This is a genomic window from Halobacillus salinarum (genome assembly GCF_022919095.1).
GTDB lineage: Bacteria > Bacillota > Bacilli > Bacillales > Halobacillaceae > Halobacillus_B > Halobacillus_B salinarum.
Genome location: NZ_CP095073.1, coordinates 1,035,325 through 1,092,995, shown reverse-complemented (window position 1 = coordinate 1,092,995; position 57,671 = coordinate 1,035,325). Strand labels below are relative to the sequence as shown.

At 40.2% G+C, this 57,671-nt stretch carries 53 protein-coding genes and 1 pseudogene (2 of these 54 only partly in view); 5 read left to right on the top strand and 49 right to left on the bottom strand.

The genetic code is table 11. The annotated features are described in order from the left end of the window. The 31 genes from MUN89_RS05680 to MUN89_RS05530 all read right to left on the bottom strand — a co-directional run. Positions 1-664, bottom strand: partial view of an ABC transporter ATP-binding protein gene (locus tag MUN89_RS05680; protein ID WP_244712163.1) — the 5' end (the start) only. The gene continues 1,196 nt to the left of window position 1, outside the view; only the first 664 of its 1,860 coding nucleotides appear in the window; the start codon lies at positions 662-664; its stop codon lies off the left edge, out of view. Beyond that, positions 661-2,385: an ABC transporter ATP-binding protein gene (locus MUN89_RS05675; protein ID WP_244712161.1), complete on the bottom strand. Its 1,725-nt coding sequence runs from the start codon at positions 2,383-2,385 to the stop codon at positions 661-663. The genes MUN89_RS05680 and MUN89_RS05675 overlap by 4 nt, the downstream gene beginning before the upstream one ends. A 16-nt stretch (positions 2,386-2,401) precedes the next feature. Continuing rightward, positions 2,402-2,863, bottom strand: coding sequence for a MarR family winged helix-turn-helix transcriptional regulator (locus MUN89_RS05670; protein ID WP_244712159.1), 462 nt, complete (start codon positions 2,861-2,863; stop codon positions 2,402-2,404). Between the two features lie 403 nt (positions 2,864-3,266). Next, a complete protein-coding gene (locus MUN89_RS05665) occupies positions 3,267-4,310 on the bottom strand; it encodes a lactonase family protein (RefSeq protein WP_244712157.1) in 1,044 nt (347 codons plus the stop codon). A gap of 99 nt (positions 4,311-4,409) precedes the next feature. Then, a complete protein-coding gene (locus MUN89_RS05660; protein WP_244712156.1) occupies positions 4,410-4,634 on the bottom strand; it encodes a hypothetical protein in 225 nt (74 codons plus the stop codon). A 6-nt stretch (positions 4,635-4,640) separates the two neighbouring features. Continuing rightward, entirely contained in the window at positions 4,641-4,835 is a 195-nt protein-coding gene (locus tag MUN89_RS05655) for a hypothetical protein (protein WP_244712154.1), read from the bottom strand. A 164-nt stretch (positions 4,836-4,999) separates the two neighbouring features. Beyond that, positions 5,000-7,582, bottom strand: a complete 2,583-nt coding sequence (gene mngB, locus MUN89_RS05650) for a mannosylglycerate hydrolase (protein ID WP_244712152.1) — start codon at positions 7,580-7,582, stop codon at positions 5,000-5,002. 24 nt (positions 7,583-7,606) lie between these two features. Beyond that, a complete protein-coding gene (gene mngA / locus MUN89_RS05645) occupies positions 7,607-9,568 on the bottom strand; it encodes a PTS 2-O-a-mannosyl-D-glycerate transporter subunit IIABC (protein WP_244712151.1) in 1,962 nt (653 codons plus the stop codon). Positions 9,569-9,696: 128 nt separating this feature from the next. Beyond that, positions 9,697-10,425: a MurR/RpiR family transcriptional regulator gene (locus MUN89_RS05640; RefSeq protein ID WP_244712149.1), complete on the bottom strand. Its 729-nt coding sequence runs from the start codon at positions 10,423-10,425 to the stop codon at positions 9,697-9,699. A gap of 92 nt (positions 10,426-10,517) precedes the next feature. Beyond that, the gene (locus MUN89_RS05635) at positions 10,518-10,850 is read right to left on the bottom strand and encodes a YciI family protein (protein ID WP_244712147.1); all 333 of its coding nucleotides are present in this window, start codon (positions 10,848-10,850) and stop codon (positions 10,518-10,520) included. A gap of 140 nt (positions 10,851-10,990) precedes the next feature. Beyond that, a complete protein-coding gene (locus tag MUN89_RS05630; RefSeq protein WP_244712145.1) occupies positions 10,991-11,800 on the bottom strand; it encodes an SDR family oxidoreductase in 810 nt (269 codons plus the stop codon). A 15-nt stretch (positions 11,801-11,815) separates the two neighbouring features. Further along, a complete protein-coding gene (locus MUN89_RS05625; protein ID WP_244712144.1) occupies positions 11,816-13,717 on the bottom strand; it encodes a glycoside hydrolase family 127 protein in 1,902 nt (633 codons plus the stop codon). A 24-nt stretch (positions 13,718-13,741) separates the two neighbouring features. Then, positions 13,742-14,563, bottom strand: a complete 822-nt coding sequence (locus tag MUN89_RS05620; RefSeq protein ID WP_244712142.1) for a carbohydrate ABC transporter permease — start codon at positions 14,561-14,563, stop codon at positions 13,742-13,744. A 16-nt stretch (positions 14,564-14,579) separates the two neighbouring features. After that, positions 14,580-15,509 carry a carbohydrate ABC transporter permease gene (locus MUN89_RS05615; RefSeq protein ID WP_244712140.1) on the bottom strand — a complete coding sequence of 310 codons (930 nt, stop codon included), beginning with the start codon at positions 15,507-15,509 and terminating at the stop codon, positions 14,580-14,582. A 66-nt stretch (positions 15,510-15,575) separates the two neighbouring features. Continuing rightward, positions 15,576-16,811, bottom strand: a complete 1,236-nt coding sequence (locus MUN89_RS05610; RefSeq protein ID WP_244712138.1) for an ABC transporter substrate-binding protein — start codon at positions 16,809-16,811, stop codon at positions 15,576-15,578. 177 nt (positions 16,812-16,988) lie between these two features. Then, the gene (locus tag MUN89_RS05605) at positions 16,989-18,032 is read right to left on the bottom strand and encodes a LacI family DNA-binding transcriptional regulator (RefSeq protein WP_244712137.1); all 1,044 of its coding nucleotides are present in this window, start codon (positions 18,030-18,032) and stop codon (positions 16,989-16,991) included. 232 nt (positions 18,033-18,264) lie between these two features. Next, positions 18,265-19,311, bottom strand: a complete 1,047-nt coding sequence (locus MUN89_RS05600) for an acyltransferase family protein (protein WP_244712135.1) — start codon at positions 19,309-19,311, stop codon at positions 18,265-18,267. 22 nt (positions 19,312-19,333) lie between these two features. Next, the gene (locus MUN89_RS05595; RefSeq protein ID WP_244712133.1) at positions 19,334-20,107 is read right to left on the bottom strand and encodes a glycosyltransferase family 2 protein; all 774 of its coding nucleotides are present in this window, start codon (positions 20,105-20,107) and stop codon (positions 19,334-19,336) included. 28 nt (positions 20,108-20,135) lie between these two features. Beyond that, the gene (locus MUN89_RS05590; protein ID WP_244712132.1) at positions 20,136-21,515 is read right to left on the bottom strand and encodes a sugar transferase; all 1,380 of its coding nucleotides are present in this window, start codon (positions 21,513-21,515) and stop codon (positions 20,136-20,138) included. Positions 21,516-21,604: 89 nt separating this feature from the next. Next, positions 21,605-23,221 (bottom strand): glucosamine inositolphosphorylceramide transferase family protein, encoded by a 1,617-nt coding sequence (locus MUN89_RS05585; protein WP_244712130.1) that lies wholly within the window; start codon positions 23,219-23,221, stop codon positions 21,605-21,607. A gap of 23 nt (positions 23,222-23,244) precedes the next feature. Beyond that, entirely contained in the window at positions 23,245-24,318 is a 1,074-nt protein-coding gene (locus tag MUN89_RS05580) for a glycosyltransferase family 4 protein (protein WP_244712128.1), read from the bottom strand. 15 nt (positions 24,319-24,333) lie between these two features. Continuing rightward, positions 24,334-25,584 (bottom strand): O-antigen ligase family protein, encoded by a 1,251-nt coding sequence (locus tag MUN89_RS05575; RefSeq protein WP_244712126.1) that lies wholly within the window; start codon positions 25,582-25,584, stop codon positions 24,334-24,336. After that, the gene (locus MUN89_RS05570; RefSeq protein WP_244712124.1) at positions 25,574-27,037 is read right to left on the bottom strand and encodes an oligosaccharide flippase family protein; all 1,464 of its coding nucleotides are present in this window, start codon (positions 27,035-27,037) and stop codon (positions 25,574-25,576) included. The genes MUN89_RS05575 and MUN89_RS05570 overlap by 11 nt, the downstream gene beginning before the upstream one ends. A gap of 31 nt (positions 27,038-27,068) precedes the next feature. After that, positions 27,069-27,707 carry a CpsD/CapB family tyrosine-protein kinase gene (locus MUN89_RS05565; protein ID WP_244712122.1) on the bottom strand — a complete coding sequence of 213 codons (639 nt, stop codon included), beginning with the start codon at positions 27,705-27,707 and terminating at the stop codon, positions 27,069-27,071. Positions 27,708-27,818: 111 nt separating this feature from the next. Beyond that, entirely contained in the window at positions 27,819-28,445 is a 627-nt protein-coding gene (locus MUN89_RS05560; protein WP_244712120.1) for a YveK family protein, read from the bottom strand. Positions 28,446-28,465: 20 nt separating this feature from the next. Continuing rightward, a complete protein-coding gene (locus MUN89_RS05555) occupies positions 28,466-29,398 on the bottom strand; it encodes an NAD-dependent epimerase/dehydratase family protein (RefSeq protein WP_244712118.1) in 933 nt (310 codons plus the stop codon). A 273-nt stretch (positions 29,399-29,671) separates the two neighbouring features. Continuing rightward, positions 29,672-30,694 carry a glycosyl hydrolase family 28-related protein gene (locus tag MUN89_RS05550; protein ID WP_244712116.1) on the bottom strand — a complete coding sequence of 341 codons (1,023 nt, stop codon included), beginning with the start codon at positions 30,692-30,694 and terminating at the stop codon, positions 29,672-29,674. Between the two features lie 451 nt (positions 30,695-31,145). Next, positions 31,146-32,405: a replicative DNA helicase gene (gene dnaB / locus MUN89_RS05545; RefSeq protein WP_244712115.1), complete on the bottom strand. Its 1,260-nt coding sequence runs from the start codon at positions 32,403-32,405 to the stop codon at positions 31,146-31,148. Then, positions 32,398-32,727 carry a replicative helicase loader/inhibitor gene (locus MUN89_RS05540; RefSeq protein WP_244712113.1) on the bottom strand — a complete coding sequence of 110 codons (330 nt, stop codon included), beginning with the start codon at positions 32,725-32,727 and terminating at the stop codon, positions 32,398-32,400. Before MUN89_RS05540 ends, dnaB begins: the two co-directional genes overlap by 8 nt. After that, positions 32,724-33,503 carry a DnaD domain-containing protein gene (locus MUN89_RS05535; RefSeq protein WP_244712112.1) on the bottom strand — a complete coding sequence of 260 codons (780 nt, stop codon included), beginning with the start codon at positions 33,501-33,503 and terminating at the stop codon, positions 32,724-32,726. Before MUN89_RS05535 ends, MUN89_RS05540 begins: the two co-directional genes overlap by 4 nt. 71 nt (positions 33,504-33,574) lie before the next feature. Further along, entirely contained in the window at positions 33,575-33,805 is a 231-nt protein-coding gene (locus tag MUN89_RS05530) for a hypothetical protein (protein ID WP_244712110.1), read from the bottom strand. 283 nt (positions 33,806-34,088) lie between these two features. Between MUN89_RS05530 and MUN89_RS05525 the strand changes: the two genes are divergently transcribed. From MUN89_RS05525 to MUN89_RS05515, 3 genes and pseudogenes are all read left to right on the top strand, one after another. Continuing rightward, positions 34,089-35,186, top strand: coding sequence for a DDE-type integrase/transposase/recombinase (locus MUN89_RS05525; RefSeq protein WP_244712108.1), 1,098 nt, complete (start codon positions 34,089-34,091; stop codon positions 35,184-35,186). Positions 35,187-35,451: 265 nt separating this feature from the next. Then, a pseudogene (locus MUN89_RS05520) lies at positions 35,452-35,955 on the top strand (ATP-binding protein); the annotation flags it as partial. 184 nt (positions 35,956-36,139) lie between these two features. After that, positions 36,140-36,349 (top strand): hypothetical protein, encoded by a 210-nt coding sequence (locus tag MUN89_RS05515; protein ID WP_244712106.1) that lies wholly within the window; start codon positions 36,140-36,142, stop codon positions 36,347-36,349. Positions 36,350-36,448: 99 nt separating this feature from the next. Here MUN89_RS05515 and MUN89_RS05510 read toward each other — a convergent pair whose 3' ends face one another. The 18 genes from MUN89_RS05510 to MUN89_RS05425 form a co-directional block, all read right to left on the bottom strand. Then, the gene (locus tag MUN89_RS05510) at positions 36,449-37,492 is read right to left on the bottom strand and encodes an SDR family NAD(P)-dependent oxidoreductase (protein ID WP_244712104.1); all 1,044 of its coding nucleotides are present in this window, start codon (positions 37,490-37,492) and stop codon (positions 36,449-36,451) included. Next, positions 37,467-38,840 (bottom strand): UDP-glucose dehydrogenase family protein, encoded by a 1,374-nt coding sequence (locus tag MUN89_RS05505; protein ID WP_244712102.1) that lies wholly within the window; start codon positions 38,838-38,840, stop codon positions 37,467-37,469. The genes MUN89_RS05510 and MUN89_RS05505 overlap by 26 nt, the downstream gene beginning before the upstream one ends. 75 nt (positions 38,841-38,915) lie before the next feature. Then, positions 38,916-39,704, bottom strand: coding sequence for a 3'(2'),5'-bisphosphate nucleotidase CysQ (gene cysQ / locus MUN89_RS05500; protein WP_244712100.1), 789 nt, complete (start codon positions 39,702-39,704; stop codon positions 38,916-38,918). 64 nt (positions 39,705-39,768) lie between these two features. After that, on the bottom strand, positions 39,769-40,365 hold the full coding sequence (gene cysC / locus MUN89_RS05495) for an adenylyl-sulfate kinase (RefSeq protein ID WP_244712098.1): 597 nt from the start codon (positions 40,363-40,365) through the stop codon (positions 39,769-39,771). 11 nt (positions 40,366-40,376) lie between these two features. Beyond that, complete coding sequence (locus MUN89_RS05490; protein WP_244712096.1) at positions 40,377-42,152, bottom strand: SLC13 family permease; 1,776 nt, start codon at positions 42,150-42,152, stop codon at positions 40,377-40,379. A 12-nt stretch (positions 42,153-42,164) separates the two neighbouring features. Beyond that, a complete protein-coding gene (sat, locus tag MUN89_RS05485; protein ID WP_244712095.1) occupies positions 42,165-43,316 on the bottom strand; it encodes a sulfate adenylyltransferase in 1,152 nt (383 codons plus the stop codon). Positions 43,317-43,370: 54 nt separating this feature from the next. Beyond that, positions 43,371-44,240 carry an NAD-dependent epimerase/dehydratase family protein gene (locus MUN89_RS05480; protein WP_244712093.1) on the bottom strand — a complete coding sequence of 290 codons (870 nt, stop codon included), beginning with the start codon at positions 44,238-44,240 and terminating at the stop codon, positions 43,371-43,373. A 6-nt stretch (positions 44,241-44,246) separates the two neighbouring features. Further along, a complete protein-coding gene (locus tag MUN89_RS05475; RefSeq protein WP_244712091.1) occupies positions 44,247-44,804 on the bottom strand; it encodes a sugar transferase in 558 nt (185 codons plus the stop codon). Between the two features lie 5 nt (positions 44,805-44,809). Next, entirely contained in the window at positions 44,810-45,970 is a 1,161-nt protein-coding gene (locus MUN89_RS05470; RefSeq protein ID WP_244712089.1) for a glycosyltransferase family 4 protein, read from the bottom strand. An 18-nt stretch (positions 45,971-45,988) separates the two neighbouring features. After that, on the bottom strand, positions 45,989-47,218 hold the full coding sequence (locus MUN89_RS05465; RefSeq protein ID WP_244713585.1) for a glycosyltransferase: 1,230 nt from the start codon (positions 47,216-47,218) through the stop codon (positions 45,989-45,991). Further along, positions 47,211-47,792 carry an acyltransferase gene (locus MUN89_RS05460; RefSeq protein ID WP_244712087.1) on the bottom strand — a complete coding sequence of 194 codons (582 nt, stop codon included), beginning with the start codon at positions 47,790-47,792 and terminating at the stop codon, positions 47,211-47,213. The genes MUN89_RS05465 and MUN89_RS05460 overlap by 8 nt, the downstream gene beginning before the upstream one ends. Before the next feature lie 28 nt (positions 47,793-47,820). Further along, positions 47,821-48,648 (bottom strand): sulfotransferase domain-containing protein, encoded by an 828-nt coding sequence (locus MUN89_RS05455; RefSeq protein WP_244712085.1) that lies wholly within the window; start codon positions 48,646-48,648, stop codon positions 47,821-47,823. 15 nt (positions 48,649-48,663) lie between these two features. Then, the gene (locus MUN89_RS05450) at positions 48,664-49,599 is read right to left on the bottom strand and encodes a sulfotransferase family protein (protein WP_244712083.1); all 936 of its coding nucleotides are present in this window, start codon (positions 49,597-49,599) and stop codon (positions 48,664-48,666) included. A gap of 20 nt (positions 49,600-49,619) precedes the next feature. Beyond that, entirely contained in the window at positions 49,620-51,140 is a 1,521-nt protein-coding gene (locus tag MUN89_RS05445) for a lipopolysaccharide biosynthesis protein (RefSeq protein WP_244712081.1), read from the bottom strand. A gap of 5 nt (positions 51,141-51,145) precedes the next feature. Next, a complete protein-coding gene (locus MUN89_RS05440) occupies positions 51,146-52,477 on the bottom strand; it encodes an O-antigen polymerase (RefSeq protein ID WP_244712080.1) in 1,332 nt (443 codons plus the stop codon). A gap of 80 nt (positions 52,478-52,557) precedes the next feature. Next, a complete protein-coding gene (locus MUN89_RS05435; RefSeq protein ID WP_244712078.1) occupies positions 52,558-54,414 on the bottom strand; it encodes a polysaccharide biosynthesis protein in 1,857 nt (618 codons plus the stop codon). 150 nt (positions 54,415-54,564) lie between these two features. After that, positions 54,565-55,335, bottom strand: coding sequence for a tyrosine-protein phosphatase (locus MUN89_RS05430; RefSeq protein WP_244712076.1), 771 nt, complete (start codon positions 55,333-55,335; stop codon positions 54,565-54,567). 408 nt (positions 55,336-55,743) lie between these two features. After that, positions 55,744-56,073, bottom strand: a complete 330-nt coding sequence (locus MUN89_RS05425; RefSeq protein ID WP_244712074.1) for a helix-turn-helix domain-containing protein — start codon at positions 56,071-56,073, stop codon at positions 55,744-55,746. A gap of 501 nt (positions 56,074-56,574) precedes the next feature. On the opposite strand from MUN89_RS05425, the gene MUN89_RS05420 reads away from it, so the two are divergent. Both MUN89_RS05420 and MUN89_RS05415 read left to right on the top strand, forming a co-directional pair. Further along, positions 56,575-57,294 carry a CBS domain-containing protein gene (locus MUN89_RS05420; protein ID WP_244712073.1) on the top strand — a complete coding sequence of 240 codons (720 nt, stop codon included), beginning with the start codon at positions 56,575-56,577 and terminating at the stop codon, positions 57,292-57,294. Positions 57,295-57,477: 183 nt separating this feature from the next. Then, positions 57,478-57,671, top strand: partial view of a PilZ domain-containing protein gene (locus MUN89_RS05415; RefSeq protein ID WP_244712071.1) — the 5' portion only. Its footprint extends 172 nt past the window's final position; 194 of the gene's 366 nt are visible here — the first part of the coding sequence; its start codon is at positions 57,478-57,480; the stop codon falls past the right edge of the window.

Below are 57,671 nucleotides of genomic sequence, written 5' to 3'. Positions count from 1 at the left end.
TCAAAATCGGACGAATCACAAAAATAGACAGCGGTAAGCTCACGATCGAAATTATCGTCAGCAATGGGCTGATCGATAACATCATGATGACAATTCCAATGATCGTGACAATCGAAGTAATGAATTGGGTCATGCTTTGCTGGAGCGTACTGCTGATCGTATCGATATCATTGGTCATCCGGCTCAGGATTTCGCCGTTCGGGCGGCTGTCAAAATAGCGGAGAGGCAGCTTTTCCAGCTTTTGATTCACATCTTCTCTAAGATCGTAAGCTGTCTTTTGGGCAACACTGGACATGATATATTGTTGAATAAAATTGAAAATGCTGCTGACTACATAAAGTCCTGCTAATAGGAACAGGATTTGGGCAATCCGCTGAAAGTCGATTCCTCCGCCCTGTACGCCCTCCAGTTTTTCATAAGCGCCTTCAAATAATTCGGTAATGGCCGTACCCATGATTTTTGGACCAATAATCGAAAAGACCGTACTCAATATGGCCGCAATGAAAACCGCAATGAATTGTTTGCGGCGAGACTTCAAGTAACCGAGCAGCCTTTTTAATGTCGCCTTGAAGTTTTTTGGCTTCTGCCCCATCATCATCATATTGCCGCCACCCGGACCAAATCCCATCGGTCCTCCTCGTTGAGGTTTTCTTTCTTTGGTCATGCGGATTCCTCCTCTGTGAGCTGGGATTTGACAATTTCCTGGTAAACCGGGCTTGATTCAAGCAGGTCCTCATGGGTGCCCGTTCCTGACACCCGGCCTTCTTCTAAAACGATAATTTGATCCGCATCCATCACGGTGCTGACGCGCTGGGCTACGATGACAACGGTCGATTCTTTTGTCTCTTCCTTCAGCGCGTAACGGAGGCTGGCGTCGGTTTTATAATCCAGAGCAGAGAAGCTGTCATCAAAAATGTAAAGGTCAGGTTTCCTTACGAGCGCTCTTGCAATCGATAACCGCTGTTTCTGTCCCCCGGATAGATTCGATCCGCCTTGTTCTATTTCGGACTCATAGCCCTGAGGCAATTTATTAATAAATTCTTCTGCCTGCGCGATACGAGCCGCATGGACGATTTCTTCCTGGGAAGCATGTTCTTTACCAAATCGGATATTATCGGCAATGGTTCCTGTAAACAGTGTGGCTTTTTGCGGGACAAGGCCGATTTTCGACCGGATCTCCTTTTGAGCAGCCTCCTGGATATCTACTCCATTCACGCGGATGGATCCATTCGAAATTTCATAAAACCGGGGAATTAATTGCACGAGGGTGGACTTTCCGGACCCCGTCCCCCCGATAATGGCAGTCACTTCTCCGGGTTTTGCTGTGAAGCTGATATCGGATAATGCCGGTTCTTCAGCTCCAGGGTAATGAAAGGTCACACGGTCAAACTCGAGGGTCCCTTTTGTAAGATCCGCTGATTTAGAACCGTGATCCTTAAAAGCAGGCTCCATTTCCAACACCTTGTTTATTCTTTTCGCTGAGACGTCTGCACGCGGCACCATGACAAACATCATCGAAGCCATCACTAACGCGAACATGATCTGCATCACGTATTGAATAAAAGCCATCAGGTCACCAATCTGCATCCCGCCGTGATCAATCCGCAGACCGCCAAACCAAATCACTAAGACTACAGTTACATTCATCACTAACATCATGACCGGCATCATAAGAGCCATAATTTTATTTACTTTTATGGAAACGTCTGTTAACTCTTTATTGGTATGTCGGAGCCGTTCTTTCTCCTCTTTCTCCCGGCTGAACGCACGAATCACTCGTATGCCTGTAAGGTTTTCCCTGAAGATCAGGTTTAAGCGGTCCAATTTTTTCTGCACCGTTCGAAATAAGGGAATTCCTTTATAAAGAATCAGCAGAATGGAGCCTATGAGTACCGGCATAATTAGAACAATCACTAAAGCGAGCTTGGCATCTTTTAAGACCGCCATAATGATTCCACCGACCAACATCATTGGTGCCCCGATAATCATCCTCAGCATCATAATTGTCACTTGCTGAACTTGCGTAATGTCATTGGTGGAGCGTGTGATCAAAGAGGAGGTGCCTACTTCATCAAATTCCTGCAAAGAGAAATTTTCAATATGGTAAAAAAGCTTCTTTCGAACATCACGTCCTAAGCCGACCGCTGCTTTGGAGGAGTAGTAGCTGGCAATAACTGAAGCAATAGCTCCAAGTAAAGATACCGCAAGCATAACCCCTCCAATTTTCCATATATAAGGAATGTTTCCTACGACAACTCCCTTATCCACGATGTCTGACATCAGCGTCGGAAGATAGAGGTTGGCTATCGATTGGAGGAAAATGAGGACAAATACGGACACAATCATCCATTTGTAAAGCGTTAAATGTTTTAATAATTTAATCATCCAGGACCTTACCTCCTTATTCCGTGGGTTGGTCTTCGAAAAAGACAGCCATCTGCTGAAGCGTTGCCATGAAGTCTTCAAACTGCTGCTCTGAAAGTGATTGGACCGCAGATTCCGCGACTTGATGAATGCTTCCTTCCTGCCTGTGGATATTCGAAAGCAGTTCTTCTCCATGATTACTTAAAGAAAGAAGCATTTCCCTGCGATTTTCTTCCACTTGCTTCCGGTAGAGAAGCCCTGCTTGAACAAGGCCGTCCACAGCCTGGCTCAACGTACTTTTCGGTAAAAAAGTTTTTTCACCGACTACTTTTTGAGTCATTTCTTTTTGTGGAGCAATCGTTATTAAAATGATGTACTGAGGGACTGACAAATCGTTCATACTTGCTGTTTTCTGCGCAAACCGCGTCAGGTTATTATTCAATCTTGCGAATCCCCTCAGCAGCTGAATGCCCCGGGGAAGATGATCTTTATTCTGCATGTTCAAGCCTCGCTTTTTATCATTTAATTTCTATTACGAACAGTTCGTAATGGAACTATTCAATTCTAGACCTATTTTACAAAAGAGTCAAAGGGAATAGTACCCATTAATGATTCATAATGAAAGTCCGGATAATCACCATTGGAAAAGGGCTTATTCACCCTCTCTACAAGGAGGACAGGTTCATGTGTAAAAATTTGAAGCAAGCTTTAGAGAGTAGTCAGGAAAGGGAGGAGTAAACCACAGTTGAAGAAGCATCTTTTTTGACGAGGCAGAGGGAAGATCGTTTTAGGAGCAAATTGAAAGGGTGCATAGAAACAAATCGGCACCTCCACGGATACGCTCCGTAAAGGTGCCTCTATTTTCAATGATTGAAACGATAATGGTCCAGAGTACCTGACCATTATCCCAAAAACTTCACACAAACCGGTTCCGGAACAGAAACGTCCGATTGAATTAAAGACAGCTTCCCTGTCGCTTGATCTCTCTCAAACAACGTCATCGTATTGGACTTCTGGTTCGTCGCGATGAGGAAATCTTCAGAAGGATCCAAGACAAAATCACGCGGCCAGTTTCCTTCTGTGGACGTCCATTCGATAAACGTTAATTGACCAGAGTCTTGATCGACCTTGTACACGGCAAGGCTGTTATGGCCGCGATTTCCGGCGTACACAAACCGGCCGTCAGACGAAATATGAATAGCACTTCCATCATTGGTTTCCTTAAAGTCTTCTGGAAGAGTTGGAATGGATTGCTGCTGAGTAAAGCTTCCGTCATTCTCGTCGTAACGCAGCACTAGAACCTCTGAGCTCAGCTCCGTCATCACATACGCGAACTTTTTATTCGGATGAAACGTCAGATGTCTGGGACCTGACCCCGGCTTCGCCGTAAAGACTTGGACTTCCGTTAATTTTCCATTGTCAACAGCGTAAGAAGTAACACGATCTGTTCCCAGGTCAACGGCAACGACGTACTTTTCATCAGGCGTAAAGCCGGCAAAATGCATGTGCGGTTTTTCCTGTCTCTCATGCGGGCCGGAGCCTTCGTTTTCAATCACAGAAACGGCAGGATGAAGCGATCCATCTTCATTGGTTAAATAGGATACAACTTCCGTGGAATGATAATTGGCTGTCACTACCGTACTTTTCTGATGATCGACACTCACGTGGCACGGAGGAGATCCTGCTCTCGTCTGCCGGTTTAATTCCGTCAACCCGCCGGTCTCACCATGGATCGAAAAAGCAGTTAGACCGCCATTGTCTCCATCTTTCGTTACCGCATAAAGATTCTTTCCATCGTCACTCACCGTCACATATGTAGGATTCCCTAATTCAGCAGCTACCTTCACGTCACTGAGGGCTTTCTTTTCGGTATCAAGCGTGAACTGATAGACGCCTTTACTTTGCTGTTTCGTGTAGGTTCCGATATAACCTGTATACTTTGTCATGATAAAACTCCTTTGTATCGTAGTTTGAAAATCTTTCATCTGATCCAACAAATCATTTAGTTTCTATTATCTTATCAAAAAAGAAAAAAACCAAACACTTTAAGTGCTTGGATCTTCTTTGGATGCACCGCTCTCGCTCGCCCCGAAATAAAAAGAAATTTTCCTCGTATTCGGCATCGCAGCCGTGACCTTTACCACCTGATCTTCCAAACCATCCGGTAGGAGATAAGGATGGTCGTCAGTCGGACAGCCTTTGTTCCCTCCGCTTTTCCAGCAGGAGTTTGTTTTCTTCCCTACGATTCTTCTGTAAAATTGGAAGTTCACCCAGCGTTATTTCTTCCGCACCGCCCGCTCTTTCCCGATTTTAATAATCTTTTTTATACGACGGCTGATCCGCCAAAAAGGGAGGAGCCGTTTTTCTGTTCTCATTTGTGCCTTCAGCCGTTCCAATTCTTCAAATTCTACCTGCGTGAGCAAAATTTCCTCTTCCGTATCCTTTCGTGGAAATGGGATCAAGTCTCCCATAATGCCTGCTCCTTCCTAACGAACCCGTATCATCACCATCAGGTCACTCGTAAACATGCTGATTCAGCATTGTATGATGCTCCCGCCATTTTGATGAGCCTATTGTTCCGCACGGAATCGATCAAGAGAACAAAAAGAGCCTAGCTTCTGCTAGACTCCTCCTTTTATCTCACAATTGAAACCGTCTGCGACTGGTTCACTTTCAGTGGTATGCTGACTGCACCAGCCGTAAAATCAAGCGCCTCCTGCCTTACTTCATTCATATTTGTCCGGTACACTGCTTTCCCGTCTACTTCAAAACGGGCTTCTGTTTCCCGGTCCCGCCCGTTAAAGAATCGTAGAATGAGAGAATCATCCTTCTCTGATTTCTTTAATGTACTTAAGACTGCGTCTTTATCCGCCTGCTCAAGCAGCTGATACGTGAGTGGAGTTGATACATCCGGATGGTTCAGCTTCATCGCGTTGTGCGGGATTTTGTTGTACGTATGGACAGGCGTCAAGTAATCCTTGGCAATCCGCGCAAGATTCATATCGTCATCGTGGGAAACGAGAGCGAAATCGAGCGCAAGCTTCCCTTTCATCTGTGAATCCGGGGTCGGGAGCTTAATCCCGGACGGGCGGCCGGGGCGGCGCACCATGTCGGATTTGCCTAAATAACCGACGCTGCGGAACAGCGTAATGGCGATCGTGTCATCACCGACAATCTCGTATTCTCTCGTACTGTTCGTTAAGACAGCCATGCCGGAATAGCTCACGTAGCTGAGCATTGGGTAGATCGCATCCGGACGCTCACTCCAGTTCTCCTCCTGCCACACGTCCATCGCCGGATCCCTGACCTCGCGCTGAATGTGGCCAAACTGGTTATCGGCAACAGAAACGGCAGACTGTAAACCGGTCGGAATATACGCGCGCAGCCGGTGGTCTTCTGCTTTGTTGTCCAGTTCACACGATATGTGCATCACCGGCTTATCATTCGGAATTTCAATGCTGAATCGCACGTCCAACTGGCTGTTACGCTCTCCATTTTTCCGGGCATCGATATCTTTTGGCACAGCGAGAGACAGCTGAATATCAATGGCCCCGCCGAACTGGTTTTCCTTAATCGACGTTTTTGCTTCTAAGTTACTAGAAAAAATCTTCGTTTCTCCAGCAAGCGGTGAATAGTCGTATTCATCGCCGTCGTCCCCGCCGTTTTCCAAGAGCAGCACGTCATTAAACAAACGCTCCCGCTGCTTATCCCAAATTCGGAGCGTGCCGTTTTGGTTTACTCGAACCGTATAATAATCGGTTTCCACCTGCTGCTTTTCTTCACTTGACTGATTCCCTGTTTCCTCGGCTTCTTTTACAAAAAGGGTGCGATAGCCCATCGCAGGCAGCTGTTCCTTCAGCTGGATCGTGTACTTAATAAACGGATCGTAATTGCCGTAATGGACGATCTGCCTGTCGATTAAGCCGGGGTCGATTTCTTCCGCGGAAACAAGCTCATATTCAACCGGCTCGCCCGCCTCTGTTTCTAAAGTAAACGCCTTAAACTTACTGATGACTTCGGTCGTGACCACTTCTTCGCGCTCATACGGCAGGAAGTTAAACAGCGTTAAGCGGTCGTTCTCGTCCTTCGTATCGATCGCATCAACGATTTTTCGTTTGTAAAATTCGATCAGCTGATCACACTTTTCCTCGGCAATAAATAAGCGCCCGGCAATTTCCTTGTGCACTTTATCCGAACAGCAGCAGCCGATGCTGTCATGGGCGTGGTTTTTCATGATTTCCTTCCAGATCAGCTCGATTAAGCCGTGGTGGTAGTCAAAGCCGAGATCATACGCGATGGCCGCGAGCGGCTCGAGTTCATTGGTCAGCTTATTCTCCACTCTAGTATTGGCTGCTTTAATGTCCATCCGGGTGGAATAAATGCTGCGGTGAACGCGCATATATTTGCCGTCTAAAAACTCGCCGGAAATCGTATCAAGCTCCGCTTCTTTTTCAAGGGCTGCAAAAACATTTTCGTATTTGCTCAAGAAAAATTCACGGTCAGGATAGAGCACTTCAAGCTTCTGCATCACTTCAAAAATATCCTTCTGAATCGGCATTTGGTCGTGGCCGTTCGGCAGCAGCTGATGCGCGGTCGTCGCTCCTTTATCCAGCACCGGAAAATACTTGTCCATGCGCTTCGTAAGAGCATCCTCTTCGTGCGGCAAATATTTGCCGATCGCATAACCGAGCGGCAGCAGCTGGACGAGGACGCTTGAGTCGTCTTTCGTTTCCCAGTAAAATTCGGTTTTATCCGTGCCATGGCGTTCAGACGTGCCCCGCCAGAAAATCGTGTAGTAAATGTCAAAGCCATTTAATAAATGCGGCAGCTGGGCCGACTGGCCGAAGGAATCCGGCAGGTAGCCGATCATCATCGGGCTGCCGAATTCCTCGCTGTCTTTGATCCCGTACAATAGATTGCGGACGATTGACTCGCTGCCGACGACCATTTCATCGGTCTGGGTGTACCATGGCCCGATGATCAGCTTACCCGCCTGGACAAGCTTCCGGACGCGTTCTTTTTCCTCCGGTTTTACCGCGAAGTAATCCTCTAAGATTGACGTCTGGCCGTCCAGCACATAGTAAGGATAATCCGGATCGTTCTCAAGACGATCCATAATTTCTTCCATATTATTAACGAGTAGAATCCTTGACTCCTCTGTGGAAAAATACCACTCGCGATCCCAGTGCATATGCGGTACTACGTGCATCTGCTTCATCGTTATCCCTTCCCTTGTCTCTGTTTAGTTCACAGCTGTTTTCATTTGTGGTGCTTCGTCCCGCTCTTCAGTGGTCTGCGGTTTTTTTTTCAATCGATTCTTTCTCGTAATGATCAGCAGTACCATGGATATGAATGCCCCAAGCAGAGCGGCACCTAGCCAGATGCTCGCTGCTGTAAATAGGGCTGGACCTTTTAACAACGCCAGGGAGAAAATTCCCGCACCCGGCACATCTAAGCCGACATCAAAGTAAGCGACGATGCCACCGGTCACGGCAGAACCCGCGATTAACGACGGGATAACGCGCAGTGGATCGTTGATCATAAACGGAATTGCCCCTTCTGTAATCCCGGCAAGCCCCAGCAGCCACGTCTGCTTGCCGACTTCCTGTTCAGGCTTGGTGAAATACTGCTTCCCGACAATGGTGGCGCCGGTCACGGCAAAGGCTGAGACCATTTTCACCGAAGCAAAAGCCGCGTACGGCATAATGTTACCGCTCGCCATCGCCCCGATACAGAACGTGTAAGCTGCTTTATTGACCGGTCCGCCGAGGTCAAAGGAGACCATCGCGCCTAAAATCACGCCGAGAAGGATCGCATTCCCGCCGGATAAGCCTTCCAGCCAGTGGATCAAGCCGTTGTTTAACGCCGCCAGCGGCTCGCCGACGACAAACATCATAATCGCACCGACCGAGAGCGTCCCGGCCACTGGATAGAGCCAGAAGCTGACGAAGCCGGAGAATGTGCCTGAAGTCTGGACATTTTTCTTTAAAAACTTGATGATGTACCCTGCAAGAAAACCACCGAGCATCCCGCCTAAGAAGCCGCTGCCGATTAAGTTCGCAGCAATCCCGGCAGCAAAACCAGGTCCAAGCGCCGGTTTATCAGCAATCGAGTACGCCATGTAGGCAGACAGGACGGGAACCATAATCGTTCCGAGCATCGTGCCGCCAAGCTGGCGGTACAGCCACAGCCACGAGCCTTCTTCTGCATACACATCCTGCAGGCCAAAGGCTTGGGAGATGAGGACGGCAAATGCAAGCGTCATCCCGCCGGCGACGATAATCGGGATGATGTAGGAAATCCCGGTCATAATCGAATCTTTGATTTCTGCTTTAAACGGTTTTTCGTCCGGTTCATCATCGAAGTCGTCTTCCACATGTACGTCTTCCGTATGAGGAGCGGTCTGTTTCGATTTCTCCAATGCTTCCTCGATGATTTTTCCGGCATTTTTTAACGGGGCCGCAACAGAAGTCGTCACGCGCGGCAGCCGGACGTAGCGGTCCGGATTTTTCACGGCCACGTCTGCGGCGAAAATGACCGCATCGGCATTCGCAATGTCTGCTTTCTTATGGCGGTCTTCAATGCCGTTTGCGCCTTGCTTTTCAACGAGCACTTTGGCATTGTATTCCCGGCCGGCACGGACGAGCGCTTCTGCTGCCATATATGTGTGTGCGATCCCTGCCGGACAAGCGGTGACCGCTAAAATGAGTTTGCTCGGTTCCTCTGTTTCTTCCTTTTCAGGCTCTTCTTCTGCATCAAGCGCAGCAAAGAACGCTTCACTCGTTTTCGCTTCCAGTAGACGGGCTTTGTAATCAGGATCGGCCAGCCGCGTCATCATTTCCGCCAGCAGATTCAAGTGCGTGGATCCCGCTTCATTTTCAGGAATCGCAAGCAGCATCACGAGCTCAACGCGATTATTTTCGTCCACACTTTCCCAATCGTCGATCGGTGTTTTAAGGGAAGCCACCGCAAAAGCGGCTTCCTTGACGGCGGTTGATTTGCCGTGCGGGATCGCCAGCCCGCCTTCAAGTCCTGTTGGCGACAGGTCTTCTCGTTCCATAACGGCTTGGTAAAACTCTTCCTTCGAATGAAGCTTGTTCTTTTCATCAAGCTGATCGACTAAATAACGAATCGCTTCCTGCTTCGAAGGAAACGTATGATTCGTACTGATCAGCTCAGGTGAGGTCAAACTTTGTAAGTGCATCGCTCTGTCCTCCTCTATGTCATCCTAACTTGCACTTAGCTTACCATAGGGGACGAAAGCGTTTGCCTAAATTCATATATGTACACGAAGACAATAAAAGAAACCGTTTACATGTGTATAAATACACATCAAACGGTTTCCCATAACCGGTTCGATAAGACTTGCAGCGCAAGCATCACCGGCGTCTTATCTGAAATGTTGTAATTCTCAAGCATCCGCTTCGGGGAGTAAAAGAAGAATTTGTAATCCGCGGTCTGCTGCAGCGAATTTTCAGAGAAATGGGTTAACGAAATAATCGTAATCCCCCGCTCACGCGCAAGCTCCACCATCTCCAAAATCTGCTTCGTCTCCCCTGACATGCTGATTAAAAACAGCACGTCCTGCTTACTTGCGTGATTGAGCGCATACACCGCATCATGCCGGTGCAGGAAATACTCCGCCTGCTTTCCGCCAATTTTCAAGTGCGTGGAAAACAGCTCGCAAAACGGCACCGTATCCCCGACTCCAAATACATACACGTGCTGCGCCTGATGAATCCGCTTCGCAATCTTCGCAAGCATCTCCTCATCCAACAGCTCAAGTGTCCGCTTCAAATTGTAGGAGCTGCTATCCTCCCGGTCGAGATTCACCGACTCGAGCTCTTCCTTTAAGCTGTTCTTCAATTGAGAAAACCCGTCATAGCCAAGCTTCTTCGATAAACGCGTAATCGTGTTGGGAACGGTGTAGAGAGATTTGGCTAACGACTGAATCGAGTTTTCGATGACCAGGGATTTATGACTCACGATGTAGTCGATAATCTGGTCATCATTGTCGTTCAGTTTATATTCGTATTTGCGTGCGCGTTCTTCCAGGTTCATGGCGTCACCTCATGGTTTAGGTTGTTCTGTGTTGTTTATTGTACCACGGGTGCTTAGGGAGGGTGTTTGAATAAACGAAAAGCTATGAATAGCTAATTCTCCAAATTCCAAAACGGCCGGATCTCAATGACGCCATTGGCCCGGGCACACGGCGTGTTCGCGACAAGGTCGATCACTTCCTCCACATTCTCTGCCTCAATGATAGAAAACCCTGCAAGCGGAAGACCGTGGTGCTCATCCGTCCCTTCGGTCACCTTCAGGTTTTTATCCCAATTCCTTACAGCTGTTACTTGCGGCTTTACGGCGGTTACCAGGTTCCCACGGTCGCGGATCACGCGATCGTTAGCCAGCAATTCCTGCTTTTCATTATCGTTCAACGCATTCCAACCCGCTTCATCTCCATACGCCAGGCAAAGATATTTCATCCTTCAATCTCTCCTTTTTAAATGGATAGGAACTTTTTCGCCTTAACTACAAAGAATCCTGCAAGCACGCACGTATATTCCGGCAAAAAAAAGCCCGGAAAATTTTCGAATTCAGAAAACCTTCCAGGCCGGCGCTCCGTTTATTTTTTCATGTACCGCAGCTTAAAATCACTTTCTTCTAAGCTGGACTCCTTCTCATACTCTTTTAATTCCTCATTCACCGTCACAATTCTTCCTTCAAATTCATCAAGCCTTCCTTCGCCGAAAGCATGGACAAACATGGGCGCCCGCTCCGGCGGCACATCGACGCCTTCTTCGAACAGTTCTTCGATTTTCGGCAGGTATTTCTGGCCGATGTCTGTATCGCGCTGGTAGCGGGTCATATCGGTGTCGTTCAAGCCCGGATCTAAGGCAAAGGCTTTGACGTCGGTGTCCGCAAGTTCAGCAGCTAAGTTCTCCGTCAAGCGGGCGATAGCGGTCTTGGACGTCCCGTAGCCGTTGCCGTATGGAAACGCGCTGAAGGTGCCGCCGCCCACGATGTTGACGATTCGTCCGCTGCCCTGCTTTAACAGCTGCGGAACGATCGCCTGCACGCAGTAAAAGGTGCCGATGAGATTAGTGGTGACGTCGGTTACCCAGTTTTCTGCGTCCACTTCCCACGTCGGGCCGATCGCTTTAAAAGAGCCCGCGTTGTTCACCCAGACATCGATTCTGCCGAATGCATCGGCAACTTCCTGCACGACCTGTTGACTGCTTTCCGGCTTCGTAACGTCGAGTTTCCATGCTTTATTCTCAATGGAAAATTCACTGAGCTCGGTTTGCAGCTCATCAAGCTTCGCTTCATCTCTTCCGGTGCCAATGACGGTATAGTCCTTTTTCGCAAAATAAAGGGCTGTATTTCTGCCGATCCCTCTCGTTGCTCCTGTCACGACGACGACTTTTCTTGCCATTGCTGCATTCCTCCTTTAGTATTCCTTCATCCAGACGACCATCGCTCCATCCTCGCGGTTATCCCAGGCGAAGTATGGAATCGCTTTGATGGCCGTTTCTTTGAACGACTTGTCGGTCTGGTATAACTCTTCACTCGCACTCGTTCGTGCGTAAGCTTTTGCCTCAATAGCTGCAATTCCGTTTAATACATCTTCTTCAAACACGACTTGAAAATCGCTTGATTCAGGGAGCTCCACCGCAAACACCGATGCCTCATGATCGGCCTGCTCAAGGCAGTAAATCAACGGACCGCGCTGTAGAGCCACTTTTCCGACGGCATCTTTCACGGCTGGATGAGCGTAGTTGCGGAAGACCGGCATGTCCATCGTTAACGAAACCGTATCGCCATCTTGCCAGTCTCTTTCGATGCGTACATACCCATGTTCAAGCGTCACCCCTTCGTCTGTTTCCTCCCCGTTTACCTCCAGCCGGTAACGGGACGTCCAGTTCGGGATGCGGAGCTTTAATCCAAACCGGGCTTTTTCCTGCAATTGGATGGCGAAGTCCACCTGCGGCTCCCACGGATAGTTGGACGTTTGCTCAATGGTTACCTTTTTCCCTGCGAGCTCGGTTTGTAATCGGGATTGCACGTACAAATGGACAATAAGATCGTGGTCAGACTCGGAGTAAATGTACTCTTCCAACGACGCAAGCAGCCGTGATAGATTCGGCGGGCAGCAAGCGACATCAAACCATTCACTGCGGTGCTTATCGCCTTTACTTTCCAGCGGATTCGCGTAAAAGAATTTTTCCCCGTCGAGTGAAACGCCGGCAAGTACCGCATTGTATAACGCTCTTTCCAGTAAATCCGTATATTTCGAATCACACTCGTACTGCACCATCCGGTGGTTCCAGAACACGAGTCCAATCGCAGCACACGTTTCTGCGTACGACGTTTCGTTCGGCAGGTCGTAATCAGAGGTGAACCCTTCGTTTTTTTCCGACGAGCCGATGCCGCCGGTAATGTACATCCGTTTATGTACGAGGTGGCTCCACAGCCGCTTACACGTGTTAAAAAGGTTTTCATCACCGATTTCATAGGCTAAATCGGCCATTGCGCTGTAGAGATACATCGCGCGGACCGAGTGGCCTTCCGCATGCTCCTGCTCTCTGACCGGGAGGTGCGACTGGTGGTATTTATTAACGTCCTCCCCTTCTAAATGACCCACCACCGGCTTTAAGTGGCCTTCGTGATTTCTCGCTTGCCTCTCCATATCAAAGTAATGCGGCGACGTTCCGCGCTCGTCAACAAAATACCGGCTCAGCTCCAGGTACTTTTCATTTTGCGTAACCCGGTACAGCTTGATCAATGCGAGTTCAATTTCTTCATGGCCGGGATAGCCCTTCATCTTTCCTTCCTCCGTCCCGAACACAGACGCGATGTAATCGGCATAGCGGCAGACGGCATCGAGAAGCTTTCTTTTACCGGTGACTTCATAGTAAGCAACCGCGCCTTCGATCATATGGCCGGCGCAGTATAATTCATGGCCGCCTTCAAGGTCGGTCCACCTTTTTTCCGGTTCGACAGCCGTGTAGTAAATGTTCAAGTAGCCGTCGTCCTGCTGGGCACTGACGATTAGATCAATGACGTCATCGACTAACACCTCAAGCTCGGAATCGGGATGATGCGTTAAGCTGTAGCTGGCCGCTTCGATCCATTTCGCCGCATCGGAATCCCAGAAGATGTGCGGCTTCTTCTTACCAGGCGTCCAGTCTAAATGAAACGCATCAATCCTTCCCGTCCGTTTGCACTGCCGGTATTGATACGGAATCGTTTTCGTGCGGTTGATTTCCTGTCGCGGTGCCCAAAACGCATCATGAATGGTCACCTTTTCGCGGGAAAGCGGGTAGATACGGTTCAAATGTTTCGTTGTCATGTAAAAATTCCCCCTATTGAATAGTTATCCTTTAACGGATCCACTTGTCAGTCCAGCGGACACATAGCGCTGGGAAATGACGAGTAATATTGCGGCCGGGATCGAAGCAAGCACAGATGTCGCCATCATTTCGCCCCACGACTGCGAATACTGCGTAATGTAGCCGTAAATGCTGACGGTAATTGGCGTGATGCTGCCTTTCGTGGACAGCGTGACGGCGAATAAAAAGTCGCCCCAGCCAAACAGAAAGGCAAATAAACTGGCTGTAATTAACGCCGATTTACTAATCGGCAGAATGATGCTGATAAACGTCCGCCAGTCCCCGGCCCCGTCGACTAAAGCCGCTTCCGGCAGCTCTTTAGGTATCGAGTTCATAAACGCCCGCAGAATTAAGATGTCAAACGGAATCGAGAACGTGCAGTCCGCGAGAATCAGTCCTAAGTAGCTGTCGAGTAAGCCTGTCTTTTGATAGATCATAAACAACCCGTTTGCAAGCGACACGCCGGGTATCATTTGTGAAATCAGCAGGGCAATGATAAAAATCGTCGTGCCTTTAAACTTAAAATGCGTCGTCGCATAAGCCGCCGGTACAGCGATAATCATCGATAAAAAAGTGACACCAAGTGCGATCACTAAGCTCGTCAGTAAATGAGGCAGCTGCGTTGAAAAAGCACTCACGTACGACTCAAGCGTCGGAGTCGGCGGAATTAAATAAGGCGGATTCCTGAAAATCTGATCCGGCGTTTCCAAGGAGACAATCACGATCCAATAAAGCGGAAACAGCATGACCGCAAGGATGATGAGCCCGATCGTGAAATGCATTCCTTTTTTTACGGTTGCATTCATTGTTACACCTCCATCGTTACTCTTTAGTCGCTTTCACATAGAAAAAACAGAAGACGAGAGAAATCAGGATCATGATGTTCGAGACCGCTGCCCCTTCGCCGAACGACAGCTGCTGGAAGGATAGATCGTACGACCACGTCGATAAAATCTGCGACGAATTCGCCGGTCCGCCTCCGGTTAAGATCATGACGATATCAAACACCTTCAATGTGTAAATCAGCGCCAGCGTCAACACAATCGCAAGCACCGGCTTTAAGGACGGCAAGGTGATATACCAAAATTTCTGCCATGCACTGCAGCCATCGATCGCCCCTGCTTCGTACAATTCATTCGGAATATCCTTTAAGCCGCTGTAAAGGATCACCATGCTGAACGGAATCCCGACCCAGATGTTCGTAATGATCGTCGATAACAGCGACGTATCCGGTGACACGAGCCAGCCAATCGGCTCGCTGATGAAGTGAAGCTTCATTAATACCCAGTTCAAAACGCCGTGCGACTGATCAAGAATCCACCGGAACGCGGTCCCTGAGACAATCAGCGGCAAAAGCCACGGCACTAACAATAAGCCGCGGATCAGACTGTTTAACGGAAATTTTTTCGTAAAAAAGACCGCAAGCGCCATGCCGATCGTCACTTGAAAAACAATCGAGCCGAGCACGAAATAGAGCGTATTCATAAACACCTGCCACATGAGCGGCTGGGTAAACAGGTGGATATAATTTTCAAGCCCGATAAACGGCGAGCTTCCCGAGCCAATGGAGGAGATCGAATAATCCTGAAACCCCATCATGATCGTGCGGTAGATGGGGTAGAGGAAAATTGCGATCAAATAAATCATCGCCGGCAGCACGAAAAGCACGCGGCTGCTGAACCAAAAGGACTTCCGTTTCTTCCTCTGCTTTTTTTCCACGATGCTGCTCCTTCTTGATAAAGGCTGATCCATGTCGTTCACTCCTGCCTTTAGAAAATGGTTGGAAAAGGTCCGGATGAAGCCCCGAACCTTGGCTTTTTACTTGTCCATCGTTTCTTCGATCTTCTGTTGATTTTCCTTGGCTGCTTTTTCTGCATCTGCAGAACCGGACAACACTTGCTGAATCGTTTGCGAAATGTGGTCACTCACTTCAGGGAATTTTGCCCCGGCATCTTCTGTAAGCGCTTTCGCTGATTTCAGCTCTTCAGCAAACACGTCGAATTCGGGATACTTTTCGACAAACACGTCATACGCCGGTTTGTAAGCCGGAATGTAACCAAAGGTCTTCGTCACTTCAGGCAGCCGGTCTTCATCCTGAATCCATTCAATAAACGTCCACGCTGCTTCCTTCTCTGCTTTTGTAGCGGAGGACGTAATCGTTAAATCCTCTCCGCCAATCGGGCTGATCGGCTTCTCGCCTGCTTTTTCTGTCGGCAGCGGGACAATGCCGTAATCAATGTCGGTGCCTTCAAGCGATGGAATCATCCACGGCCCCATCACCATCATCGCCGCCCGTTTAGCCGCGAATTCGTTGTACACCTGCGTCTGGCTGAAGTTGACGACAGATTTTGACGCGCCGCCTTCCTCGACCAGCGTCTGCCACACTTTTAACGCGTCCACTGACTCATCAGAAGCAATATCAAGTAAGCTTCCGCCTTTTCCCCACAGGAACGGAGCGAACTGCCACGTCGCCTGCTGGTTACTCGGCGCTGAAAAAGCAATGCCATATGTACTTCCCTGGTGCAGCTTTTTCGATGCCGTAATCAGCTCATCAAACGTCTTCGGCGGCTCGACGCCTGCTTTTTTCAACAGATCCTTGTTATAAAAAATCGCTAAATCATTGCTTCCGAACGGGAGCCCGTACAATTTATCGTTGTAGGTAACGGTGCTGATCGGGCCTTCTAAATACTTGGAGGTGTCGATATCGGCGATATCACTGAGCGGGGTCAATGCGCCAGCCTCGACCATAGCCGGAATGTTTAAGTTATCGACTAATAAAACGGTCGGGAGTGAATCGGTTTTTGCCTGACGGAGGGTCGTTGGTAAAAATTGATCATAAGGAACAGTTGTGCGGTCAACTTTAATGTCCGGATGGCTCTCTTCAAATTGGCTGATCAAGTCGGTTAACGCCTTGTTCGGCTGTTCATTCGTAAAGTAGTCGGACATCGTAATATGGACAGGTCCTGACTTTCCTTCTGAAGATGAGTTTTCCGAACAAGCGGTGGCGATAAGCATCAATGCAGTGATAAGGAACAAACTTGCGATTTTTTTCACGTCATTACCTCCTCATAATAGTCGTGCTCTTTTTGGACTTAAGGGACATGCATCGTTCTTTTCCTGGAGCAGCTGTTACCTATTTTTGGTTAATCGTTTTATCATTCTACAAAAAATAAAAGAGAACAACCAAGAGAGCTAAAATTTGATTAAACGATTAACCAATCTTCAAAAATTTTACCTCGCTTTTACACTTTCTCTTTTTACGAGTGTACAAGAAAGCTGAACGTTGCCATTCGGCTGCTCGGAAGAACCGGTTTTATGGATGAATTGAAACAGCACGTCCATCGCCTTTTCCCCCATTTCATGGAGAGGAATCGCCATCGTCGTAATGGACGGGCTGTAGAAGGCCGTGAATTCCCGGTTATCAAACCCAATAACAGAGACATCCTCCGGAACACTCATCCCCATTTCCTGGATCGCCTTAATCGCACCAGCTGCCATTAAGTCGTTCAGTGCGACAATAGCTGTTGGCGGATCCGGGTGGGTAAATAACTCCTTCGTCATTTCGTAGCCGGAATCAATCTTCCAATCTCCGGTTCTAATATAGCCGGGATCAAACAGAACTTCATTTTCTGCAAGAGCGGTCTGGTAGCCATAAAACCGGTCATGGGAAGGGATGGAATTAATCAGTCCGCTGATGAGGCCGATCTTTTCATGACCCAGATCAATTAAGTATTTCGTCGCTTCATAGGCGGCAGACTTATCGTCATAATTGACAGAGCAGTCATCCTCGCGTGTGGTATAGCAGTAAGTATACACGATCGGAACGGACACAGGCGGAATATCCTCGGTCACATCTCTCGGGTGGTTCCCGATATAAATAATCCCTTCCACCTGGTTCTCCATCAGCTGGTCAATGACCTTCGGAATCATCTCCTTTAAAACATCCGTTTTCGTAAAATCAGTGCCGATTCGTTTAAACAGCCGGAGATTGACTAAGGAAATTGAATAGCCCTTCTCTTCCGCGAATTCATTAATCCCGTCACAGATTTCCGGCGTGTTAAACACCGTCAGATCCTCCACGATCACACCGATGACGTAGGATCTCTGCGTCTTCAAGCTTTTCGCGATCTTGTTCGTCTTATAATTCAGTTCTGCAGCGACTTTGAGTACTTTCTCGCGGGTTTCGACGCCTACTCTACCGGTGTTATTTAACACGTGGGAGACGGTGGCGGTGGAAACTCCTGATTGGGTTGCTATGTCTTTGATTCTAGCCATGTCATCTACATCCTTACTTGAACGATTAATCGATTAACCACATTTAAAAAGTAACATAGAAGTTAAACATAAGTCAACGAAATATTCAGAAATCTTTCTAGTTCGATTTGATAGTATTGGGCTAGATACTGTCCCTCTAGTAGAAAAACTGGAACGAGCACTAAAAAAAACTGTTCCATTGCTATTCGGAACAGTTTTTTTCTATTTCAATATATACCTGTACTCAAGCCTGCTATTTCGCCACCGCATGACGAGTCTCTGAAACTACTTTCTTTCTTGAGAACACGAGCTGTCTTAAATATTTAGACATTGGCTTTTCGACTACAAGATAAACCAGGCAGGAAGAGAGCGTGGACATGACAATCACTACTGCCATAGATACAAAGAACCCAGCAGCATCAATAAAGTTTACCTTATCCAAAAGGATGATATAGAAATGAAGAAATGGTCCATGAGCAATATAAATAGAATAGGAGGCATCCCCAAGGAAAGAAAGAGATTTAGGAACGTGACGTTCCTTTTTATCCTTTTCGGCAATACCAAGCATCATGATCATTGCGGATAGACAATAAAAACTTGGATTGTGAATATGAACCAGTCCATAGACCATATTTATCCAAATGAACAAGTACCCAAGTAAACCAACAGCAATGAATGAGGATGAAAATTTAAACGCATAATTCATAGATACATAGGCAACTAGAGAACCGAGTAGGATTTCTAAGGTGCTAAAGCTAAATAAAAAGGTCTGAAAGGGGATAATGTTCAATTCTAAGAGAACCGTTAAGACCACCCAGCCTAAAATCATGGGTTTCAATACTTTGGGCTTGAAGATATAGAAAGCAAACATGCAGTAGAAGAACATCACATGGCTCAATGACCACGTCGAACTTAACACGGGCTGGGTAGGTAAAATAAAGATAGATTTCATAATGACTTCCAGCGAGTAACGATCATCTAATGCTGGAAAGACTAAAGAAATAAGGATGGCTGAGCCAGTGAATATCCAGTAAAGAGGATAGATCCGAATTAATCTTTTTAACATGAACTTGGAAGCTTCCCCTTTGGTCCCGGCCCGCTTATGATACAGATAATAGATCATGAATCCACTGACGATAAAGAAGAAATCCACCCCGCCTGTCCTTTCCCAACTACCCATATGAAACCAGTCATAACCAAATCCTGAGTAAAATAAAATATTTACATGACCAAGGAGTACAAACAGAATTGCTATCGCTCTTGAAATTTGGATAATGGACAATCTTCTTCTTTGTGCCATTATTAAACCCCATTCCTGTCTTTTAGGACGTTTTGGTATGCTTATAAAATGCGTGATAAGTATAATTGACAAAATACCAAAGGGCTGATGGAATATTTACTTTCCCTACCTTTCTATAAGTGTTCCAGGTTTTCTTTGCAGAATTAAATTTATTACTCGAAAGAGAATGGCCGCATTTTCTATAATAGGCAAGCTCTTCATTTAATCCATAGGCATGAATGTCTTTTGATAGAATGGACATCCAAAGTCCATAATCCTCAGAGCAGTCTCTAAAAAGCGGCATTTGTACTTCTCCGACTACTTCTTTATCCAGGACAACAGTTAGAGTTCCAATAATGGTATTTTTCAATAATTCCTTATACTCCATTTTTTCCGGGACTCGAATTACACGATCCGATTTCTCCCCTGCTTCATTCATCATTCGATAATCGGTGTAGGAGAAACCAATCTTATTCTTCCTCATAAAGGTAATTTGGTTGGATAATTTTTTCGGATGCCACAAATCATCACTATCTAAAAATGCGAGATACTTTCCTTTTGAAGCTTTTATCGCAGTATTTCTGGCATGAGCAGGTCCATGGTTGGCTGCTGAAGGAATGACTTTAATCCTTGCGTCCAACATCATTTCTTTGGTTACAAGCTCTTTCGTTTGATCGGTTGAGCAATCATCAACGATAATCATTTCCCAATTCGTGTACGTCTGGAATTTTACAGACTGAATCGTTTCACAAATAAACCTTGAAGCATTATAGGTTGGAGTAATTATGGAGACAAGATCCTCTTTTGCATCCATCATTAGGTGAACCTCCTTCGTTTAGAAACTCTTAATTGATTTTTTCTAAAGGTTTCAATGACTTCCGGGTTTGAGATTGACTCTTAATTCCCTGGGACTGTTCTCTTTGCAGGACTACACGTATCGTTTGCATAAAGATCTGTAAATCCATTAGGAACGTATAGTTTTTCACGTAGATCAAATCATACCTCAGCTTGTCTTCAGCAGAAGTAGAGTAATTAGCCAGCACTTGAGCCAGACCTGTAAGACCAGGCTTCACATTTAACCTGTGTAAATAGTCAGGTAATTCTTCTGCATATTGATTAATGAAATGTTCTCTTTCAGGTCTTGGGCCGATCAAACTCATATCACCTTTAATTACATTGATGAATTGGGGTAATTCGTCTAGACGCAGTGTCCGCATAATAGAACCCAGCTTGGTAATTCTCGGATCTTTCTCTTTAGCAAGCACAGGACCTGTACTATTTTCAGCACCGTCAACCATACTTCGAAATTTATAGACTAAATAGGGGTGCCCATTTAACCCCAGCCGCTCCTGTTTATAAAGGGCTGGCCCTTTTGACGTTAGAGGAACTAAAGCAAATAAAAGAAAAAATACAGGACTTATAACTAACAAGAGTGTTGTGGAAATCACTACATCAAACAACCGCTTGCCAATTTCCTCACTCCTCGTTAATCCAGGAGGCTTTACCGAATATACAAGAAGATCATCTACTTGTTGAACTTTTACATTACCTGCAAACAAATCAACCGATTGAGGAACCAAAAGGACTTCTTTCCTGTGATGGATACACGATCTTATAATTTGATCGATAAATTTGCGTTCCAGATGTGGACTTACTACAAATACATCAATCTCGTTGTATTTCTCGATAGATTCCATTTCCTCGATAGGAAGAAAACCATTAAATTCAAACCATCCTTTAGAATGCTTCCTGAATTTCCGGGCAATCGATTCTTCAACAGCAGAACCATTCCCGATAAGTATGACCCGCTTCCTGCCATATAATTTCATGTAAAGCGTCCATTGACTTAATCGCACAGCTAGAATAAGCAAAGTTTGTACCAGGAAAGAACTAAGTAAAAAGGCTTTAGTGAAATGAGTGTTAGAAAGGAAGATGGAAAGGATGAAAGTCATAAACAAGAAGCAGATCATGGCTAAGGGAACGTTATAAAGCACTTGTTTGGCACTGGTTCTCTTAACATCTCCATACAGGTTAAACAAGTAAAAACTCAGCAAACAACTTAACGATGATATGGATAACCAGCCAGGATGGAATGGATGTACATGATTGAAAGGAAACAGGATCTTAACGATTTGCAAGACTATGAAGTATCCAGATTGAACTACCCCAACGTCGACTAGAGCCATCATTATCTTTTCAACGTGCCCTTGAGAATTCTCGTACATACTCACTTCACTCCTTTTAATCAAATCTCAACCCTTCTATACTTCAAAAAGAAACAAATATACTATATAACGAATACACAATTAAAAAATTATATCCCTTTTACCTCTTTGGAATGTGCAGGTACCTTCTTTTTATTCATCAATGGTTTATATTTATAGATTTTTTTAAACAGGTTAGTAAAATGGTAATCCAAGCGTTTTCCGTCAAGAATTGTCTTGCCATAGGCCATCGAAACCGTGTGCAGCCCATCTGGGTATAAGCTGTCCGGTTTTGGCTCAAGACAACTTACGGGCGTTTCCTTAAATTCTGTCAGCGATAGAGTCTCTATCTTATTCATAACAATCCTTCCTCCGTATGTTTCCGAACAATCCTGAGCCGGCCTGTAGAGTTCATTGTCATGAAAAAACGGGGTTCCTGCCGGTCTTGAGGAACGTACGTCTATTTTCACCGGATTTAATGAATGAGGGGTCCATTCTCCCAGCAAATCCTCCGCATAATAAATATGCAATTCATTATTATGGCTGTCTGAATCAGAAGAACCTTTGGTGCAAAACAACCACCAACAGCCTCTCCATTTAAATAAAGTAGAATCAACGCCAGGGAAATTACTTATTAAAGATGTGATTTTTTCCCACTGCCTGTTCACTTGATTTAATTGGTAAAGACTGACTTCATTGGCTTCGGAGGTTTCAGGAACACAATAGGTATGCTCTCCCTCCTCTATAATAAAAGGATAGGACATGTGGGTCGGCAGCTTGATCGTTTCCCTTACTCCAGCAGAATCAACGGCGTTTCCTAACTCTGCTTCACTGATAAACCCTTTAACTTTTCTATAGTCCAGCTCTTCCATAATGATTTTGATCCCTTGATCCGTCTTATAAGCAAAAGGATCTGCAAAATAAAGGTTCTTCTTAGGAATGATCCATTGGATTTCCGGCTCCGTGGACGTTAGTAATTCATCAATCGGAACATCCACTGTACCTATATTCCAATATTCATAACAGAATAACTTTGAGTAAAGAGACTGACATTGGTTCAAGAAAAGTTTACCGGAAAAGATAAGGGCTTCTCGATAGGTTGGATGTCGCTCAGGGTCTAACGCCTTATTCACTTTTGGGACTGCTGGTGGATCACTCGTATCATTTTCACTCAGCATTTCTTTACACACATAGGCCGGCCATCTGGAAATCGCTCGTTTGATCTTACACTTTTGTGTACGATAGGAAGGGAAATGAGTAGCAAAATAACCCGTCTTTAATGCTGTGCATTTTCCTCCTCTCTCCAGTTTAAGGAGTGCCGCTTCAGTCACTGCATTTCCATCATAGATTTCCCGCCAGTATGGCTTTTTCTTTAGGCAATGATCGAATGTCCACACGTCATGAGTCGGCAGAACGATCATTTCATCCGGGATATTTTTGGAGCTGATGCTTAGAATAAAATCCAATTGATAGCTCTTTATCTCTTCGACATCCATTTTCGACAACTGAACCCTCTTGTGTTCATTTTCCTTTAATTCCAGCACCGGTACTTGAAGGGACAGGCTCGGAATAGATGCTCTGCGCTTATTCCTTCTTAAATGCTCCTCAGTGGTCACTTGCATGAGTAGGGAGCATTCCACTTGTTCCAGAGATGTTAAATAATCAATCGTTTGCTTTTGCCATTCCTTAAGTTCTAATTGATCACACAGTATTCCAAACTTCAGCACACTCTCTCACCTCCTCAATAAATTTATCCTGTTTGAATGAATGACTTGTCACAAGAGAGATACTCTTGCAGCGTGGAATGGATCATTCGCTCTAATGAGAATTCTTTTAAAGCTCTTTTCCTGGCATTCTCTGCTAATTCCATTCCCTTTTCGCGATTGGCTTCTAACAAAAGGACCTTCTCTGCAAAACCCTTCACTGAATGTTCCGGAAGGAGAAAACCGGTACTCCCTGCTTTAACAGCTTCATGAATTCCCCCGCGATCAATAGAAAGAACAGGAGTTCCAACAGCCATGGCTTCAATGATAACCATAGGAAACACTTCTCTATGTGAAGTGAGGAGCAAGAGATCCATGTCTGCGGTAAATTTTTCTGGATGATGGATCTTTCCCAATAAGACTACTTTATCGGCCAGACCGTGGTCGTGAATCTTCTCTCTTATCTTCTCTTCCTCTGGCCCCTCCCCTCCGATGAAAAAAGTAAGGTTAGGCATTTGTTTAAGTTCATTGGCTACTTCGATGAAAAATTTGTGATTCTTCTCCTCCGATAACCTTGCTAACATGCCAACCTTAAATTCCTTATCGATTTCTTTTGGCTGATATGTGAATTGGTCCATATCCACACCATTGTAGATGGTCTTAATTTTGTTTGGGTTTACTCCGGCAGTTACTAAGCTGGTCCTTTCAAATTCACTTACTGTAATCACACGATGAACAAATTTGTTTAATAAAGCTGTAAATAATTTTCGGTTTTTCAACTCGAGAATCGTAATATTATGCTTCGTGTAAATAATCTTGAAATCAGTCTTGTTCATTATCTTTAATAAAATGCAGTAAAGCACCATTCTCAGACTGTTTGCATGGATGATATCGATTCCTTTTTCACGAACGAGATTGCCTATTACTTTTAAATTTGAGTAATGGCTGGTTCTGCTCAGTTCAAAGAAGTTTTCTTTACGCTTAATATTCCTGGAGAGATCTCCGCTCCCTGCAGCATAGTAGAAGGAAATCTGCTGGTGACGTAAAAAGTTCTCCAGCTTACAGAAATACATTTCAGCTCCTCCAAATATGAGTTTATCGGTTAATACAAGAACATTCATAGGATGTAGCCTCCTTTATTTTAGAGAGGAAGACAGTGATAAAGGCATACGTGCACTTCTGTTATCTTTTAAACTTAGAGGTGCTTGTTTATTTATATAAGCGGATAGGATTGCGATATATAGAAAAAACATGTCATTGATCACAACGGACAAAAATCCCATTTGTAAAATCAACCCGATAAAGGTTAGAAACAAATAAGGATGATGCTTATGCATTCGGTTTTGAAGCAGCTGATAGAGTACACAACCGATAAATAATAAAAAGAAAAAGATGCCGACCAGTCCCGAGTCAGATAAAATATCGAGAAACGTGTTATGAACCGTCAACGTATCTCCATAATCGTGTAAGTTATAATCAGAGAAGTTAAATGCCCCCACTCCCACATACATATGATTTTCAAAATAATGCCAAGCTCTCCCCCACAGGGCTAGTCTTCCACTTCCTCCATCATCTGTTGTATCTGCTATTCTCTCCATCATGATTCCAATAAAGTTGAAATTAAATTTCACGATCGCTATATAGGCAACGAGGAAAACGGAAAGAAATAGACCTGAGATTAATCTTATTTTTTTCAAAGGATTATTTAATAAAATGTAGAGAAACAGCAGAAGCAGCATAACTAACATTCCGCCTCTGGAAAAGGTTAATAGATTCGTTAAAATGCAGAGAATTAGACCAACTTTATTTTTGATAGACTTTGAGTTACATAGGAAATAAGCAAAAAATACAGTGTTATAAAAAACATAAAAATTAGGATCCTGCATCAATCCAATCAGTCGCGGGTAGTTGCGATCAAGCATCATCCCAAATTTACTAATTCGATCGCCTTCGAATATAAAATGCACACGATGCAAACCTAAAAAATATAAAAGCAGGCTAGCGGAATTAAAGAGAATCCCAACACTTGATAGTGCTTTTTCTATCAAGGACTCCTTTGTCTCGCCAATGATCGCCTTCATAATAAAGTAACAGCCAAGATAAAGAAAAATCCCTAACATAATTCTTATACTTGATACCGGGTAAAGTGCGAACGCTCCTGTAAAGCAATAAACTAAGTAAAAAAGCAGCATGATGATTTCGAACAGCTGCAGCCTGTGGAAATAAAATGCATTCAGATTAATGACCAAATAAAGAATGGTAAATATCATAAATGGCTTTAATGCAAATCCCATGTAGATGTTATATTTGGCTAAGATAACTAATAAAAAGAGACAGAAAATGGCTAAATAGCGATTGTTTGTAGCTTCAGTTGTTTTATAGTCCATTTTCAGCCTCCTTAGCCCTTTGGCTTAACTTACGAGATACTTTGAATTTTTTAAGGATGGTTTTTCCTTTTTTATTTAACTCTGGATCAAGGATAAGTACCAATACCAGAATAATTAAATGGCATACCGCAGCAAGCATGGGGACCGAATGCAATAAATAATTGATACTAAGAAAGCTTAAAGTAAGAAAAAGGGTATAAGGGACGATCACTTTCTTAGCTAACACCCAGCGATCCGGGTTACATGCCCAAAATCCAATTAATGAAACCGCTTCTATAGTTACCCCTGCAACGGCTGCGCCAGTTACTCCAAACGATTTACTTAAATAAACATAAAGGAAAATACCAATAATGATGGAGACGGCTTGGACGCTTGTTCTGAAAATTTGTAAGGATTTGGTCGTTAAACCATCTGCTAAAGCGATGTTAATGGCCTGAAGCGTTAACATTAAAGATAGGATTTTAAGCGGGAGGGCAGCAGCTAACCATTCTGCTCCAAATAGTAGTTTGATGATAAACTCGGATAGATAGAAAAACGGAATGGTCATCGTCATCCCTACTAATGCCATTAGTTTAATTAAAGTCAGATTATACTTTAAATGGTCACGCAATCGATTGCTATTAAACGCTTTAAAAAGAACTGGATAATAAGCTCCTGCTACGATGAATGGAACTTGCTGTAATGCTTGAGGAATTCTATAGGCTACCGCGAACAGTCCCACACCCGTAAAATTTATTGTCTTCTCCAAAATAAGGGGCCCCAAATGAGGCAGCATAACAAATAATAAGCCACCTATTGTAAAAGAACCTAGATTTTGCAGCAGCCCTTTATGAAACGGGGTTTTCCACCTTATTGGAACGTTCTTCGCCACAAGATAAATCGCAAGTGCTCCTGCAGCAAAATAAGAAGCTCCATATAAGAAGCAAACGAGCACCGGTTGGAAATTCAGAAGCATGCCGAGTACGATCGTGATGACGAGACAGCCTGCAGACACGATTCGGATAAGCCCAACGAACTGCATTTTTTCTTTTAACTGAAAGAATGTGATTCCTACACTTTGCATTGCGATCCCAGTGACCATAGGAATGATCAGACAATAGGCAATCTGGACAAGTTGAATATGATCTGCATAAAGAAGTTGAATGACTATAAACCCAATAAGAAAAGTAGCTGCTAATAATCCTGTTCTCATTTTTATGTAAGACGAAATAAGAATGGACGTATCTACTTTCTTTGAACCTTCCCTCAGCACAATTTCACTTAATCCTGCATCAGTAAAATAACCCATGATCATTGCAAAAGCTAACGAAACACTGAACATCCCGTAATGAAAAGACTGCAAATAATAGGCGAGTGTTATTAAAGCCGTCGCATTTAAAGCACTCGATACGGCGGTACTATAAAACAAATGAAAAATGTTTCTCGCAATCGAATTTTTCTCTTTCTTTCCCATAGCAGAGGCTGCCTCCTTTATTCATAAAAGGTTAGGCTGTTTGATGAATAACTCCTAAAACTTTTTTATTGGTTTTTTCTAACGCTTCTTTTGTCCTTAAGACATCTGTTTTTTTAGTTTTATTTGATCTTAGCACCAGAATCACTCCATCACAGTGGTTAGCCAGAACTTGTGAATCTGAAACAGATAAATAATCACAAGCTTCAAAAAGAATGACATCGTAGTTTCTCTTGCATGTCAGAACAAAATCTTGAATTTTATCAGCATTCCATATACCAGAAAGGCTGTGCGGTATTGGACCTGTTGGTAAAATAAAAAGCCCCGGCAAGTAAGATGGACTATGATGTTGATTGACATTTCCATGATGCAAAATCACATCTGTGAGCCCGCTGCGGTTCTCAATCTGAAACCAATGATGCAAGGAAGGATTCCTTAAATCAGCATCCACCAGCATCACCTTTTTTCCCTGCTCTGCAAAGGTCATCGCTAGTTTTGCTGTTATGAGAGATTTTTGTGGCTGATAGGTTGGTGAACTTACCATAATACTTACTGGCTTATCCCTAGAGACGTGTTCTAAATTCGTCCGAATCATCCGAATTTGTTCCGTGCTTATTAATTCTTCTCTTAATTTCATAGGACTCACGTTTTTCTTACCCTGTGGTTTTCTCAACACTCAACCCCTCCCTCTTTCTCTTACTCTTTTCCAGCTTGTTCTGCTTGGGTAATCTTTTTCTAAATGAGCGCGGCTGCTTATGCTTCAAGTCTATTTCCCCTAAAACAGTTAGCCCCAATACCCCTCAATATCGCTATCTGAATGAATAGAATCATCAAGGTGTTCTCTTACCATCGCTCCACCTATGCCTAGCAGGAACCCAACCGTAATCCCTATGGCCAAATTCAGTTCGATACTTCCAACTTTCTCAAGCGTCGGACCATCATTATTTCCTCCCAAGACGTCGATATCGGTAACACCGAAAAGCTCGTTCATCTTATCGACGGTTGTCATGGCAATGGTATGCGCGATAAGCTTTGCTTTATCAGGATCATGATCTCTAATTAAAACATTTACGATCTGTGAATTTTTAGAATTTTGAACCGTCAGCTTTTCATTTAACTTCTGATCTCCGATATTGATTTGGGCTTTCACAGAATTCAAAACGGTGGGACTTTTAATAAAATCAATGGTCGAGGATAGGAGCATATTCAGCTCCTGAGACTCTCCATAAGAATTATTGTCCTTCTTCAACTTGCCCACCACTATATTTTCAGAAGCTTCATAGGCAGGCTTCATCACATATAAACTAATCACCCCTGTAATTAGAAAACAGCCCAGAGTGACGAGAACAATCGTCATCCATCTCTTCTTTATGATTCGAAAGAACTTTTTAAGATCGATTCTCTCTTCCATAGTGACCTCCAAAAATGTATTTAAGATATATTTGTAATTTCCGCTTTGTTTTGATAGAAATGAACCGTCTCTTTTAATCCTTCTGCGAAACTATAGCGAGGGGTCCAATTAAATTTCTCTTTTGCTAATTCGTTCGATAGATAGCTATGGCGGATATCTCCCTTTCTCTCAGGTTCAAAATTGGGGGAGACATTGATTTTTAGGATTTCACTTAATTGCGTAATAATATCTAAGATGGATATTTGCGTTTCCGTGCTGATATTTAAAATTTCACTTTCCAGAGAGTTCAGGGCCGCAACATTTGCCCTGGCTACATCCTTAACAAACACGAAATCTCTCGTCTGTGTACCATCGCCAAATATGGTTGGGGTAAGATGATTCATTAGTTGATCAATAAATATAGCGACCACACCTGCTTCACCTTTTGCATTTTGTCTCATGCCATAAACATTTGCATATCTTAAAATGGTAAAAGCCAGCCCGTATAGCTTTGAAAACATTTGAATATAGGCTTCCGCATTTAATTTTGATAACCCATAGAAGGAGACTGGAGAAAGTGGATGTTTTTCATCGATCGATAGATATGACGGTGCCCCATAGAGTGCAGCAGACGAGGCAAAGATAAACTTCTTCACCTTATACGTGACGCAAGCTTGCAAAAGGTTGATAGTTCCTAAAATATTTTCGTCTCCGTCATAGAGAGGCTCCTCCATAGAACTAGATACGGAGACTTGGGCCGCTTGGTGAATAACATAATCAGGCTGTTCTTTCAGGAAAATAAGATCTAACTCTTCACGAATATCCACTTTATAAAGCTTGGCCCCTTGAGGAACATTGGTTAGATTCCCTGTTATTAAATTGTCGACAATGACAACATCGTAATCTGCTTCCAAAAGCTGCTCTGCGATGTGTGAACCAATAAAACCAGCTCCACCCGTGAGAAGAACTTTCATATTACCTTCACCTGACCTTTCTTATTAAGAACAAATGATCATTACATGAAAGATTCAATGACTATTAATCCGCATTTTAGTTCTTTAAATAGAACGTTATCTCATTATAGTTCATTTACCATAATTTGAAAATCACTGAAATCACTATTATTTTCTTATTAAGAACAAATTCCGCATAATTACTCTTAAAATCTTTAGTTTTCTCTTATTTTGTTTTTTATTAAGAACAATAAACAAAAAACCACTCTCTAGAAGTGGTTTTTTAGATGTTCACTATTTTTTTGATTCTTCTACCGGTGAGCTGTGGTAATTATTTTTCCCCTGATCGCTTATTGAACTGGATAATACATTTGAATAAAGTTGGTTTCCATAAGAATTTTTGGTAAAAAGCACTAAATCAGGATTGTGCTGATCAGGCAGATCCCAAATCATTCCTTCAAACATGTTATCAGAGCCCGTAATGGTCAATATTTTCTGAGTGGCTGAAGAGGGCTGTATTTGAAGTCCAAGGAATTGGTTGCCAGTAGCTTCATGAGGTACAGTAACTGAGCTTTTCATTTCTATGAATTTCAAACAATCATCAAGAGTAATGTTGATAAACCGATTCCCATTAATAAAACTATATCCACTTTCGGGTTTGACTGATTCAAGCTTGATTCCTGTTCTAAAGCCTACAATTCTAAGATCACTAAAATTAACGAAACAGATAAAGTGCCCGGGGCCATTCGCATAAAGCGATAACCCTGTACCTTTGTGAGAGGGAGTGGAATTAATGATACTTACATTATTGACCTGCGTTCTTTCCCATGACCAAAACCTCTCCTGACCATTTAAATAAATTACTTCTGAATTAAAAGACGAACCAGTAACCTCAATGATTCCATTCGTGATGGAAGCATTCTTCAGTAATTCAATGGCTCTAAAATTTCCTTGCACGTACAGCTTTGTATTTTGATCAAAATAGAGCTCTACGCCTCTCTTTATTATGATCCCTTTTTTAATAACAAAATGTTTATTTCCTGAAAGAATAACTTTAGAGATACCTTTATCGTAGCTGTAATCGATCGCTTGTTGTATGGCCGCAGAGTCATCCTTTAAATCTGTCCCAACAGCACCAAACTGTTCTACATTTACCGCTTCCAGAGGAGCCTGAGGAAGCGAATCATCCGATGAAACGGTGTCTTTTAAAAACATGTGACTCAATCCCTGCCTGGAATCATTTTGCAGGTAACCCAGTGAAAGAGCTAGTACCGCTAACAGAGGCAAAATGAATAGAAACATTTTCTTTTTGGACAACTTATTTCCCCACTTTTTCAGCTTTTAATTGTGATGGGATAGCTAGTTGAATACTTTCGTTTCATGGAACTTATTTCCTTTTTTACGTATTCATTTAAAATATGAACCTAACTAATTATATGTTCCTCAATCTAAAAAATATGGTTGGGGATTGCTGTTTTGTAAAAAATCATCCATTTCCGATAAACTGCACACAAGGGGATGGGATATAAAACCACTTTCATGGAGGTAACATCATAACAATGGTGGGTACATGCCCCGCCGTTTGCTCCTGAGAATGTGTGATACGAACAATTCAATCTAATCCGGTAACAAGATAGTTGAATTCCAGATCTTTTAAGTTTAAATCTAAAAGACAACTAGTCTGTTTTACACGTAGGAAACGGCAGGTTTAGAAGTTCCGTGTTTGGTTGGGATGTCTTTGATTACGTCCATGTCATTTACAACCTCTTCATACCCCAACAAATATGCCAAACTCCTTCTGAAACCTCATCCCGATCGTCCCTATCGGACCATTCCGCTGCTTACTGAGCAACAGCTCCACTCGCTCGTCTTCACTTTCATTTTGTGAATAATAATCCTCTCGGTACAAAAATCCAATTACATCGGCATCCTGTTCAATGTTTCCTGATTCCCGTAAATCAGACATCATCGGACGTTTGTCCTTCCGCTGCTCGACACCTCTGGAAAGCTGGGACAAAATAATGATCGGGACATTTAGTTCGCGTGCTATCTTTTTGAGCTCTCGAGTGATGGCGCCAACTTCAAGGTCTCTTCGTTCGTAGCGTCCTTTAGACGTAATAAGCTGCAAGTAGTCGATGACCACTAGATCGCGTGACTTTGAGCCAGCTTGAATTTTCTGGCGCAAACTCGTTCGTATGTCATGGATCGTGTAAGATTGTTCATAAATGTTAAGCGGCCAACGTGCAATTTCACCGATGGCTTTCATGCCATAATGGTAATCTTCTTCAGAAAATTTCATGGTGCGCCACTTTTGGCCATTTATCGTTGCTTCAGAAGAAATGATCCGCTGAAGCAGGGATTTCTTATTCATTTCCAAGCTGATCAAGTGGACATTTCCTTCTTGTCTGCAATGGTTGGCGGCAATGTTGAGAGCGAAGGCGGTCTTCCCCATCGACGGACGGGCGGCTAAGATAATAAGGTCGCCCCGCTGGGTGCCACCAGTCATTTGGTCAAGTTTGGCGTATCCGGTTGAAAAACCTGTCATTTGATCACACGGGGACTCGCCCATCTCCTGCGCAATGGCAATAAGAGTTTCATAGGTAGAAGCCTCTTCCGTACGATCCTCTACAGTTTTATACTGCTCGATTTTTTCAAGCATGGTTTCGAGTGCCTGGACGCTCGGCTCTTTTACATACTGCGCAGCTGCTTCCTTCGTCTTCCGGTTGCAGTAAGCTTCCAGGATCAACTTTTGGTCGTACTGAACCGTTCTCGTTGTGGCCACGGAGGAGGCGAGTTTTGTTAAATAACTGACTCCGCCCACCTCTTGGATTTTACTCTTCAGCTCTGTCGTTACACTTACTAGACTGAGAGGATGACCTGCATGCTCTACCGTCTGCATCGCTTCAAAAAGTAACTGATGATGGGAATTGGCAAAATGCTCTGGGTGGAGGTGAATCTCCTTCATCACCGCTCCGTCGTAAAGGATTGCCCCGAGCACTGCTTGTTCAGCCTGTATGTTTTCAATCATTGGAAAATCCCTCCATCAACTGTTCGAGCTTTATATGAAACGCTCGCTTCGTCTCTTCAGACACAGCGTCTGCTTCCTTTTCCCAAGCCTTCATTCTCTCTAAATAGTAATTTTCTTCAGGAGGGAAAACTGCAATTTGTGAAAGTGTGGGAGGGAAAGGAGCGGCGGCCGTAAACGCAGCAAGCTTGTTCATAACTCCGGCAAAATCCATTTCCTCAAGCTGAGGAATCAGCAGGTTTGCTTTTCTCTTCGTCACTTGGAATTTGTCAGGGTAAAATTCATGAATCGTTTCCAGCACCTCAAGCGCTTCTTCATACGTCATGATTGTCTCTCCTTTCTAAGAGATGCTAGCACAGCGTGTGTATCATCCTTTTGTTTTATCTGAGGCGGTCGAAAAGCGATGAGTTTGGTATCATTGGGACTCTTTACGCCAAGCGACTGCCAGCGCTTCAAGACTCCTTCACAATAGTTAAAAAAGCGCTTATTATTCTGAAGAGCAAGCTTCATCGACTCAATTACTAATTCGTCTGACAGGTCGCTGCACCATTTCATAATCTTTTCAGCAATAAAAGGGGTAAGCATGCCTATGTTCTGTTCATAAAACGTACAAGCATTCGTAGATGTAGGTAGTGGTTTTATTTCTTCTTTTTTACTTTTCTCTTGTTTAAATAATGGCTCCAAGTATCCCACCGTTTGCTCCTCCAAAAGGTCCTCAGAGTGCCCTTCTACTTGGCACTCCAGATCGTACCCTACTTCTCTACTTGTTTGCTTCTCCGTCTTCTCGTTTGTCTGCTCCGCCATGCTTTTACTAAAGAGCGCTTCTCTTGAAATCATTTGATAAACCGCCGCCTGATTTCTACCCGCCGATTTGTATGTAAGAAAGCCTTTTTCCTTAAGCTCTTTTCGTGCCCGCTGAAACGATCCCTCTGATAAACCAGCCTTTAGCTTCAATGCCGAAGCCGGAACAGAAAACTTTTCCTTCCATCCGGACTTGTTATGATACTGCAGCAGGATAAACCACAGACTCACCGATGAACTGGACAACTGATTTAATTCTAGCTGGTCAAAAAATTGATTGCATTCTCGTATGTAATTCATTAAAGTTCCTCCTCTTAAATAAAAAAGACTTCTTCCCTACCATAATCGTAGGAAAGAAGGAAAAGGTGTCTTCAAATTTTATTAAAAATATGTTGGACTCTATCATTACCATTCAATGGCTGGTCAAAGGATCCATTATTAATTTTATTAAGCAATGGAATTAAATAAGCTTTTAGCACAGAGTCTCTTATATGAAAAATTTCACTTGTGTAAAACAATAAAATTCTCCCTTCTCTAAAGCTTTTAATATGCATAATCCTTTCTCCATCATCTTCAACCTGGGTATAAAGCAGTCTGTACATAACTTCACTCCTTAGTAACTGTTATGTATTTATTAAATGAAATGACGGGTCAAAAAATCTATTCTTATTAAGTGAAAAATTGTAAATTTTTCGTTGTTTTCTTTAAAAACAGGGAATTTCATACCGTTGTTGTCACCACTTAGTGTTGTGCTGTAACTGCTAGACTAAATTCAACAGTTTCCACTTGATAAAATTGAACACTTTTTCATCAATTAAACATTCTAATCAGTTAAACTTATCGAGTACATAAGTTTCTGATTGGAGGTTTCAAGGAGTGGAAAGGTTGGAAAAGCATGTTTACGTTCATCAGTTAAAAAGAACAGATATTGGAGAAAGTACGGTTCGTACTTATGTGAGAGAACTTCGGGAGAAGTATCATATTCCAAAAGTGCTTCATACCAGAACTTACGAAGCTCTAAAGGAATTACCCATGGGGAAACAAATGCAAGTTGACTTTGGAGAATTGAAAGTCAAGACCTCTCAAGGTAGATTCATTAAACTGTATGCCATCGCATTTGTTCTCTCCCACTCCCGGTTCAAATTTATAGAATGGCAGGTTCACCCTTTTACTACTAGAGATGTATTAAGGTGTCATGAAAATGCCTTTGACTATTATGGTGGGATTACAGAAGAGATTGTCTATGATCAGGATAAGTTGATTGCGGTTAGTGAAAATGGAGGGGACGTTATATTCACCGAGGAGTTCCAAGCATATAAAGCAAACCGTAACTTCAGCGTGTACCTTTGTAAGAAAGCAGATCCTGAATCCAAAGGAAAGATCGAAAGCGTTGTGAAATTTGCGAAACGAAATTTTGGAAAGAACAGGGTCTTTCACGACATTGAAAACTGGAATGAACAGTGCCTTGACTGGTTAAAACGAAAAGGGAATTTCCAGATACATAACAATACAAAAAAGAGACCTGTCGAAGTGTTTGCCCTGGAAAAGCCACACTTACGAAAAGTCTCCTTACCGCTCTCTTTCGAGAGCAACCTTGATACAAGTATAGCAAGAATGGTTCATAAGGATAATGTCATTAAGTATAAGTCAAACCGATACTCCGTTCCGTTAGGAACCTACCGCCCAGGAGAAAGCAATACTGTCTATGTACAAGAAGAGAATGAAAAGCTTGTCATTAAGAAAACAAAAGATGGAACGCCTATAGCTACTCATGTGATTAACACTGGAAAAGGAAAGCTTATTAAGAAGAAAGATCATTCAAGAGATCGTTCCAAAGGTATCGATGCATATATGGAGACGATCAAGAAACCCTTTGAAAATGATGATAAGATTCAGACCTTCCTAAGTGAAATCCATCTGAGGTATCCAAAGGTACATACGCGATCAACTCCAAATTCTACAACGTACGGTGAAGAGTTATGAATCCTTTATTAATCAGGCTATTAACATTTGTGTTCAAGAGAATTTATGGAGTGCCAATGACTTTCACGATGTAGCCAAGCACCTTTCTAGAATTGAGCGAAAAAGCGATACCATCTTGGGATACGAAGATATTCCTGCCCAAGTTCCTACGGAACTAATAAAACAAAAAGCAACTTTAAGGGAAATGGATGGATACCTTAAAATTCTAGGAGGTGCTTAATATGGGAGGATCAGTCGAACGACTGCAAGATCAATTTCATCAATGTTAGAGCAGTTATTTAATTTGATATTCCTTGGTCCTCCCGGTGTAGGTAAAACCCATTTGGCCATTGGATTAGGATTAGAGGCGATTCAACGATGCCTTCGAGTTTCATTCATATCTATGGGAGAATTAGTCCCATTATTAAAGACAGAAGAATACATCCGCAAAGCGCAGCTACGCCTTAAGCGTATAAGAGAATCTGATTTAGTTATCATTGATGACCTGATGTATATGGCAATGGATCAGCATGAAGCCAATTTGTTTTTTCATTTAATCAACCATTTATATGAAAGAAGTTCAATTATACTGACATCAAATAAAGGACCTGAGGAGTGGGGAGAGTTACTAGGTGACCAAGGCATTACCACAGCTATTTTGGATCGTTTACTGCATCGATCTGAAGTGGTTCATTTAAATGGCGATAGCCATCGAATAAAACATCGTCAATCTCTATTTGAATCGAAAGTGTTCAAAATTAATGAGCAAAAAGTGTTCAAAACTACTTGACGGTTACAACTACTCTAAGCTCGATAGAACGGGGAGAAAAAATCCCCACATTATACACCTTTCACGACCTTTCCACGGTTTTAGAGGTTGATGTTCGTCGGTTAATACTTTCAACTGAAGAAACTATTGACCATGAATAATTAAAAAAAGAAGAAAGGAAGCGAAAGATACCGTTAGACAAAACTTGAATGGAAATGAGGTGAATGAGTTGAAATTGTACTGCCGGCATTGCCAGAAATACTTTCAAGCGGATGATCAGGTGGCGTTGAATGAAATGAATACAGTTTTACATATGGATTGTCCTGATGAGGAAGGATTGCTAATTAAGGATGAGGGGACTTTTAGAGAGATTATGGAGAAATATCAGTTTTTTGATAACGTGTTAATTCAATAAGGATTAATAACATAGAATGCCCTGTTTCTTTCATTGAAAGAAACAGGGCATTCTTAAAGCTAGATAGGAGACCAACTAAGGTTTTAGCTTAGATAATCATTACTTAGTATTTAATACATCTTTTACTTTGTAATATTTCACATACCAATCTGCAAAGTTCTGCAAACCTTCTTCAATGCTCGTTTCAGGTTTAAAATCTACAGCTAGCTTCAATAATTCTGTAGAAGCATAAGTAGCAGGCACATCCCCTGGTTTAATTGGTTCATATACCTTATTAAACTCAATATCTTCACCTAGAGCATTACTAAGCGCCTTTTCAAGTGCCCCAATAAAGGTCATGAGTTTTTCAGGATTATTGTTTCCAATATTAAATATCTTGTGCTTAGGCTTTTCATTAGAAGGATTATTAAGCAACCGTTCAACCCCTGTGACAATGTCATCAATATAAGTAAAATCACGGTAAAGATCGTTTTCAAAATCTCCATTATTAAAAATTTTAATGCTGTCTCCATTGAAATACTTATCTGTAAATCCAAAATAAGCCATATCTGGTCGTCCCATTGGACCATAAACTGTAAAGAAACGAAGTCCGGTTGCAGGGATATCATACAGATGGCTATATGTATGGGCCATTAATTCATTTGATTTCTTAGTAGAGGCATAAAGTGAGACAGGGTGATCGACAAAATCTGATTCTTCAAAAGGAACTTTTTTGTTTGCACCATATACAGAACTAGACGATGCATAAACTAAGTGATCGACGGGATTGAAGCGGCAAGCTTCTAAAATATTGTAAAACCCAATAACATTGCTCTCCATATAAGCATCTGGATTTTCAATTGAATAGCGAACCCCAGCCTGCGCAGCTAAATTCACAACAATATTAGGTTTATACGTCTCAAATATATCCTGTATCATGGATTTATCTGAAATATCAGCTTTTATAAAGGTGAATTTTTCGTATGGATCCAACATTTCCAACCGATTATTCTTAAGCTGAACATCATAATAGTCATTTAAATTATCTAAACCAATGACTTCACAGCCTTCTTCGAGAAGCCTTTTTGATAGAAAACTACCAATAAAACCAGCAGCACCAGTTATTAGATATTTCTTATTAAGATCTAGTTGATTGTAATTCATTTAATTTCTCCTCTCTTACATTAACAGTTTCTGTTTTCCGACCAATAGAATGATACTCCACACCTTCTTGAGCCATACTGATAGTAGGATAGATATTTCTTCCATCAAAAACTAAAGGTGTTCTCATTAGTTTTTTATATTGCTGAGGAGTTAACTGTTTTATTTCGTTCCATTCAGTAAAAATAAAACAAACATTTGCATTCAATAAAGCTTCCTCCACAGATTTCACATATTTAATGCTCCCTTGAGAAAAGTCTCCTTCAGAATAAATATCGGCAAAATTTTTGACGCCTACCGGGTCATAAGCATATATATCTGCTCCTTGATCTAAAAGTAATGGAATATTATCTAGTGAAGGAGATTCTCTTAAATCATCTGTTCCAGGTTTAAAAGTTAGACCAAGAATCGCAACCTTTAAGCCACTAAAAGTAATTAATCGATTTCTAGCTTTCTTAAACAAGGCTGTCTTCTGTACATTGTTGACATCAATAGCAGCTTTTACAGTCTTAAGATCATAATGATGCTCTCTTGCTAAGTGCTCAAGTGCTTTAGTATCTTTAGGAAAGCAGGAGCCTCCATATCCTATACCTGCATTTAAAAATTTTGCTCCAATGCGTTTATCATAACTCATGCCACTAGCGACATCCTGAACATCTGCTCCAACAAGTTCACACAAGTTTGCGATATCATTCATATAAGAGATTTTTAAAGCCAAGAAATCGTTAGAAGCATATTTTATCATTTCAGCTGATCTTCTATTAACAGAAACAATTGGAAGATCAAATGGTGCATAGATTTTTTTAAGTAAATTCTCTGCCCACTCGCTTTCCGTACCAATAATTACTCTCTCAGCATGTAATGTATCTTCTACCGCTGACCCTTGAGCTAGAAACTCTGGATTTGAAGCTACCTCGACATGTACATCGTTAACTAAAAAATCTTGTATAAATCGGTCTACTTTATCGTTTGTACCAACTGGAACTGTAGACTTAACGACTACTAAGCAATCTTTTTCAACAGATTCTGCGACTTGTCTAGCAACCGTTGCTATGTATGAAAGATTAGCCGATCCATCGGGAAGCTCCGGAGTACCTACGCCTAAAAATACCGCATTTGCTTCTTGGTAAGCTAATTGGTAATCCGTGGTGTAATCAATTCTTCCAGCTTCATAGTTTTTCTTCATCAGTTCTTCTAATCCAGTTTCATAGATAGGGGAGATACCCGATTTCATAACTTTAATTTTATTTTCATCAATATCTACACAAGTTACTTTGTGTCCCATTTCCGCAAAGCAAACTCCGGCAACTAAACCAACATACCCTGTACCTGCTACAGCTATTTTGTACACACTATCAATCCTTTCAAATTATCATATCTCTTATTTTCACCTACATTGTTGGATATGAATTACTTTAATAAAATTTTATTTTCTTCTAGTAGCAAGAAACCATGGGTTTCGTAAGTTTATTTTATTGTAAAATAATGGTCTTCCATCATATGCCACCTCAACTTTTCCTCCAGAGAGCTCAACAATCGCCTGTCCAGCGCCAGTATCCCATTCCATAGTAGGAGCATAGCGAGGATAATAATCTGCTTTCCCTTCAGCTACTAAACATAATTTTAATGAACTTCCAGCTGAAATGGTTTCTACTTCATCATATTGTTCTTTCAACTCATTGATAAATACTTCTGTTTCTGGAGACATGTGAGAACGACTGGCTACGACTGTTGCTACTGTGTCATTCTTTTGTGCTAATGGCAGTTTCACAGCATTTAAGGACAAATGATCAGACGTTTGTAAGACAGAAGATACTTTAAAAGCTCCCTTTTCCTTATCAGCTACATATAAATCATCAAGAGCTGGAGCATAAACGACTCCTAGAACGGGTTTTCCGTCTCGTATTAAAGCGATGTTTACAGTAAATTCACCGTTTTTCTTAATAAACTCTTTTGTTCCGTCGATCGGATCTACCAGCCAGATTTCCTTCCATGCTTTTCTCTCTTCATACGGAAGATGTGAGCCTTCCTCACTCAAGATTGGAATTTCAGGGAAGTTTTTTTGTAACGCTTCTTTAATAATTTCATGAGACCTTTGATCCGCAATTGTTAAGGGAGATTCATCTTCCTTGTACTCCACATCAAAATCGGTTTCGTAAATCTTCATAATTTCTTTTCCTGCTTCAATGGCGGCCGCTACTACTTTTTGCTGCATCTTTATTCCTCCTCATTTAGTTCATAGTGAAAATCGCCAGCCTAAAGCTGACGATTCTTTTAAGTTAAATATATTGGTTGAATTTCAAGTAATCAATGACCTCTCTCACTGAATCTTCAAGGGAGAGCTTGTCCGTTTCAACTGTAATTTCTGCGTCTTTTGGCTCTTCATATGGTGCATCAATTCCCGTAAATCCTTTGATTTCCCCGGCGCGTGCCTTTTTATACAATCCTTTTGGATCACGATTTTCTGCTTCATCCAGGGAGCATTTTGTATAGACTTCAATAAAATCGCCATCTTCAAATAGCTTACGTGCCTGATCGCGATCTTCACGATAGGGGGAAATAAATGCTGTTAGGGTAACTAGTCCAGCATCGTTCATGAGCTTGCCCACTTCTCCAATACGACGAATATTCTCTGTGCGATCTTCAGGGCTAAAGCCTAAGTTTTTATTTAAGCCATGACGTACATTGTCCCCATCTAGACGATACGTATGGATTCCTAATTCATATAAAGCCTTTTCTACTTCTACTGATAACGTAGACTTTCCAGATCCTGATAATCCAGTAAACCATAGAACCGGACTTTTATGATCTTTTAACTTCTGACGCTCTGCTTTGGCAACTTTAGAGTCATGCCAGACTACATTAGTAGATTTCATATCAATTCCTCCTAGACATATCGAAAATATATAATCGAAACAGTAATGAACATGACCATAATCGTTAGAGGTAACCCCGTCTTAATGTAATCTTTAAAACGATAACCTCCAGGACCATATACAATTAAATTGGTTTGGTAGCCAATCGGAGATAAAAAGCTTGCAGACGCAGCGATTGCGACAAGAATAGCCATTCCCATGGGATCAATCCCAGAATCAGCTGCGACTTCATAAGCAATCGGAAACATAATCACTGCTGCTGCATTGTTAGTGATCAATTCTGTAAATAGATTAGTAAGTATATAGATGGTAATTAATATAGCCAGTACACCAAGGGGTTCTAAACTAGTTACTAGATGATTGGCGATCCAATCTGCTGTACCTGTCTTAATGATCACATTCCCTATTCCAAGAGCACTGGCTATAAGTAATAGTACTTGAAACTGAACAGCCGTCTTTGCTTCTCTAGGAGAAATCATCTTAGTGATTAATAAGACACCAACCGTGATCACCATCGCTTTGAAAATAGACAGCCACTGAAGCGTAACTAGAGATATCATAAGCAACAGCAATCCTAGAGAAAACCACCCCTTCGATTCATTATCGTAAAAAGATGGATGATCTACGGCAGAAGTAAGATAAAAATCCTTCTGTTCCGTACTTTTCCGTTCAAATTCTTTACCAGCTACTACAAGAAGCAGGTCTCCTGCTTTCGGAACAATATCTCCAATTTTTCCTTGAACTCTTTCGTCATTTCGATGAACAGCCATTACAGCAGCATCATAACTCTCACGAAAGCGGCTTTTCTTAATGGATTTCCCTAGCAGTGAGGATTGATGAGAAACGACAATTTCCTGTAGGGTTGTATTGCCATTTTTAAGATCATCCAGCGAAAGATCTGTTCCTGTATCTAACTGCAGCCCTTTCCTTTTCTGCAAATCTGCAATGGTAGAAATCATACCAGTAAAAATTAACCGATCCCCATTCTGAATCACAGTATCACGAGTGACCGGAGAAATCTTTTTGGGTCCACGAATGATTTCTATCAAGTATAGTCCTTTAAGATTCCTTAATGAGGCATCTTCTACGGTTTGATTGAGATACGGAAATGCCTCAGTTACGAGCATTTCACTTAAATAATCTTTCGTGTTTTCATTTATCCTTTCAATCAAGCTGCGGTGATCTGGTAAGATCTTAGGACCGAAGAGTATTAAATAAACAACACCCGCTAAAGTAATCGGAATCCCTACAATAGCTAATTGAAAAAAAGAAAAACCTTTTTCCCCAAAACCCAGCAGTAATCCATGAATCACTAAGTTAGTAGAAGTCCCCATTAAAGTCATGGTGCCACCCATAATCGCGGCATAAGATAAGGGCAATAAGAATTTAGAGGGTGAGACTTTATGCTCGGAAGCCCATCTGCGAATAATTGGAGTTAGGGTCACTACGATAGGAGTATTATTTAAAAAGGCAGAGAAAGCAGAAATCGGAATAACCAAACGCGCAAGAGCTCCTCTGTGTGTTTGAGATTTTGCAAGGAAGTTAGACATTAACCGATCCACTAAGCCACTCTTTTCAAAGACACCAGCCACAATAAATAATAAGGCAATCGTTAGCATACCCTGGTTGGAAAATCCAATCAGCGCTTGGTCAGGCGTAACAAAACCTAGCATAAGAAATAAAAATAAAGTCGAAAATACAAGAAGATCAGGCCGGGCTAATTCAAAAAATAACCCGAGCAGCATCAAGAGTATCGCGGAAACCACGATAACCATTTGGATTGTCATGAATTACATCCTCTAGTTTTGCTGCATTCCTTTAATCAATACGTCGGCAACTTCAGGGCGTGAGAATTCTTTTGGAGGACGCTCTCCGTTACGTAACAGTTCACGAACCTTTGTACCACTAAGGTGGATATGGTGCTCTTTATCATGCGGGCACGTCTTTGCAGAAGCCATATTTTCACACACTGAACAATAGAATGCATGCTCGAACTTGAAGATGCTGATCCCTAATTCATCTTCAACGCTAGTGATAAGGTCTTGGGCATCATATGTTCCATAATAATCACCTACACCAGCGTGGTCACGGCCAACGATAAAGTGTGTACACCCGTAGTTTCTGCGAACGATCGCATGAAGAATAGCTTCACGCGGTCCAGCATAACGCATCGCTGCTGGATAAATAACAAGGCGTACGCGGTCTTCTGGATAATAGTTTTTTAGAATAGTTTGATAGCTCTCCATGCGAACATCAGCAGGGATATCATCTGATTTCGTTTCACCTACAAGAGGATTCAGTAATAGACCATCCACTGCTTCAAGTGCTGTCTTTTGAATATGCTCATGAGCTCTGTGTACTGGATTACGGGTCTGGAAACCAACTACTGTCCTCCAGCCTAAGTCAGCAAATAGCTGGCGAGTTTCAGATGGGTCTAGGTAAAAGTCTTCAAAGTCGCCATGATCTGGACGATTTAATAAAGTGATAGGACCGCCAAGATAAATGTTTCCTTTCTCATATACCTTTTTCACTCCAGGGTGTGCTTCATCAATAGTACCATATACTTTTTCTGCTTCTTCTTTTTCATCGTATGTATATTTATCTTTAACAACTATGGTACCGTAAGTCACATCATCTTCACCTACAAGAGCAATTTCTTCTCCAATATTAATCTCTTCTGCTTCATCTTCACTTACTGGGAGTGTAATTGGAATACTCCATATCGTTCCATCAGCAAGACGCATATTCTGCACGACATTTTCATAATCATCTTTTATCATAAAGCCAGTAAGTGGACTGAAACCACCTATACCAACTAGTTCGAGATCAGATATTGTCCATTGGGATATTTTTATCCTTTTAAAATCATTTTCTTCTAAAATTTTTAATTTTCTTTTATTACTTAACTCCCTGTTTACTAGGGTGTTAACATTTTCATTACTTGCAGACATAGTATCACCAGTCTTCCCTTTTTTATTATAAGAATTTTAAATTATTTCATTTTGCTAATACATCGAGTGAATTTGTTTTTTAATACCTTCTTCGAAGGATATGGGGCTAAAGTTAAATTGAGTTTCAGCATTTGAATAGTCAAAAATTTTATCTTCACTAATTCTCTTTACCTGCTCTAATTTTAATTTGGGTTTTTTGGAGAGCTTATTATAAATAGAAACTAATAATATAGAAATTGGTAATGGAATTTTAATAATAAGTACTTTCTTTTTCAATTGATTTGCAGTAACTATAAGTAAGTCTTCATATTTAAGTTGGTTTTTTCCAGCTAAATTAAAGGCATTATTAACTATAGATTGATCATTATATACTGAATAAATAGCATTTGATAAATCTTGATAATAAATGGGTTGCATCTTACCTTTACCATCACCAAAAACAGGAAAGAATCTATACTTATTCATGAATTCCACAAGTTTATGAACATTTTTATCTTTTTTACTTCCGTAGATCATAGTTGGTCTTAAAATAACATAAGGAACCTTACTATGACTTTTAATATATTCCTCACACTCCTTGTATTCTTCTGAATACATTTTGTATTTAGAAAACACCCCTGTAGTGCCTATAATAATAATTCTTTTCACATTATTTTCATTAGCAACATCTACTACCTTAGGTGAATACCTCATTTGTACAATATGAATAATTACATCTACATCTTTAGTTGCTTTTAATAATGAGTCTTTATTATCTATATCTCCATAGAATAATTCAAAACCCATCTTCTTCAAATTAGTTACATCACTGGTTTCTCTTACAAATAACCGAAAATTTTGATTTTCTAGTTGACCATTTCCATATAATAAATTGAGTAAGTCTCTACCAATTAATCCTGTTGCTCCTGTTATTAAAGTAGTCAAGTATTATCATCCTCTTATATTTTGAGTATTAAAAACAGTTATAAAGGTATTAATAAGAATTTTGATATCTAAAAAGAGTGATGAATTGTTTTTATATTTTTCATCCCAATACACTTTATCTTTATCTTGGAGATTATCTCTCCCATTAATTTGAGCTAAACCAGTTAAACCAGGTCTTAATTCTTCGATTCCCGCTTTTTTCCTTTTATCTATGAGATTGTACTGATTATAAAGGGCAGGTCTGGGACCTACAAGACTCATCTCTCCATTAATTATATTTAATAACTGAGGAATTTCGTCTAAACTTGTCTTCCTCAGAATATTGCCTGATTTAGTAATATATTTTCTATGATCAATTAAATCAGAAGCTAAGTTTGGCGTGTCTACCCTCATGGTTCTGAATTTATAAATCGTAAAATAATTACCATATTGACCTACTCTCTTTTGTCTGAAGAGAACTGGCCCTTTAGAGTCTATTTTAATCCAGATTACAAAAATTATAACTATAGGGGTAAAGATGATAATTAAAAATAGTGACACAATAAAATCTATTACTCTTTTCACATCTATCACCCTTTCATTATTTCCTTATATAAATTGTCGATACGCTCTGCTACTTTAGCTTCAGTAAAATATTCTTCTAATCTTTTCCTTCCATTTTCTCCATATCTATTTAATTGTTCAACAAATTCTAAAGAAGACCAATTTTCTATTTTTTTTGTTAGATTATTATAGTCGTTTAATTCTACCAACTCACCAGTTGCATAATCTTCTACTAATTCTCTAGTCCCTAAAACATCAGTAGCTAATATGGGTTTTCGAAAAGCCATCGACTCCATTAAAATTCTTGGTAATCCCTCCTTTTCAGATGTTAAAATTACAGCATCTGAGATTTGAATAAGATTGGGGATATCCTCTCTGTAACCCAAAAATAATAAATAATTTGAGACCCCTAAGTGCTTTGAATAATTTTTTATCCTTTCGAACAACGGCCCATTCCCTGCAAAAATTATTTTAATTTTACTGTTTTTTAAATTTAGTAAGCTTTTTATTAACATTACGTGGTTCTTAACCGATTCAAACCTTGCCCCCATAAAAAAGACGAAATAATCCTGAGGAATACCCAAAATTTTTTTAAACTTCTCTATTTCAATATTGGTTAAACAATCTTGTTCATCTAGTTTTTTTAGAGGAATTCCATTCCCTTCATAACCTGTAATAATATGTTTAGGTACAAACTTTTTAATAATTTCAAGATCTTCATAATTTTGAGAGAAATACCCCTTGGATAATTTACTACACATTTTCTCCAAAAATCTGTAAAGTACATTTTTAATTTTAGATTGGCCCTCATAAAAAGGCAATCCATGACTAGTATGTACAATTATTGGTTGCTTAGCTAGCCAAGCAGACACTCTACCTATAAAACCAGCTTTGGCGGTATGAGTATGTATGATTTCAAAAGAATTTGATTTAAAAAATTTATACATTCTATAAACACTTAAAATATCATTAAAAGGGGAGATAGTTCTCTTCATTTCTAGAGCATGATGTTTAAATCCAGCATTCTTTATTGTCTCCAAATAATTAGTATTATCTGACATGAATTTAGTAGTATCAGACATAAATTCTACTTCATACTCGAATTTTTCTAATTCTTTCATTTTATCAAGTAGCATTTTACTAATTGTGAAATCAATTGTCGCAACATGTAAAATTTTTCTTGTCATTAGTAACCTCCATACTAATTATTTGCCTATTCCATTGAGCTTTCTTTCGTCTATGACACCCTGAGAATATTTTCTAAATTCACTCCAAAAATTGTATCTTTTTTCCTCAATTAATTTCGACCTATATTTATTTGCCTCTCTAAAGTTAATTTTGGCTTGCTCTGATAATATATTTTTATTATTAGTGAAAAGTTCTAATAACTTTGATAATTTTTTATGATTTTTAGGTTTATGAAGGTACTCATTTTTTATCAATTCTGGAATTCCAGCGGTAGTCGATGCTATAACTGGACACCCTCTACTCATAGCTTCAATTACAGCTCTTGGAAGACCTTCTTGTCTACTTGGGTGAATATAGATATCAACTTTATCTAACCATTGGAATACATCATTTTTCGGTAATGTACCATCGAAAATGATTCTATCCGATACTCCATGTTTAACAGCCATTTTTCTCCACCTGGCAGGATTTCCATCACCCAAAATGTGCAATTTAAAATTGATTTTGTCTCCTATCTCACTTAAAGCTTTTATTGCTGTATCTATTCCTTTATATCCAGAAGATAGAGAACCAATTAGCCCTAAACTAATTTCATTATTTGTTTTTTTAATTTTTTCAAGTCTTCTATTAAGGATTCTCTCATCAGTGTCAGCTAATTCCACATTTGATGCATTCGTAGAATACCCTCGATTAGGGTATCTGGTTTGTAAAAAATTTTTAGTCACATAGATTGCGAAAGGAGCATTATTAATTGACTTTCGAGTACTAAAATAAGAAATTGGTGCAAAAAGTTTACCTTTCACATTCCCATAATTCCATAGCTCATCCCATGCATCTGCAACAACTTCTACAGCATATGGTTTACCTAAGTCTTTAGCTATAGAAATTGCTAGCCTACCAAACATGCTCGGGACTCTTGCAATAATAACATCTGTTTCATTTATTATTTCCGTAAGCTCCTTTTTGATCTTTTTTCTATCAAATATTAATCCCTTAACACTAGAAATAGATTCTAAAGGAATAAACCTAACTCCTTCCCTATTTGAATTAGATAACTTTTGAATTTCATCATCATTATTCAAATTTCTGGCCCTAGCCACAACTGAAAGTTCATTAAACACATCTAGATACCTTTTCCAACTTTGGGAGGTTAGTTTTCCATAAGAATAAAAATTATCTTTTTCGTCAATTATAAATTTATGGTCATGAACAAAAATCGCTTTCAATCTATCTCCACCTTTATCCATCACTAATATCTTTAATCTTTTTAGCAGGTACTCCTCCTACAATGGTTTGAGACTCTACTTTTGAATTTATTACCGCTCCAGCTGCAACTATAGAGCGAGTTTCTATATTACTACCTGCTAAGATTCTGACTCCACAACCTACCCAAACATCCTCTTCGATAAGGACTTGAGATTTAGTTAAAGCATTGTATTTAATAGGAATATCTGAATTAGACCAACTGTGTTCAAAAGTTAATATTGATGAGTTATGTGCAATAGAAGTATTATCACCTATAGTTAATCCGCCATAACCATCGATATAACAATTGTTATGGATACTTACATTATCCCCTATTTCAATATTCCCCCAATTTTTCACTTCCACAAAAGGACCCACATAAATATTATGGCCACATTTACTAGTTAATCTTTTAATTATGATGTATCTGAATCCTACACCAACTATTCCAGGACACAAATCTAATAATCTCCAAGAATACTCTAGGGATTTCTTAGGGAAAATCAAAGATAAAGAATATAAGATATTCAATAACCACTGATATTTTATAAACTTACTACGTCCTGTGTCTATCATATAATCTCCCCCTTTTAATGTAATAAAACTATCGTAAATCCCATTCATAGTCTTTTGAAATTAATTTAAATAATTGTGTATTAGGAATTGTGTAGTAATCTTTCAATCTATTAAATATTTCACTTGGAATTTCTTCATAATTATTCCCTTTATTAAAAACCTTAAATTCTTTAGGTTCCCAATTGTCAATTTCTAAGAAGTCAGTTACTTGATTAAAGCTTGTAGAGGGAGAATTGTAAAATTCTTCACTATTTAACACACAAATTTGCTCTTCCGGAAAAAATTCAAGCCACCTTTTTAATTGTTCGTAATAAAGTCCGCGAGAAAGGTAAGAATAATGTTGATGAAAGTAACTTGAGCTTTTTCTATTCTTTAGTAGCTTTTTTTCTTCACTTTCTATGATTGATTGTTCATCATTAATTGCCTTTTCAAAGGGCCTATCTTCTCTTCCATTTTTAATATTATGATTATAATGAGAATAAGCCCTTTTTATAGGATCTCTTAATAACACTATAATCTTCATATCGGGTGAACTTTCGTAAACTCTTTGTGGAACTAAAGGGTGATAAAAGTAATAAGGGCTAGCATCGCCAGTTATAACGTTGCCAGATTTATCACATGTTGGAAAATGGGCTTTATACCAAGATTCTCCTTTTGAAAAATTATTGTCAAAATAATGTACTTCTTTTCTATTTGACGACATCACTTGTGGATGCTGGACAAGATAATTGTATAAAGAAGTTGTTCCTCCTTTTTGAACCCCTACAATTAAGAAGTTAGGTAGCATTCTTTGTTTAGAAGTAATTAATCTATATGGGAATTTTAACCTTTTAATAACCTCACTTAAATTCAACATTCATCACCTAAATCCTTAATTAATTTTAATATTTTTATTTCGTCTAATTTGATAATGTATTCTATTATAAAAATATCTGCTTAACTCTTTTATATTTAAAAATATAAGTTCTCTTCTATTAATATCACTATAACTTCCTTCGTATAACCTTGAATAACCCATACACTCAAGTAGATCTGCTGTTAAACATTCAAAAATCTCTATCTCTCTACTATCTAATTTATGTTTCCACGCTTCGGTTCTACTTTTATTGGGTTTTGTACCTACCAAATCATGTTGTTTTGTTGTATATTTAGGTGGCGAAAATCCATTTCCATCAATCATTGATTTCTGAAACACAATCCCTAAAAATTCACAAATCTCTTTTAACGTTTTTTCTGGATCTATCACAAGTTCTTCATATTTCACTCTGAAAATGTCATCTTTATTTACAAACTGTTCAGCTGCCAGACCATAAGATAGCTTTGTTTTCCATAAATTAGCAGCGCTTTTAACAGTATTTGGTCCCCAATCAAGAGGTATGATTGAAGATGCTACACCCCGGCCATCTCTGACTAAATGTATAAACTTGGCCTGTGGATATATTTCTTTAAGTTGTTTGACATATTCTAAATTATTAGGGGTATGATCTATCCACATTTTGAAGTTACTTCTACTAACTTTTTTTGAATATTCATTAATAAAGAACTCTAGAACATCACCATAACTGTTAATGTTTTCAATCGAAATTGTATTAATGTCTAAATTCCACAATCTAAATCTGACATTGTTTTTTATAGAAATAACGAGTTCATTAATATTATTTTTATCAAATTCATTTATCATATCAGTTTTAAATTGTGATTCTGGTATACATAAACAATCTTTATGTGCTCCTAACATAGAGCCAAGCAGTGTAGTTCCACTTCTACCACAACCACCTATGAAAATCGGGAGATTTGTATTTTTCATAAAAAGGATCCTCTCAAACATTATTTAACTTTACTTAAATTTAGTCTTTTGGTTTGCTTATTAAAAACTGATAGAAACTGTATGGCAGTGTCTTTATATAATGAAAACATTCCTAATGGATTTAAAATTAATATAAATAGATACCAAATTAGAGTTACAATTAATGAGAAGACTAAAGTTAATATAGAAGAAAAATGTTCTCTAAATAAATCTGTCATAATATTAATCTCTACGTACACTAAGGTTGAAAGTACTACTGAAGGTAAGTGAGCAAGTAAAAATGACCTCCACTTATATTTCACTATTTTTATACAAAGGTGTGCCATCATAAAATAATTAATTTTAAGTGCGATTAAAACACCAATGCTTACACCCAGGATACCCCAGTGACTACCTATATAAGCACCGAAAATAATACAGGTTGCATAAATAATCTGTCTCCATGCCCTTTTGTATACTGCTCCTTTAGCCTTTGCTAATGAGTCACTTATTTTATAACTTGATCTAAAGAGCATCCCCATTGAAAGTACAATGAAGGGCCCTTCTAACGAGACCCATTTTTCTCCAAATAAAACCAATATGATTTCTTTGGCTAGTACAATAAATACTACTGTTAATGGTAAAACTAGAATTGAAATCACAGAAATACCTTTTTCATATATCCCTTTCAATCTGTCATTATCAGATTGTAGCTTTGACATTGACGGGAATAAAACTTTATTTAGTACTTGGCCAAATAAATTTGCAGGCATTACCATCAATTGATACGCTCTTCCGTATAAACCAAGTGCCCCCGCTCCTAGGAATCTACCAACTATTAGATTATCTCCTTGCAACGCTATTTGATTACTCAACTTTGCTAATGATAGACCACCACCAAAATACAACAACTCTTTTAATGCAGAAATATTTATTTTTATTTTTTTTGAATGTGGCTGTTTAATGATTGAAATAAGGCTTTTAAAAGTTATTTGTAATACACTTGCCAAAACTAACGACCAATAGCCATACGAAAATGCTGCTAACAATAAGCCCGAAAAACCATATACTAAAAATGAGGCCATTTGTATTTTAGCAATTAATTTAAACTCCAATTTCCTCTGTAGCAAAGATTCGGCAACCGTAGAAACCCCTTGTATTACGAAAGTTACAGACAAAATTTCTAACACATTTCCTAATTTCGGGGTATCAAAAAAAGTTGCTATTGAATTTGAAAAGAAAAATATTCCCACTGCAAGAATAGTATTAATTACAATTGATATAGTAAAAGCAGTATTAATGTGGGCATCATTCAAAACTTTTCTTTGTATTAGTGCCTGACCAACCCCAACCATAGAAACTATAGTTGAAAATGATATAACAATTGTAGCCATACCAGCAATCCCAAATTCTGAGGGAGTTAAAAGTCTTGCTAAAAATATATTCACAAGAAACTGAAGAAATATTTGGACACTTGACCCAGAGAACATCCAGACTAATCCACTAACAGTTTTTTTATTTCCTGAATTTTGCTTGATGTTTTCTTCTTTTTTTATTTTCATAAGACTTACTCCTCAAGAACCCTACTGTATTTGTAGAACCCTCTTCTTCTCTCTAATATTATTTTAACTAAATACAGAACTACTAAAGGTAGAATTATTTGCTTAAAAACACCGGATAATAAGTTTGCAAAATCTGCCCTAGTCACGTAAATAAACATAGGCATTGATAAAATATATATATTCAACCAAATTATGTTAAGGGTGCTGTTTAAATAAAGAACTCTAACTATGAAAGAAATAATTAGAAACCAAATTATGACACCTATCACACCTAAATTAACATATCCCTCTCCTACAATTGTAAATCCCTGTCCATGTACACTATCGAGATAAAAGGTTTCATTAAACCACTGAGTGGTAGATTCACCCATGTAAAAAAATACTCTTTTAAAGTCCCAGATTAAACTACGGCCTAACAAAAAATTGTCCCAATTAAAATTACTAATAACAAGGTTTAAATTATCCCCAGCAGAATTAAACTCTGATCTTAAGAAATCAATAATAAAACTACTACTTGAAAAACCTCTAGTCTCACCCGTTAAACCGAAATTTTTAAAATTCTGCAATATAGGAATGATTGATACTCCCAAAAAACCCATTATTACGATTTTATATTTAGATATGCTTTGAACCAAGAAGTAAAGTAAAGATATACACCAAATGAATTTTAATAATATATCTCTTTCCCCACTGATTAGAAAAGTAACCAATGTCCATGCCACAGTAATTATCGTAAGCATCTTAGGAATTTTATTATTTTTAATTAACTCATAAGAATATAATAAACCAAAGCTCATGTAAGCTAATGAAGCAAAAGAATTTAGATTATTAGACGCTACGCCTTGAGTAATATCTACTTTTACTTTTGCACCACTCCCGATAATAGAAATTAAATAAAAAGAAATCATTATTAATGAAATTGTGTACACTATTTTTGTAATTGGGATAAGGTTATGTGCTTTTCTTATTTTTTCATTATATTTATTGAGATTATATTTTCTTTTTTTAGGAGTAATAACAATAATAAATACACTCATCGCTACCCACTGCATTATCAATGCTGAATTCATTATTTCTTCATTATATATAGACCAACCTAAAATAACCAAAAGTGGCTGTGATATTGAATAAAGCAAAAAGAATGGGAGATACCATGTATATGGGTGCATTATATCAAATTTAATTACAATAATTGAAGAAAATACTAAAAAGATTAAACTACATATATCTATAATTACGGAAGAAGTAAATAATATAAAAACTCCAGTTATGACTATTAATAGAATTAATACAATAAAGTTATAAAAATAGGTTCTTTCAAATTGATAGTCTCCCATCTAAAACACCTTCACTTTGAATATCTTCATAAATAAGTCCTTTCGTAATTTCACTAATTTAAAATATTATTAACTTAGTATTATTTTTCTACTGAATATAAACTAACTGAATTATTATTAGCAATATTAACAACCATTTCTTTTACAAATTCTGTATTTAGGTTTTCAAATTCTTGGAGTAACGGATTAATACTCTTTTCCTCAAAAAACAATTGTTTACCAATGAAAATTTTTGGGAATATAGGTTCACTGTGAACTTCACCTTCTTTTAATAGTTCTTCAAACATCTTTTCACCAGGACGAACACCACTAAACCTAATTGAAATATCATCATCTGTAAATCCAGATAAATGAATCAAATTACGGGCTAAGTCAACAATTTTAACAGGTTCCCCCATATCAAGAACAAAGATTTCCCCACCATGTGCTAATGCTCCGGCTTGGAGTACTAGCCTAGATGCTTCTGGAATTGTCATAAAGTAACGTGTCATTTCAGGATGCGTGACTGTAACTGGTCCACCGTTTGCGATTTGTTTTTTGAATAAAGGAATTACACTCCCTCGACTACCAAGTACATTTCCAAACCGTACAGCAACAAACTTTGTTTTACTTTCTTTGTTCAATGACTGAATTACCATTTCAGCAATTCGTTTGGTCGATCCCATAACATTAGGGGGATTGACAGCCTTATCAGTCGATACTAAAACGAACGTTTTAACTCCAGAATCGTTAGCAGCCTCCGAAACATTCTTTGTACCTATGATGTTATTCTTTACAGCTTCCTTAGGGTTCGCTTCCATTAAAGGCACATGTTTATGTGCTGCAGCATGGTACACATATGTTGGTTGAAAATCGTTCATTATTTGGAACATGCGACCACGGTCTTGTACATCAGCTATGACTGGAATAAGTTCCGTCTTTATGTTTAGTTGTAATAATTCCATATGAATAGTATAAATGCTGTTTTCTCCATGACCTACTAATACGAGACGGTCCGGAGAGAAATTGACCAGCTGGCGGCATATTTCAGAACCAATTGATCCACCAGCTCCTGTTACAAGAACCGTATTACCTTGAATTTCACTTGAGATTGAATTAATATCAAGTTCTACTGGCTCACGCCCTAAAAGATCTTCAATGGATACGTCCCGAATGTGTTTTACGGAAACATTTCCTAACGCAATGTCTTCAATCATTGGTAAGGTTTGAACGTTTTTAGTTACTTTTTGAGCTTCTAAAATGACTTCTTTTGCTCGGGCTTTTTCAATCGAAGGCATTGCAATCACTATATGGTTTACGTTATGTAGGTCTACGATGTGTTTTAAGTTCTTAATGTTTCCTAAAACGGGAAGTCCACTTATCGTTAAATGATGCATAGTAAAATCATCGTCAATGAAACCAACCAAGTCAGTATTAGTTTCATATTGATTTTTCATTTGACGGGCTAACATTTGTCCAGCAGATCCAGCTCCAATAATTAGGGTTCTTTTGGTGTCTGGGTTATCTTTAACTAATTTAGCTTTCTTACCTTTCGGATTAAAGGTGAACCCGTAAGTTTTATAATATTTCCATGTAAAACGGACACCACCAATTAGTACGATATGAAGCATCCATGCTATAATTAAGGCTCGTTCATAAATACTTCCAAACCCTACAAGTTGAATTAAGGCTGCAGATGCTATAGACATCGTAACTACAGTAATGATACCGATTAATTCTTCCATACTTGCATAACGCCATTTTCTGCGGTACATCCCCGAAACACTAGAAAAAACATGGTGAGTAAGTAAAAGCGTTATGGATGAAGCAATTATCATGCCATTGAAATCAGTTACATATGGATTTAAGAAGTAATGAGACATATAAATGGAAAAGGAAACGATTATTGAGTCAATCAACATTAACAATAACAATCTTCTTCTGAAAGCAGTTGTCATATTCTCCACCAGCTCCTTTACAGTTGTTTCTTTGTGTTATTACACTTTAATTTGCTTTTTTGATATCATAAAGCTTACTCTCATGTGCATGGTACTTAATTTAACGGATTGTTTTGTTATATGTTTTTGATAACTTTACTTTCTCTGCCATTATCCAAACACCCCTAAAAACTTTTTCTTTTTTATTTCTAAAGGAGATTCAGAGACTACCACCTCACCGTTAACTAGATAACCCGCATTTTCCGCAAATAAATAAACCATGGACGACCCATAGTTTTCCTCTAGTTCCGCGAATGCATCCTTCATACAAAAGCCTCTCGTTGTTGTGTTATGAGCATCCGATGCAATCAGGTGGGTCAGGTTCGCTTCAATTAATTGATGGGTAAACCTCTTAATCTTTTTACCAAATTTACCGACTAGACTGGCAGCAGTAATTTGCGTAAGCGATCCTTTTTCGACCATTTCAAATAGAATGTTTGGATGTTGGATTATAGTTGAATTTCGCTCGGGGTGAACGATGACTGGTTTGTATCCGGCGACCTGGATATCGAATAGGAGTCTTTTAGAGTATCTCGGCACATGATCAGAGGGAAATTCGACAAAAACATAACCGCTGTCTTCATTAATAGGAAGGATTTTGTTATGCTCTAGTCCTTCGATCATATCCCCTTGAATACGTGTTTCCTGACCTGGCAGGACGGTGAGCGGGATGTTGTGGTTCTCTAGCTGCTGATTAAATTCTTTCACTCTGGTAAGGATATCAGTTTTATAGTTATCATATTTCCCATTACGGTGATGAGGCGTTGCGATAATTGTATGTATGCCGTCTTCCACAGCAGCTCTAGCCATGTCGAGGCTGTCTTCGGTTGTTTGCGCACCGTCATCCACGCCAGGGAGGATGTGACTGTGTATATCAATCAAAAGTCCTGCTCCTTTCTATTTAACAAGGAAACTTTTATTTGGTTACTTTCGTACATTAACGCGAACGTAATTTCAATAGTTCTTAGTATAACAGGTTTATTATGTCAATTGAAGAGTCTTTATTGGTTTTTTTTGCTAAATTTACACGAAATTAATAGAAAGTGTTGGTTTATGGGGGTTTCATCCGCATTATTTTTATGGAAAATGCTGTAGTTCTTTTGTCAGGAGATAATGAATTTTCATAAAATTAATAATAGTTTACATTTACTGTCATTTACATTGTTAATACTTGTGTATATCTATTGTTATGAATTCATATATATTACCTGGTTCGTAAGGGTTAAACTTTTGTAAAATTATTCTTTATTATGATAAAAAATCCTGCTGGAGTTCAGCAGGATGGGCAGTTCATTTATTCTGATGTATTCGCCACTTGTTGAACTCTAGAAACTCCCGGAACTGTTCCTTCGATACGCCTGAATTCATCGCTTGCTGGACAAGCTCAAGCCAGTCATCATCAAGGGCACCTTCGATCTCCACATTATCCCCGTGAAGCAGATAATTCATGGATACATCAAGCTCTTTTGCGATTTTCTCCAGGAACTGAATCGAAGGATTCGATTGGATATTACGCTCAATGGAGCTCAAATAGGATTTAGCTACCCCCGCTCTTTCAGCGAGCTCTGATAGCGACATATGTCGGTCTTTGCGGATCTTTTGAATGCGGTCACCGATCATAGTAACACCTACTTTCTTATGATATGAGTATAGCATATTTATATCAATCGTTCTATTTAAAGCACGAAAATCCGAACTGAGACCTAGCTGTCTTGCTTTGTTCAATGCATGAATAATCATTAATTACCTTTTATTAGAAATAAATTAGTTCAAAAGTATGGCTCTTGTTTTTTGGGGCAGCTACGGTTTTTGGAAGTGCGATCTCTATGTACTCAGATAGATAGTTCTAACTCCTTTCTTTCTATTGATCGTCTTCGTCTTAGAGGTGTGAAATTGGAGTACAGCTTCCCCTACGCTTTAGTATCGGCGTGTAGATGAGAAACTAAAGAAGGTCGTTTATTTTTCGACATTTTTCCTATACTTCAAAATATTATCTGAAGTAGAGGAAAAAGTAAATAGGACAATTGAGATTCCTTCTCATATTAATAGGCGTTAGGAAGTGTGAGTTGCGGCTGGTTTAGCTATACTAGAAGAAAAGAGAATAAAGCAGGTGAGTTTTTGATGAATGATTTAGTGGAACGGTTTGAGATCGTCTTTAACCAGATCCACCAGCGGCTAAAGGAATTCAATGGCTTCCCGAAGAATGATAACTTTGTTGAGCTCTTGCAGCGATCGAAGCTTAAGAACAGCGTCATTCGTGTTCATTTCGACGAATTGAAGCAGTATGCGAAGCTTAGAAATGCTATTGTGCACGAGCGGATCCGTGATGATTATTATATAGCCACTCCTCATGAAGAAGTCGTGGAAAAGATGGAACTGATCCAGCGTACGCTTGAACAGCCTCCGGAAGCGATTGCGTTTTCAACGAAACCGGTGCTCTTTTATAAGGAAGAAACGGAACTCACGAAAATTGTCGAAGCGTTTTGCAAGTACGGGATTTCCCAGTTTCCCATCTATGATGATTCACACACGTTTATGGGACTGCTGACGAATGAAGGGATTGTCCGCTGGCTGTCGGAGGCAATGGACGATGGTCATGCGACGGTCAGTGGAGTCACAGCCCGTGACGTGCTGCATGCGGAAAAGGATTTAGTTGTGGAGTTTTTAGCAGCGAGGAGCACCGTGTTTGCGTTAGAGGAAATGTTTGAAACAAGTCTTGAGGCAGAAAGGAAGCTGAAAGCTGTGATTTTAACGGAGACCGGGGATCCGAATGAAAAGCCGCTTGGGATTGTGACGACGTGGGACTTGATAAAAGTGGATCGCCGGCCGGTGGATGAGTGAAACAAAGTCTTGAATATACCTTCATTTCAGGCTTAGCGACAGCATTTTACACCTTACGACAGCTCACAATTTAAAAACTGGAAGAATTTTATAAAAAAACGGAAAAATCGCCGATTGGATATTGAACTAGGACTATGGTAGGTATATGATTAAGATAACTTATTTTGGCAAAGGAGAACGAGTATGGTGAAGGAAAGAAGGAACGAACCATTCCGCTATTCGTTTGATGCCCCCCTCCATGGTTACTACAACAAAAAGTTTAGCCGACATGTGTCAGGTCCTTTGCAAATCGTTGATATGAGCTTAAACGGTCTCCGCTTCTCGAGCGAGGCTCACCCGGGGTTATTCTTGGAAGACGAAGTGTTCGTGTCCTTTAT

Bases quoted from the DNA above. Each gene is read 5' to 3' on its own strand.
- MUN89_RS05635 (WP_244712147.1), bottom strand. From the start codon at position 10,850: ATGAAATATCTTTGCCTGGCGTATGGAGATGAAGCGGGTTGGAATGCG.
- cysQ (WP_244712100.1), bottom strand. From the start codon at position 39,704: ATGCAGCAAAAAGTAGTAGCGGCCGCCATTGAAGCAGGAAAAGAAATT.
- MUN89_RS05445 (WP_244712081.1), bottom strand. From the start codon at position 51,140: ATGAAAATAAAAAAAGAAGAAAACATCAAGCAAAATTCAGGAAATAAA.
- cysC (WP_244712098.1), bottom strand. From the start codon at position 40,365: ATGAAATCTACTAATGTAGTCTGGCATGACTCTAAAGTTGCCAAAGCA.
- MUN89_RS05675 (WP_244712161.1), bottom strand. From the start codon at position 2,385: ATGATTAAATTATTAAAACATTTAACGCTTTACAAATGGATGATTGTG.
- dnaB (WP_244712115.1), bottom strand. From the start codon at position 32,405: ATGATTGAAAACATACAGGCTGAACAAGCAGTGCTCGGGGCAATCCTT.
- MUN89_RS05600 (WP_244712135.1), bottom strand. From the start codon at position 19,311: ATGGCACAAAGAAGAAGATTGTCCATTATCCAAATTTCAAGAGCGATA.
- MUN89_RS05655 (WP_244712154.1), bottom strand. From the start codon at position 4,835: ATGGGAGACTTGATCCCATTTCCACGAAAGGATACGGAAGAGGAAATT.
- MUN89_RS05510 (WP_244712104.1), bottom strand. From the start codon at position 37,492: ATGAATTACAATCAACTAGATCTTAATAAGAAATATCTAATAACTGGT.
- mngA (WP_244712151.1), bottom strand. From the start codon at position 9,568: ATGCACTTACAAAGTTTGACCTCACCTGAGCTGATCAGTACGAATCAT.
- MUN89_RS05670 (WP_244712159.1), bottom strand. From the start codon at position 2,863: ATGCAGAATAAAGATCATCTTCCCCGGGGCATTCAGCTGCTGAGGGGA.
- MUN89_RS05630 (WP_244712145.1), bottom strand. From the start codon at position 11,800: ATGGCAAGAAAAGTCGTCGTCGTGACAGGAGCAACGAGAGGGATCGGC.
- MUN89_RS05450 (WP_244712083.1), bottom strand. From the start codon at position 49,599: ATGAAAAATACAAATCTCCCGATTTTCATAGGTGGTTGTGGTAGAAGT.
- MUN89_RS05460 (WP_244712087.1), bottom strand. From the start codon at position 47,792: ATGATAGACACAGGACGTAGTAAGTTTATAAAATATCAGTGGTTATTG.
- MUN89_RS05435 (WP_244712078.1), bottom strand. From the start codon at position 54,414: ATGACAACTGCTTTCAGAAGAAGATTGTTATTGTTAATGTTGATTGAC.
- MUN89_RS05595 (WP_244712133.1), bottom strand. From the start codon at position 20,107: ATGATGGATGCAAAAGAGGATCTTGTCTCCATAATTACTCCAACCTAT.
- MUN89_RS05470 (WP_244712089.1), bottom strand. From the start codon at position 45,970: ATGACAAGAAAAATTTTACATGTTGCGACAATTGATTTCACAATTAGT.
- MUN89_RS05620 (WP_244712142.1), bottom strand. From the start codon at position 14,563: ATGAATGCAACCGTAAAAAAAGGAATGCATTTCACGATCGGGCTCATC.
- MUN89_RS05640 (WP_244712149.1), bottom strand. From the start codon at position 10,425: ATGAACCTGGAAGAACGCGCACGCAAATACGAATATAAACTGAACGAC.
- MUN89_RS05605 (WP_244712137.1), bottom strand. From the start codon at position 18,032: ATGGCTAGAATCAAAGACATAGCAACCCAATCAGGAGTTTCCACCGCC.
- MUN89_RS05535 (WP_244712112.1), bottom strand. From the start codon at position 33,503: ATGAATTACATACGAGAATGCAATCAATTTTTTGACCAGCTAGAATTA.
- MUN89_RS05530 (WP_244712110.1), bottom strand. From the start codon at position 33,805: ATGTACAGACTGCTTTATACCCAGGTTGAAGATGATGGAGAAAGGATT.
- MUN89_RS05590 (WP_244712132.1), bottom strand. From the start codon at position 21,515: ATGTACGAGAATTCTCAAGGGCACGTTGAAAAGATAATGATGGCTCTA.
- MUN89_RS05490 (WP_244712096.1), bottom strand. From the start codon at position 42,152: ATGACAATCCAAATGGTTATCGTGGTTTCCGCGATACTCTTGATGCTG.
- MUN89_RS05575 (WP_244712126.1), bottom strand. From the start codon at position 25,584: ATGGACTATAAAACAACTGAAGCTACAAACAATCGCTATTTAGCCATT.
- MUN89_RS05580 (WP_244712128.1), bottom strand. From the start codon at position 24,318: ATGAATGTTCTTGTATTAACCGATAAACTCATATTTGGAGGAGCTGAA.
- MUN89_RS05570 (WP_244712124.1), bottom strand. From the start codon at position 27,037: ATGGGAAAGAAAGAGAAAAATTCGATTGCGAGAAACATTTTTCATTTG.
- MUN89_RS05465 (WP_244713585.1), bottom strand. From the start codon at position 47,218: ATGGATAAAGGTGGAGATAGATTGAAAGCGATTTTTGTTCATGACCAT.
- MUN89_RS05540 (WP_244712113.1), bottom strand. From the start codon at position 32,727: ATGACGTATGAAGAAGCGCTTGAGGTGCTGGAAACGATTCATGAATTT.
- MUN89_RS05425 (WP_244712074.1), bottom strand. From the start codon at position 56,073: ATGATCGGTGACCGCATTCAAAAGATCCGCAAAGACCGACATATGTCG.
- MUN89_RS05440 (WP_244712080.1), bottom strand. From the start codon at position 52,477: ATGGGAGACTATCAATTTGAAAGAACCTATTTTTATAACTTTATTGTA.
- MUN89_RS05615 (WP_244712140.1), bottom strand. From the start codon at position 15,509: ATGGATCAGCCTTTATCAAGAAGGAGCAGCATCGTGGAAAAAAAGCAG.
- sat (WP_244712095.1), bottom strand. From the start codon at position 43,316: ATGTCTGCAAGTAATGAAAATGTTAACACCCTAGTAAACAGGGAGTTA.
- MUN89_RS05555 (WP_244712118.1), bottom strand. From the start codon at position 29,398: ATGAAAGTTCTTCTCACGGGTGGAGCTGGTTTTATTGGTTCACACATC.
- MUN89_RS05665 (WP_244712157.1), bottom strand. From the start codon at position 4,310: ATGACAAAGTATACAGGTTATATCGGAACCTACACGAAACAGCAAAGT.
- MUN89_RS05455 (WP_244712085.1), bottom strand. From the start codon at position 48,648: ATGTTGAATTTAAGTGAGGTTATTAAAAGGTTAAAATTCCCATATAGA.
- MUN89_RS05420 (WP_244712073.1), top strand. From the start codon at position 56,575: ATGAATGATTTAGTGGAACGGTTTGAGATCGTCTTTAACCAGATCCAC.
- mngB (WP_244712152.1), bottom strand. From the start codon at position 7,582: ATGAAGCAGATGCACGTAGTACCGCATATGCACTGGGATCGCGAGTGG.
- MUN89_RS05560 (WP_244712120.1), bottom strand. From the start codon at position 28,445: ATGGAAGAGAGAATCGATCTTAAAAAGTTCTTTCGAATCATAAAGAAG.
- MUN89_RS05625 (WP_244712144.1), bottom strand. From the start codon at position 13,717: ATGACAACGAAACATTTGAACCGTATCTACCCGCTTTCCCGCGAAAAG.